This is a genomic window from Acinetobacter sp. KS-LM10, from assembly GCF_036896575.1.
Classification (GTDB): domain Bacteria; phylum Pseudomonadota; class Gammaproteobacteria; order Pseudomonadales; family Moraxellaceae; genus Acinetobacter; species Acinetobacter avistercoris.
Genome location: NZ_CP145906.1, coordinates 57,672 through 115,342 on the forward strand (window position 1 = coordinate 57,672; position 57,671 = coordinate 115,342).

57 protein-coding genes (2 of these 57 cut by a window edge) are annotated in these 57,671 nt (G+C 39.5%); 19 read left to right on the forward strand and 38 right to left on the reverse strand.

Annotation, left to right across the window (positions count from 1 at the left end; genetic code table 11):
* Window positions 1–2,552 carry the 5' portion of an isoleucine--tRNA ligase gene (ileS, locus tag V5M36_RS00255; RefSeq protein ID WP_338560827.1) on the reverse strand. It extends 295 nt beyond the left edge of the window, so the window shows 2,552 of its 2,847 coding nt (coding positions 1–2,552); its start codon is at window positions 2,550–2,552; the stop codon falls past the left edge of the window.
* 63 nt (window positions 2,553–2,615) lie between these two features.
* Entirely contained in the window at window positions 2,616–3,617 is a 1,002-nt protein-coding gene (ribF, locus tag V5M36_RS00260; RefSeq protein WP_338560829.1) for a riboflavin biosynthesis protein RibF, read from the reverse strand.
* Between the two features lie 207 nt (window positions 3,618–3,824).
* On the opposite strand from ribF, the gene V5M36_RS00265 reads away from it, so the two are divergent.
* Window positions 3,825–4,949, forward strand: a complete 1,125-nt coding sequence (locus V5M36_RS00265; RefSeq protein ID WP_338560831.1) for a TDT family transporter — start codon at window positions 3,825–3,827, stop codon at window positions 4,947–4,949.
* A gap of 181 nt (window positions 4,950–5,130) precedes the next feature.
* Window positions 5,131–5,691: a 5'-methylthioadenosine/S-adenosylhomocysteine nucleosidase family protein gene (locus V5M36_RS00270; protein ID WP_338560833.1), complete on the forward strand. Its 561-nt coding sequence runs from the start codon at window positions 5,131–5,133 to the stop codon at window positions 5,689–5,691.
* Window positions 5,692–5,883: 192 nt separating this feature from the next.
* Here V5M36_RS00270 and V5M36_RS00275 read toward each other — a convergent pair whose 3' ends face one another.
* The 9 genes from V5M36_RS00275 to V5M36_RS00315 form a co-directional block, all read right to left on the reverse strand.
* Window positions 5,884–6,510 (reverse strand): TetR/AcrR family transcriptional regulator, encoded by a 627-nt coding sequence (locus V5M36_RS00275; protein ID WP_338563936.1) that lies wholly within the window; start codon window positions 6,508–6,510, stop codon window positions 5,884–5,886.
* Between the two features lie 344 nt (window positions 6,511–6,854).
* Window positions 6,855–7,718: an ABC transporter ATP-binding protein gene (locus V5M36_RS00280; protein ID WP_445206293.1), complete on the reverse strand. Its 864-nt coding sequence runs from the start codon at window positions 7,716–7,718 to the stop codon at window positions 6,855–6,857.
* Between the two features lie 9 nt (window positions 7,719–7,727).
* Window positions 7,728–8,582 (reverse strand): aliphatic sulfonate ABC transporter permease SsuC, encoded by an 855-nt coding sequence (gene ssuC, locus V5M36_RS00285; RefSeq protein WP_445206294.1) that lies wholly within the window; start codon window positions 8,580–8,582, stop codon window positions 7,728–7,730.
* Window positions 8,579–9,754 carry an FMNH2-dependent alkanesulfonate monooxygenase gene (gene ssuD / locus V5M36_RS00290; RefSeq protein ID WP_338560835.1) on the reverse strand — a complete coding sequence of 392 codons (1,176 nt, stop codon included), beginning with the start codon at window positions 9,752–9,754 and terminating at the stop codon, window positions 8,579–8,581. The genes ssuC and ssuD overlap by 4 nt, the downstream gene beginning before the upstream one ends.
* Before the next feature lie 45 nt (window positions 9,755–9,799).
* On the reverse strand, window positions 9,800–10,798 hold the full coding sequence (locus tag V5M36_RS00295; RefSeq protein WP_338560837.1) for an aliphatic sulfonate ABC transporter substrate-binding protein: 999 nt from the start codon (window positions 10,796–10,798) through the stop codon (window positions 9,800–9,802).
* Window positions 10,799–10,811: 13 nt separating this feature from the next.
* On the reverse strand, window positions 10,812–11,786 hold the full coding sequence (locus V5M36_RS00300) for a sulfonate ABC transporter substrate-binding protein (protein ID WP_338560839.1): 975 nt from the start codon (window positions 11,784–11,786) through the stop codon (window positions 10,812–10,814).
* 353 nt (window positions 11,787–12,139) lie between these two features.
* Window positions 12,140–13,492, reverse strand: a complete 1,353-nt coding sequence (gene argA / locus V5M36_RS00305; RefSeq protein ID WP_338560841.1) for an amino-acid N-acetyltransferase — start codon at window positions 13,490–13,492, stop codon at window positions 12,140–12,142.
* A 134-nt stretch (window positions 13,493–13,626) separates the two neighbouring features.
* Window positions 13,627–13,992, reverse strand: coding sequence for an RcnB family protein (locus V5M36_RS00310; protein WP_338560843.1), 366 nt, complete (start codon window positions 13,990–13,992; stop codon window positions 13,627–13,629).
* A 516-nt stretch (window positions 13,993–14,508) separates the two neighbouring features.
* Entirely contained in the window at window positions 14,509–14,904 is a 396-nt protein-coding gene (locus V5M36_RS00315; protein ID WP_338560845.1) for an RcnB family protein, read from the reverse strand.
* A gap of 301 nt (window positions 14,905–15,205) precedes the next feature.
* Between V5M36_RS00315 and dapB the strand changes: the two genes are divergently transcribed.
* Together dapB and V5M36_RS00325 are read left to right on the forward strand one after the other, a co-directional pair.
* Complete coding sequence (gene dapB, locus V5M36_RS00320; protein WP_338560847.1) at window positions 15,206–16,027, forward strand: 4-hydroxy-tetrahydrodipicolinate reductase; 822 nt, start codon at window positions 15,206–15,208, stop codon at window positions 16,025–16,027.
* Between the two features lie 49 nt (window positions 16,028–16,076).
* Window positions 16,077–16,739, forward strand: a complete 663-nt coding sequence (locus tag V5M36_RS00325; RefSeq protein WP_338560849.1) for an START domain-containing protein — start codon at window positions 16,077–16,079, stop codon at window positions 16,737–16,739.
* A 49-nt stretch (window positions 16,740–16,788) separates the two neighbouring features.
* Here V5M36_RS00325 and V5M36_RS00330 read toward each other — a convergent pair whose 3' ends face one another.
* Window positions 16,789–17,208: a hypothetical protein gene (locus V5M36_RS00330; RefSeq protein ID WP_338560850.1), complete on the reverse strand. Its 420-nt coding sequence runs from the start codon at window positions 17,206–17,208 to the stop codon at window positions 16,789–16,791.
* A 109-nt stretch (window positions 17,209–17,317) separates the two neighbouring features.
* On the opposite strand from V5M36_RS00330, the gene V5M36_RS00335 reads away from it, so the two are divergent.
* Window positions 17,318–18,739: an aminotransferase-like domain-containing protein gene (locus V5M36_RS00335; protein WP_338560852.1), complete on the forward strand. Its 1,422-nt coding sequence runs from the start codon at window positions 17,318–17,320 to the stop codon at window positions 18,737–18,739.
* A gap of 154 nt (window positions 18,740–18,893) precedes the next feature.
* On the opposite strand, the gene ahr is transcribed toward V5M36_RS00335, so the two are convergent.
* The 8 genes from ahr to V5M36_RS00375 form a co-directional block, all read right to left on the reverse strand.
* Window positions 18,894–19,913, reverse strand: a complete 1,020-nt coding sequence (ahr, locus tag V5M36_RS00340; protein WP_338560854.1) for an NADPH-dependent aldehyde reductase Ahr — start codon at window positions 19,911–19,913, stop codon at window positions 18,894–18,896.
* A gap of 77 nt (window positions 19,914–19,990) precedes the next feature.
* The gene (locus V5M36_RS00345) at window positions 19,991–20,548 is read right to left on the reverse strand and encodes a DNA-3-methyladenine glycosylase I (RefSeq protein ID WP_338560856.1); all 558 of its coding nucleotides are present in this window, start codon (window positions 20,546–20,548) and stop codon (window positions 19,991–19,993) included.
* 39 nt (window positions 20,549–20,587) lie between these two features.
* Complete coding sequence (locus V5M36_RS00350) at window positions 20,588–20,833, reverse strand: hypothetical protein (RefSeq protein WP_338560858.1); 246 nt, start codon at window positions 20,831–20,833, stop codon at window positions 20,588–20,590.
* Window positions 20,834–20,859: 26 nt separating this feature from the next.
* Window positions 20,860–21,384 carry a M23 family metallopeptidase gene (locus V5M36_RS00355; RefSeq protein WP_338563943.1) on the reverse strand — a complete coding sequence of 175 codons (525 nt, stop codon included), beginning with the start codon at window positions 21,382–21,384 and terminating at the stop codon, window positions 20,860–20,862.
* Between the two features lie 274 nt (window positions 21,385–21,658).
* Window positions 21,659–22,696, reverse strand: a complete 1,038-nt coding sequence (mutY, locus tag V5M36_RS00360; protein ID WP_338560859.1) for an A/G-specific adenine glycosylase — start codon at window positions 22,694–22,696, stop codon at window positions 21,659–21,661.
* Window positions 22,697–22,837: 141 nt separating this feature from the next.
* A complete protein-coding gene (locus V5M36_RS00365) occupies window positions 22,838–23,203 on the reverse strand; it encodes an HIT family protein (protein ID WP_338560860.1) in 366 nt (121 codons plus the stop codon).
* A 67-nt stretch (window positions 23,204–23,270) separates the two neighbouring features.
* Entirely contained in the window at window positions 23,271–24,008 is a 738-nt protein-coding gene (locus V5M36_RS00370) for a dienelactone hydrolase family protein (RefSeq protein WP_338560862.1), read from the reverse strand.
* 235 nt (window positions 24,009–24,243) lie between these two features.
* The gene (locus V5M36_RS00375) at window positions 24,244–24,402 is read right to left on the reverse strand and encodes a DUF1328 domain-containing protein (RefSeq protein ID WP_004776391.1); all 159 of its coding nucleotides are present in this window, start codon (window positions 24,400–24,402) and stop codon (window positions 24,244–24,246) included.
* Window positions 24,403–24,588: 186 nt separating this feature from the next.
* Here V5M36_RS00375 and V5M36_RS00380 point away from each other — a divergent pair, with 186 nt between their 5' ends.
* The 3 genes from V5M36_RS00380 (at window position 24,589) to V5M36_RS00390 (ending at window position 27,817) form a co-directional block, all read left to right on the forward strand.
* On the forward strand, window positions 24,589–25,050 hold the full coding sequence (locus V5M36_RS00380; RefSeq protein WP_338560866.1) for a YcgN family cysteine cluster protein: 462 nt from the start codon (window positions 24,589–24,591) through the stop codon (window positions 25,048–25,050).
* 171 nt (window positions 25,051–25,221) lie between these two features.
* The gene (locus V5M36_RS00385; RefSeq protein ID WP_445206318.1) at window positions 25,222–26,421 is read left to right on the forward strand and encodes a PQQ-dependent sugar dehydrogenase; all 1,200 of its coding nucleotides are present in this window, start codon (window positions 25,222–25,224) and stop codon (window positions 26,419–26,421) included.
* A 121-nt stretch (window positions 26,422–26,542) separates the two neighbouring features.
* Window positions 26,543–27,817, forward strand: a complete 1,275-nt coding sequence (locus V5M36_RS00390; protein ID WP_338560870.1) for a replication-associated recombination protein A — start codon at window positions 26,543–26,545, stop codon at window positions 27,815–27,817.
* A 577-nt stretch (window positions 27,818–28,394) separates the two neighbouring features.
* Here V5M36_RS00390 and purC read toward each other — a convergent pair.
* From purC to dapA, 3 genes are read right to left on the reverse strand one after another with little or no spacing between them, the layout of a single operon-like run.
* Window positions 28,395–29,114, reverse strand: a complete 720-nt coding sequence (gene purC / locus V5M36_RS00395) for a phosphoribosylaminoimidazolesuccinocarboxamide synthase (RefSeq protein ID WP_338560872.1) — start codon at window positions 29,112–29,114, stop codon at window positions 28,395–28,397.
* 37 nt (window positions 29,115–29,151) lie between these two features.
* Window positions 29,152–29,757, reverse strand: a complete 606-nt coding sequence (locus V5M36_RS00400) for a lipoprotein-34 precursor (NlpB) (protein ID WP_338560874.1) — start codon at window positions 29,755–29,757, stop codon at window positions 29,152–29,154.
* Between the two features lie 17 nt (window positions 29,758–29,774).
* Window positions 29,775–30,674 (reverse strand): 4-hydroxy-tetrahydrodipicolinate synthase, encoded by a 900-nt coding sequence (dapA, locus tag V5M36_RS00405; protein WP_338560876.1) that lies wholly within the window; start codon window positions 30,672–30,674, stop codon window positions 29,775–29,777.
* 728 nt (window positions 30,675–31,402) lie between these two features.
* Here dapA and pncA point away from each other — a divergent pair.
* Both pncA and V5M36_RS00415 read left to right on the forward strand, forming a co-directional pair.
* Window positions 31,403–32,062, forward strand: coding sequence for a bifunctional nicotinamidase/pyrazinamidase (gene pncA, locus V5M36_RS00410; RefSeq protein WP_338560878.1), 660 nt, complete (start codon window positions 31,403–31,405; stop codon window positions 32,060–32,062).
* 111 nt (window positions 32,063–32,173) lie between these two features.
* Complete coding sequence (locus V5M36_RS00415) at window positions 32,174–33,136, forward strand: bile acid:sodium symporter family protein (RefSeq protein ID WP_338560880.1); 963 nt, start codon at window positions 32,174–32,176, stop codon at window positions 33,134–33,136.
* 74 nt (window positions 33,137–33,210) lie between these two features.
* Here V5M36_RS00415 and glmS read toward each other — a convergent pair whose 3' ends face one another.
* The 8 genes from glmS to V5M36_RS00455 form a co-directional block, all read right to left on the reverse strand.
* Complete coding sequence (gene glmS / locus V5M36_RS00420) at window positions 33,211–35,049, reverse strand: glutamine--fructose-6-phosphate transaminase (isomerizing) (protein WP_338560882.1); 1,839 nt, start codon at window positions 35,047–35,049, stop codon at window positions 33,211–33,213.
* Window positions 35,050–35,061: 12 nt separating this feature from the next.
* The gene (gene glmU, locus V5M36_RS00425; RefSeq protein WP_338560884.1) at window positions 35,062–36,426 is read right to left on the reverse strand and encodes a bifunctional UDP-N-acetylglucosamine diphosphorylase/glucosamine-1-phosphate N-acetyltransferase GlmU; all 1,365 of its coding nucleotides are present in this window, start codon (window positions 36,424–36,426) and stop codon (window positions 35,062–35,064) included.
* 20 nt (window positions 36,427–36,446) lie between these two features.
* Complete coding sequence (locus tag V5M36_RS00430) at window positions 36,447–36,968, reverse strand: phosphatidylglycerophosphatase A family protein (RefSeq protein WP_338560886.1); 522 nt, start codon at window positions 36,966–36,968, stop codon at window positions 36,447–36,449.
* A complete protein-coding gene (gene thiL, locus V5M36_RS00435) occupies window positions 36,946–37,863 on the reverse strand; it encodes a thiamine-phosphate kinase (protein ID WP_338560888.1) in 918 nt (305 codons plus the stop codon). The genes V5M36_RS00430 and thiL overlap by 23 nt, the downstream gene beginning before the upstream one ends.
* 9 nt (window positions 37,864–37,872) lie before the next feature.
* Window positions 37,873–38,322 (reverse strand): transcription antitermination factor NusB, encoded by a 450-nt coding sequence (nusB, locus tag V5M36_RS00440; RefSeq protein WP_338560890.1) that lies wholly within the window; start codon window positions 38,320–38,322, stop codon window positions 37,873–37,875.
* Between the two features lie 3 nt (window positions 38,323–38,325).
* Window positions 38,326–38,796, reverse strand: a complete 471-nt coding sequence (ribH, locus tag V5M36_RS00445; protein ID WP_338560891.1) for a 6,7-dimethyl-8-ribityllumazine synthase — start codon at window positions 38,794–38,796, stop codon at window positions 38,326–38,328.
* Window positions 38,797–38,820: 24 nt separating this feature from the next.
* On the reverse strand, window positions 38,821–39,942 hold the full coding sequence (gene ribBA, locus V5M36_RS00450) for a bifunctional 3,4-dihydroxy-2-butanone-4-phosphate synthase/GTP cyclohydrolase II (RefSeq protein ID WP_338560893.1): 1,122 nt from the start codon (window positions 39,940–39,942) through the stop codon (window positions 38,821–38,823).
* Between the two features lie 294 nt (window positions 39,943–40,236).
* Entirely contained in the window at window positions 40,237–41,529 is a 1,293-nt protein-coding gene (locus tag V5M36_RS00455) for a hypothetical protein (protein ID WP_445206295.1), read from the reverse strand.
* A 59-nt stretch (window positions 41,530–41,588) separates the two neighbouring features.
* Here V5M36_RS00455 and serB point away from each other — a divergent pair, with 59 nt between their 5' ends.
* The 3 genes from serB to V5M36_RS00470 all read left to right on the forward strand — a co-directional run bounded on the left by serB (window position 41,589) and on the right by V5M36_RS00470 (window position 44,228).
* Window positions 41,589–42,809, forward strand: coding sequence for a phosphoserine phosphatase SerB (gene serB, locus V5M36_RS00460; protein ID WP_338560895.1), 1,221 nt, complete (start codon window positions 41,589–41,591; stop codon window positions 42,807–42,809).
* 425 nt (window positions 42,810–43,234) lie between these two features.
* Window positions 43,235–43,549 carry a ciprofloxacin tolerance protein AciT gene (aciT, locus tag V5M36_RS00465; protein ID WP_338560897.1) on the forward strand — a complete coding sequence of 105 codons (315 nt, stop codon included), beginning with the start codon at window positions 43,235–43,237 and terminating at the stop codon, window positions 43,547–43,549.
* 199 nt (window positions 43,550–43,748) lie between these two features.
* On the forward strand, window positions 43,749–44,228 hold the full coding sequence (locus V5M36_RS00470) for an SCP-2 sterol transfer family protein (RefSeq protein ID WP_338560899.1): 480 nt from the start codon (window positions 43,749–43,751) through the stop codon (window positions 44,226–44,228).
* 85 nt (window positions 44,229–44,313) lie between these two features.
* Here the strand turns inward: V5M36_RS00470 and dtd are convergent, their stop codons facing one another.
* Complete coding sequence (gene dtd, locus V5M36_RS00475; RefSeq protein ID WP_338560901.1) at window positions 44,314–44,754, reverse strand: D-aminoacyl-tRNA deacylase; 441 nt, start codon at window positions 44,752–44,754, stop codon at window positions 44,314–44,316.
* 231 nt (window positions 44,755–44,985) lie between these two features.
* On the opposite strand from dtd, the gene V5M36_RS00480 reads away from it, so the two are divergent.
* The 5 genes from V5M36_RS00480 to asd all read left to right on the forward strand — a co-directional run bounded on the left by V5M36_RS00480 (window position 44,986) and on the right by asd (window position 50,322).
* Window positions 44,986–46,503, forward strand: coding sequence for a catalase (locus V5M36_RS00480; protein ID WP_338560903.1), 1,518 nt, complete (start codon window positions 44,986–44,988; stop codon window positions 46,501–46,503).
* Window positions 46,504–46,691: 188 nt separating this feature from the next.
* On the forward strand, window positions 46,692–47,156 hold the full coding sequence (locus V5M36_RS00485; protein ID WP_338560905.1) for an ankyrin repeat domain-containing protein: 465 nt from the start codon (window positions 46,692–46,694) through the stop codon (window positions 47,154–47,156).
* 132 nt (window positions 47,157–47,288) lie between these two features.
* Entirely contained in the window at window positions 47,289–48,497 is a 1,209-nt protein-coding gene (gene pncB / locus V5M36_RS00490; protein WP_338560907.1) for a nicotinate phosphoribosyltransferase, read from the forward strand.
* Window positions 48,498–48,628: 131 nt separating this feature from the next.
* On the forward strand, window positions 48,629–49,477 hold the full coding sequence (locus V5M36_RS00495) for a sulfurtransferase (protein ID WP_338560909.1): 849 nt from the start codon (window positions 48,629–48,631) through the stop codon (window positions 49,475–49,477).
* Window positions 49,474–50,322: an archaetidylserine decarboxylase gene (gene asd, locus V5M36_RS00500; protein WP_445206296.1), complete on the forward strand. Its 849-nt coding sequence runs from the start codon at window positions 49,474–49,476 to the stop codon at window positions 50,320–50,322. Before V5M36_RS00495 ends, asd begins: the two co-directional genes overlap by 4 nt.
* Window positions 50,323–50,473: 151 nt before the next feature.
* On the opposite strand, the gene phoR is transcribed toward asd, so the two are convergent.
* From phoR to V5M36_RS00515, 3 genes are all read right to left on the reverse strand, one after another.
* Window positions 50,474–51,832 (reverse strand): phosphate regulon sensor histidine kinase PhoR, encoded by a 1,359-nt coding sequence (gene phoR, locus V5M36_RS00505; RefSeq protein WP_338560911.1) that lies wholly within the window; start codon window positions 51,830–51,832, stop codon window positions 50,474–50,476.
* Between the two features lie 24 nt (window positions 51,833–51,856).
* Window positions 51,857–52,567, reverse strand: a complete 711-nt coding sequence (phoB, locus tag V5M36_RS00510; RefSeq protein ID WP_338560913.1) for a phosphate regulon transcriptional regulator PhoB — start codon at window positions 52,565–52,567, stop codon at window positions 51,857–51,859.
* 243 nt (window positions 52,568–52,810) lie between these two features.
* A complete protein-coding gene (locus tag V5M36_RS00515; RefSeq protein WP_338560915.1) occupies window positions 52,811–53,497 on the reverse strand; it encodes a TetR/AcrR family transcriptional regulator in 687 nt (228 codons plus the stop codon).
* Between the two features lie 199 nt (window positions 53,498–53,696).
* Here V5M36_RS00515 and V5M36_RS00520 point away from each other — a divergent pair, with 199 nt between their 5' ends.
* Window positions 53,697–54,542, forward strand: coding sequence for an SDR family NAD(P)-dependent oxidoreductase (locus tag V5M36_RS00520; protein ID WP_338560917.1), 846 nt, complete (start codon window positions 53,697–53,699; stop codon window positions 54,540–54,542).
* A 161-nt stretch (window positions 54,543–54,703) separates the two neighbouring features.
* On the opposite strand, the gene V5M36_RS00525 is transcribed toward V5M36_RS00520, so the two are convergent.
* The 3 genes from V5M36_RS00525 to V5M36_RS00535 form a co-directional block, all read right to left on the reverse strand.
* Window positions 54,704–56,071, reverse strand: coding sequence for an MATE family efflux transporter (locus tag V5M36_RS00525; RefSeq protein WP_338560919.1), 1,368 nt, complete (start codon window positions 56,069–56,071; stop codon window positions 54,704–54,706).
* 125 nt (window positions 56,072–56,196) lie between these two features.
* Window positions 56,197–57,351, reverse strand: a complete 1,155-nt coding sequence (locus tag V5M36_RS00530; protein WP_338560921.1) for a methionine aminotransferase — start codon at window positions 57,349–57,351, stop codon at window positions 56,197–56,199.
* Window positions 57,352–57,627: 276 nt separating this feature from the next.
* Window positions 57,628–57,671, reverse strand: partial view of a hypothetical protein gene (locus tag V5M36_RS00535; protein WP_338560923.1) — the 3' portion only. Its footprint extends 223 nt past the window's final position; 44 of the gene's 267 nt are visible here — the last part of the coding sequence; the start codon falls outside the window, past its right edge — the gene reads right to left on this strand; the stop codon is at window positions 57,628–57,630.

Sequence of the window (57,671 nt, forward strand, 5' to 3'; positions counted from 1 at the left end):
TTCGCAGACAGGTTAGAACCAATCAATTTTGCATTTCGAGCCGTTTCAATTTGCTTATTCACCGCAGATTTTACAGCAATCATGGTTTGCCAATCGGCTTCTGAAATCAAGTTGGCTTTAGAGGCAACAGGAATGTCATACCATTCAGTGGTGAACACATACTTTTCAGTTTGACCCGGAATTAATGGCCAAGCTTCTTGCGCCGTAAAGGTCAAGATCGGTGCCATCCAACGGACAAAAGCTTGTACCAAATGATACAACGCTGTCTGTGCTGAACGACGTGCTTGAGAATCTGATTTCGTTGTGTATTGACGGTCTTTAATGATGTCTAAGTAGAAACCACCCAAGTCATTAATACAGAAATTCGTCAAGGCATTGGTGACGATATGGAAGTTCATATCTTCATACGCTTGTTGAATCGTTTTCTGTACGTCTGTAGCACGTTGTAAAATGTATTGATCGAGTGCGATCAAATCATCAATCGCTAAGCAATCGGTACTTGGTTGGAAACCATTTAAGTTCGCCAACAAGAAACGTAGCGTATTACGGATACGACGGTAGCCATCTGATGCACGGCTAAAGATTTCTTTACCCGCAGTCATTTCATAACGATAGTCGGCAGATGCAATCCAGAAACGCAGTCCGTCAGCACCCATATCTTTAATGATGTCTTGTGGTGTGATCACGTTGCCGATCGATTTCGACATCTTGCGGCCTTTTTCATCGACCACGAAACCGTGTGTTAATAAACCTTTATAGGGTGCGCGTTCATTAATCGCGATAGAGGTGAGTAATGAAGACTGGAACCAACCACGGTGTTGATCTGAACCTTCTAAATAAAGATCAGCAGGGTCAGTCAACTCTTCACGTTCACGCAGTACTGCAAAATGTGTCGTTCCTGAGTCAAACCAAACGTCTAGAGTGTCACGAATCGCATTGTAGTGTTCTGCATCAGCACCGATGAACTCAGCCGCATCACGGTTATACCAACCATCAATACCTTCTTGTTCGATCAGTTTAGCCACTTCTTCAATCAGTTCAGGCGTACGTGGATGTAATTCATTGGTGTCTTTATGTACGAAGAATGGAATCGGCACACCCCAAGTACGTTGACGTGAAATACACCAGTCAGGACGACCTTCAATCATCGATTGAATACGGTTCTTACCCCAATCAGGTACAAAGCCAATGTCATTTTCAATCGCATTGAGTGCTTTTTGACGTAAACCTTGCGCATCCATGCTGATGAACCACTGTGGGGTCGCACGGAAGATAATTGGTGTTTTATGGCGCCAGCAATGTGGGTAGCTATGTTTAATGACCACATGTGCCCATAATTTATTGCCTTCAGTTAAGGCAGCAATAATTTTTGGATTGGCTTTATAAATATGCTCGCCTGCAAACAGTGGTGAGGTCGGTAAATACACACCATTTCCACCGACAGGGTTTTCAACTTTTAAGTTATATAACAGACCTACTTTATAATCGTCCACACCATGGCCTGGTGCAGTATGTACTGCGCCTGTACCGCTGGTTGCAATCACGTGCTCACCCAAAATGACAGGCACTTGGCGATCAGTAATCAGTGGATGTTGTAATTGAAGATTTTCAAGTTTTGAACCGCTAAAGTCAGCAAGAACTTCAACCGCATTGAAACCATAACGCTCAGTTGCAGATTCAACTAAATCTTTTGCAAGAATGAAGTTTTGTGCAGCTTTATCTTCAGCAGTTGCTTTAACCAGTTGATATTCAATATCGGCATGTAATGCAACGGCTTGGTTGGCAGGTATTGTCCACGGTGTGGTGGTCCAAATCACAATATCTGTTGCATCAGTAACGCTAATGTCTAAACGCGCAGACAGATCAGCTAAATCAATGACAGCAAAACCAACATCGATAGCATCGGATTTTTTATCTTCATATTCGACTTCAGCTTCAGCCAATGATGAACCGCAATCTAAACACCAATTGACAGGTTTAAGACCAGGTTCAATATGACCTGCTTTTGCAATTTCACCCAGCGAGCGAACAATATTCGCCTCTTGTTTGAAATTCATCGTTAAATAAGGATTGTCCCAATCGCCAAATACACCCATTCGTACAAAGTCTTTCTTTTGTAGTTCAACTTGAGTGTAAGCATATTCGCGGCATGCTTTACGGAAAGTAGAGGCATCGACTTTAACGCCAACTTTACCGACTTTTTCTTCAACTTTAAGTTCAATTGGAAGCCCGTGGCAATCCCAACCTGGAACATAAGGTGCGTCAAAGCCATCCATCACACGACTTTTAATGATGATGTCTTTTAAAACTTTATTGACTGCATGACCCAAATGGATTTGGCCATTTGCATAGGGAGGGCCGTCATGGAGCACATATTTTTTCTTGCCAATACGCGACGCACGAATCTGCTGATAAATGTCATCGGCATACCACTCTTCTAACCATTTCGCTTCACGTACTGCGAGATTTGCTTTCATCGCAAATTCGGTACCTGGGAGGTTTAGTGTGGCTTTGTAATCCACTACATTTTCAGGAGTTTGCTTATCGCTCATGCAAGTTTTCTTCCAATTTAATCAGTCTAAAGCTGACACGTTTTACATTAAAATTTGGTGTATTTAAAAAGGAAAAGTGGGGGTGTTTTGTCGAAACTCAAGAAGTTTCTCAACATCATCATCTATTCCAGCTTTAAGTGCTTCAAGCGAAGGGTAGTTCTTTTCACCATGTAAATAGTTCAGGAACGTGACCCGCATTAACAGGCCATACAGATTAGCAGAAACATTGGGGAAATGTACTTCTAATCGCCATTCAGGATGATCTTGTTTGATGGCAGGACGCGTACCAACATGCCCCGCACCAAAAAGTCCAGTGGCGTCATAGCCTGAGATTCCGATTTTATTCGAATCTTCGGCTATAACTTTGTCTTTTAAAGACAGATTTTCGCAAACAACTTCGACGCCATAAATGCCGTTTAGACACGGTTTGTGGCGGTTTAAGCGGACATTAATAGTGGGAAAATTAATCGTGCGACCAATTTGATCGCCATATTGTACCCGACCGATCATACTATAAGGACGACCTAGTAATTTTGCGGCATGGGCCAAATCACCTTGTGCTAATGTTTGACGAATTAAGGTTGAACTAACGCGTTCTCCATCAACATCAACATTTTCAAGATCAGTCACGTGAAAACCATAATGACGTAAAAACTGGCTATTGCCTTGACGGTTTTTACCAAAGTGATGATCTTCACCTAAAACTAAGTTTTGGGTATTGAGTTTTTCTTTTAAAATATCTGCAAATTCTTCCGCACTTAAGTTTCGAAAAGCATCGTCAAATTTGGCTATCACAATATAATCTACGCCGAGCTCTGTAAGGTATTCGACCTTTTCACGTAAGGAACTAATGCGTGGCGGAGCTTCATAAGCTTTAAAAAATTCAAGCGGTTGAGGTTCAAAAATCATCACCAAAGTTTTTAAATTATGTTGCTGAGCAATATTCTTCAGCTGAGCAATCATCGCCTGATGGCCCAAATGAACACCGTCAAAATTACCAATAGTGACAGCGGTTTCGGGCAATTTAAAATTTGGCGCTAAAGCATTCAGACGGAGCAGCTTCATGGGCGATTTTATGACTAAAATGAATTTGGGCTATATTTTGCCATAATCTAACAGTTTCGTCTTGTTGTTGTGTTTTCATACAAAAAAAATTATCGATAAGTAAAGTTTATATCAGTTAAACTTATACTTAAAATAAATATTAATCAATTTTTCTTATTAATGGAGCGGTTTATAATCAATTTATAGCCAATAACTGAGCGTATTGAGATGAATAAACCTTTTGAACACCTAGATCGTAAGCAAGATCTAATCCGCCATTTTACCCCGAATTGGTTTACTGTAAATATGGGAACAGGCGTACTTGCTTTAATTTTGGCGGAGTTTGGAACTTTTTCATCTCTTTTTTCGCAATTGGGTGCTGGTTTATGGTTGTTCAATACCGCACTGTTTATATTTTTCACTGTGCTATACAGTTTAAGATGGATATTGTTCCCTCAAGAAGCGAAACAAATATTTAGTCATCCGAGCATGTCTTTGTTTTTAGGTGCAATCCCGATGGCTTTAGCGACCATTATTAATGGCTTTCTTAAGTTTGGTGTTGAGTTTAATGCTGAGCTTGCAATCAATCTTGCACAAACATTGTGGTATGTCGATGTCATTTTAGCGGTAGCGATCGCTTGGACTGTTCCTATTTGTATGTATAGCTTGCAAAAACATACATTAAGCAATATGTCTGCACTTTGGTTGCTACCGATTGTGGCCTGTGAAGTTGCTGCAAGTTCAGGTGGATTGTTATTGCAACATCTTGAAATGGGGCAACATGCGGTGGGAATCTTGCTCGGAAGTTATTTGCTTCTCGGTTTATCTATTTTACCAGCCTTTGCGATTCTGACCATTTTGATGCTGCGTCTTGCCTTACATCAACTTTTACCTAAAGAGCTTGCGATTAGTTGTTGGTTGGCTTTGGGTCCAATTGGAACGGGTGCACTCGCTTTACTGGTCTTGGGCGCACAAGCACCTGAGGTTTTAGCGACCATCGCTATGCAAGAATTAGGTGTATTTTTCCATCAAGCGGGGATTTTAGGTAGTCTTATTTTATTGGGCTTCGGACTTTGGTGGTTAGGCATTGCGGTACTTAATACTTTGAAACATGCGAAGGATTTGCCTTTTAACTTGGGTTGGTGGGGCTTAACTTTTCCATTCGCTGTATTTATTTTGGCATTTTTTAATCTTGCGCATCAAACCAACTTCGCGGCATTAAATTACGTGGCTTTTGGTTTTGCCAGCTTATTGATCATGTTGTGGTTAGTGGTCATGAGTAAAACAATTCAAGGTTTTTATCAGGGTCATTTATTTTTTTCACCGTGTTTAAAAGCGTATTTGGAAAAGTAAGATCCATTTTACTTACATGCTCAAAAGTAACTTAAACCTTCAGGACAATGCATTGATAGAATCGCATTGTCCTTTTTTTATAGCGGGCTATTCGAAGAAATTCCGAGACAAAATTTAATGTTGCGTTCGTCAGAGTCTTGTTTTCTAATGACGATCATTTAAATATTTTCTAGAGCGTCGTATGTCTGAATTGGCTTTAATCATGGCACTACCGAATGAGTCTAAAGGTTTGTTTGAAGCAGCAGGAATTCAAGTGCATTACTCTGGGATTGGTAAGGTGAATGCCGCATTTAAAACTTTTGACGTCATTCAAAAAACAGGGTGTAAAAAGATATTGAATTTGGGCAGTGCAGGAAGTTCTTTTTTTGATACGCATGCATTGGTTGAAGTTACTCAATTTGTGCAGCGTGATATGGATGTTTCAGCTTTAGGCTTTGCTGTGGGTACAACCCCGATGGATAATGATTATCCTGCAGCGATTGAGCTAGATGCTTTCTTTAAAAATTTACCTAAGGGTATTTGTGGTACTGGAGATCATTTTGAAACAGATACGCCCAAAGTTCCATGCAACTTAGTCGATATGGAGGGTTATGCCATCGCTAAAGTATGTAAGAAACTTGGGGTAGAGCTGATGTCTGTCAAATATATAACAGATGGTGCAAATGACACTGCGCATTTGGAATGGGAAGAAAACTTATTATTAGGTGCTCAAAAATTATTATCGTTATATAAAAGCATGTAATCGTTTTTGAAAATTTGAAGGTTTAAACCTGAGTGACTATAGCGGTCTATGGTCATGATCTAAAATGAATATTTAAATGAAAATACTGATTTAAAAGATCACCTTGGTTTAAAAAAAATATTTATTTAAAGAAATTTTAAAGAAAGATAGTATTTCTTTAAAAATAACATCCCTGCATGGAGCTCAGAGTGATTATTCAGAACGAGGTAAAATACCGTACAAGATCATATGTACTGTATGTTCAATCGTACGTTGGTACATGCTGCGGTTACGTAAGGTTTTTCCTGTGACCATTTCAATTTGCGTACTAAAATCAGCATAGTTTTGAGTAATACCCCAAAGGTTGATGATCAATACTTCAGCATCAATTTTATCCGAAAGTTTACCTTGTTCTTGCCATGCGGCAATCACTTTAGATTTTCGTTTAAACAGTTTACGTAAAGGACCTTTCAGGATCGGCAAGATATGCGGTGCGCCTTGAATAATCTCTAAAGCAAATAATTTTGATGCTTTTGGTTGAGTACGAGAAACCTCAATTTTTTGCATTAAATATTGTGAAATAGCTTCAGTGGGTTCAAGTTCTGACTCAAGCATTTGCAAAGGGGCTAACCACTTCTGCATCACGGTCGTTAAAACTTCAACGTAAAGTGCTTCTTTATTTTCATAATAATAGAAAATATTCGACTTGTGCATTTCTGCCAGTTGCGCAATTTCATCTAGACTTGCACCACTGAATCCATACACAGAAAAAACATCGAGTGCGGCTGCCAAAAGTTGCTGCCGTTTTTGCGTACTTTTTTTCTGTTCCATCTCGTCAATTAACAATAACAATAATCATATAAATTGTACGGCAAAATGTGCGATTTGTGCACAAGGATTATGGTATTTCAGGTAGATTATGAAGAATAATTGTGTAGTTAAGTGATTAAATTGATATAAGCGCTTTAATTAAATATTTTTGATTAACAATGGTTCAGTTTTACCTAATAAATGATGAAATGCCGATTCTATTCTAATGCGTATTTTTACACGAATGAAACGTGACCGATCTGAGCTGAAAGATAGATGCTTAATAAATAATTGCAAAATTGTGTTGAACAAGCACATTAGGCAACAACTTTGCGATATGCATAGAGACGCACCGTCAAAGTCATTGCTTATGTTTAAGTCGATAAAACGGCTTGTAGCACTTGTTGTTCTAATTCAGAAAATTGAATATTTTTCTGTCTAGGACGTGCAAGATCGACTTTAAATTGATGCGCGATACGGCCTTTATCTAGCAAAATAATACGATCTGCCAGCTGGACAGCTTCACTGACATCATGCGTTACTAAAATCGTGGTAAATCCTTGTTCCAACCATAAACGCTCGATTAAGGCTTGCATATCTAAACGTGTAAGTGCATCGAGTGCGCCCAAAGGTTCGTCTAGAAGTAAGATTCGCGGTGTATGCGACAAAGCACGAGCCAAAGCTGCACGTTGACGTTGTCCACCCGAAAGTTGCGCAGGCCAATGGTCCGCTTTTTCCTCTAAACCGACTTTACTGAGTAAGTGAGTGGCTTTGTCATGTTGAGATTTTTCTAGACCCAACTGGACATTTTTCAATACGCTCTTCCAAGGCAAGAGGCGAGGGTCTTGGAACATCACACGGATATCATCTGAAGTAATCCCTTCACGGAAATTAAGTGCAGACTTGAATTTAATTTCGCCATAACTGGGTTGTTCTAAATCTGCGATTAAGCGTAAGAGTGTGCTTTTACCACAACCACTGCGCCCAACAATAGCGACAAACTCACCGGATTCAATATGGAGGTCTAAGTCTTCAAGAACCGTGACTTTGTCATAAAATTTATGCAGTTGTTCTATATTAATTTCTGCACCAATTATTTTGGCATTTTCCACTGGATGAGTCTTCTCAGAATGATGATCCTTGCCAGATTGATGACTCTCTTCAGTCACTGGATTATCATCAGATCGATGATTGCGATGAGGGTCGTTTGCATAGTTTTGAATACTTAAATCAGTCATGAGAATCTCCTATTTTTGATAGCCTGGATGCCAGCGCAATAAATATTTTTCTAAGGAAACTGCAAGTACATCTGCCAATTTACCCAATAAGGCATACAGTAAAATACCCACGAGTACGATATCTGTTTGCAGAAACTCACGCGCATTCATGGTCATATAACCAATTCCAGCCTGTGCAGAGATGGTTTCAGCAACAATCAACAGAACCCAAACGAGACCAAGTGCAAAGCGTAATCCCACCAAAATAGAGGGTAAAGCACCGGGTAAAATAATTTCTTTATAAAGCTGCCAGCGTGTCAGACCATAGCTTTTCCCCATTTCTATCAACTGTGGATCAACAGAGCGAATACCATGATAAGTATTGATATAAATAGGGAAAAATACCCCAATCGCAACCAAGAATAGTTTGGCTGTTTCATCAATACCAAACCAGAGAATCACCAAAGGAATGAGCGCTAAGGCAGGTATGTTGCGGACCATTTGTAAAGTTGTATCCAGCAGCGTGGAAGCCACTTTCGATGAGCCATTGAGTAATCCTAAAAAGAGCCCAAGTCCCCCACCAATAACTAAACCAATAATGGCACGGCCCGCACTGACTTGAACGTGTTTCCACAATTCACCACTGATAAGGAGTGTCCAAAAAGCGCTTACGACCGCCGTTGGCGCAGGTAATACGCGGCTCTCTAAAAGACCTGTAACCGAAGCAATTTGCCAAATTGCGATTAATACAATCGGGACCAACCAAGGCAACAAACGTTGCCCCAGCTGTTTAGTTCCACGCGACAGAAAACTTTCGCTTTTTGGCGTCTTACTTTTGCTGATTACAATGGATGTTCTGGTCGACGTTTCCAACTGTGCGGTCATGCTGGCTCCTGTTTTTTATCATCCTTTTTATTTTCTTCAGGCGTATAGTTATTGGCTACGATTTCCCCGAAAGGTCCCGTCAAATTAGGTTGAGCCAGTTTTTGACGCGTTTCGATAGGCAGTAGAGGGAATACTAATTCCGCAAAACGAATAGATTCTTCTAAGTGTGGGTAGCCTGAAAAAATAAAAGTATCAATGCCTAAGTCTGCATACTCTTGAATACGATCTGCAACCGTTTGTGGGTCACCGACCAATGCCGTTCCAGCACCACCGCGAACAAGACCGACGCCCGCCCAAAGATTAGGAGAGACTTCAAGTTTAGAGCGATCTCCGTTATGCAGTTCAGCCATACGACGTTGACCGATTGAGTCCATGGTTTTGAATTTTGCTTGTGCTGCTTGAATCGTTGCGTCGTCTACATACTGAATCAGTTCTTCAGCTGCGGCCCAAGCTTGCGCATTGGTTTCGCGGACAATCACATGTAAACGAATACCATAATTTAAAGTACGACCACGTGCTGCTGCTTTTACACGGACATTTTCAAGCTTTTGTTTGACGGCCGCAGGGGGTTCACCCCAAGTGAGATAAGTATCGACTTGTTCTGTTGCCAGCTCGACAGCATCGTCTGATGAGCCACCAAACCAAAGTGGTGGATAGGGTTTTTGAATCGGTGGATACAACAGTTTTGCGCCGTCAACTTGTAAGCGTTCACCATGGAAAGTAAAGCTTTCTCCTGTGTGTGAACGAGTCAGAATTTCACGCCAAATTTTGGTGTATTCGGCTGCAGTTTTATAACGCGTCGAGTGATCTTCATAGACACCATCCCCTTTTAATTCTTCTTCATCGCCACCTGTGACTAGATTTAATAAGACCCGGCCATTGGACAAGCGATCAAAAGTTGCTGCCATACGCGCAGCCAAAGCAGGGGTGGTTACACCAGGTCGCAAAGCCACAAGGAATTTTAGATTTTTGGTTGCATCAATCAAGCTTGCAGCCGTAATCCAAGGGTCTTCACATGAACGACCTGTTGGAATCAATACACCTTCATAACCTAAGTTATCGACAGCAACAGCAATCTGTTTCATATAAGCATGATCGACTTGACGTGCGCCTTTGCTGGTACCTAAGTAGCGACTGTCACCATGTGTAGGAATGAACCAAAAAATTTTCATGTCAATTATCCTTACTGAATAGATCTAAACTGAATAGATTTAAAATTATTTACGAACATCGTTCTGTTGAATGGCATCTTGAATATTGATTTTTTTCGGAATCAATTTCTCTGCATAAAACAAATCTGCAATTTTCTGTTGTGACTCAATTGTTTCAGGTGTTAATGGACGAATTGGAGATGGCTTTAAGCGGCGGTCCAACGAATGCTGAGCAATCTCTTTGGTCAATCCTGTACTGCTGGCATAGAGTTCGACAGCTTGCGCTTGATTATTCAAAACCCATGTATCTGCTTGATTCAAGCTATGTAGCACTTTGCCTACAGCTTGAGGATGCGCTGTGGTGAATTTTGGATTGGTGATGTAATAAGCATAGGTTTTAGGAAAATCTTGACCATCGATCAATACATCAACTTTATGAGTCAGCTCTACTGCAGACAGATACGGATCCCAAATCGACCACGCATCAATTGAACCTTTGTCCAGTGCTGCACGAGCATCAGCAGGGGGTAACCAAATCGGTTGAATGTCTTGCCAAGTGAGACCTGCTTTTTCCAGAACTTTAGCCAAAAGTTCGTGTGCACTAGAGCCTTTTTGCACTGCAATACGTTTGCCTTTTAAATCTTCTATTTTTTTGATGGCAGAGTTTTTAGGTATCACAATGCCGAGCGAGTTCGGTGGGTAAACCTCATAACCTGCATAACTAATGTCTTTATCAGCCGCTTGTGCAAAGATAGGTGGCGTATTACCCACAGCACCAAAATCTACTGCACCGACAGCTAAAGCTTCAAGCATTTGAGGTCCAGCAGGGAACTCACGCCATTCTACTTTCACCCCAGGGAACTCTTTTTCAAGCAATTTTTGCTCGCGAGTCACCAATAAATTTAATGATGATTTCTGGAAGCCAATTGAAATACTTTTAACTGTTTGTTCAGTGGTGTCAGTCGGCGCTGCTTGTTTATCTTTCTGTTCTGTTTTTTGGCATGCAACCAAAGCCAAAGTGAATGTTGCTAAGCTGGTCACTGCAATTTTTTTGTAGTTATTCATGACTGATCCCCGTTCATTCTTTAGAAGTATTGGTTAAAATTGCAGCTTGGATATTGATTTGATTTGGAATAAGTTTTTGTTGGTAGAAAGCATCTGCAACATATTGTTGTTCTTTCACCACATCTGCAGAAATAGGTTTCACACCAAAGCCCATGCGTGAGATAGAAGATTTCAGAATATCGAATGATAATCCTGTTGGTTTTTCTAATAATTTGCTGGCTTCATTCTGATTCTGCGCAACCCATTGCGTGGTTTCATTGAGTTCAGCCACCACTGTTTTTAAGATATTTGGATTTTTTTCTGCAAATTTACGATCAGCCAAATAAAACTGATGATTACTGACGAGATTTTGACCTGTGGCAATAACACGTGCGCCAATTTGTTGCTCTGCTGCTGCAAAGAACGGATCCCAAATCACCCATGCATCGACTGCTCCACGCTCGAAAGCAGCACGTGCATCAGAAGGAGGTAAGTACACAACATCAATATCTTCAAGTTTGAGCTTATTGGCTTCTAATACTTTTAATAATAAATAATGAACGTTAGACCCTTTATTTAAGGCAATACGTTTACCCTTTAAATCTTGTACTGTTTTGATATTTGAATCTTTTTGAACAATTAATGCCTCAGCTTTCGGTGCCGCGGGTTGATTGGCTACATAAACCAAATTAGAGTTTGCCGCCTGAGCAAAAATGGGAGGTGCTTCACCTGCTTCGCCAAAAGCAACGCTGCCAACGTTTAAACCTTCGAGCAGTTGAGGCCCCGCTGGAAATTCTACCCAACGAATATTGACGCCTTGATCTTTTAAGGTTTTTTCCAGTGTACCGCGCTCTTTAACAATCGGGAGAATGCCGTATTTTTGAAAACCAATATTGAGCGTGACCGTTTCGGCTTCTTTTTTGCCACAGCCAGAGATCAACATTGCACCCGCAACCAATGAAGTGATAATTACGGTTTTGGTCATAAATTTCGATTTGATCGTGTGCATACGTGTTGATTCCCCTAAACCAAATTTGAAAGCTGCGTTTTAATAAAATAGATGCATACGCTAATGAATTTTCTTATGCGAAAAAAATAACAATTGAGTAATTCCTAATGAAGAAAAAAGATAAAATAAAAACAGAAAAACTTATCTTTATTTTGGGAATAGGATACAGCGCTGTTCATTTTTTATTTTTATTTAGATTATTGATTTTTATAGATTTAAATTTATTATCTCGTGTCTAGATATGGTTATATTTTTCTTAGGAAAAGCAAAAGAGCATTTGATTTGAATGCAATGTAATAAGTTTATTAAAAATAAAGATATAGATAAAAACAAGTCAATAAAAAAGCCACTGATTAAAGTGACTTTTTACAAACCAATGAATTCCTTTGAAAATTATAAAGCGCCTGTCTCGCTTGCGGGAGTTCATCAACACTGGCATTTTCAAAACCATGTTCTAAAAACCAATGTGCTGTACGTGTGGTCAGAATAAACAATTGTTGAATATCTAAGCGTTTAGCCTTTTCTTCTAAGTAATGCAGAATTTGACTACCACGATTAGATTTACGATAACTCGGATGCACGGCAACACATGCAATTTCAGCAGATTTGATTTCATTTGCGTGACTTGGAATAGGGTAGAGCGCAGCGCAGGCCAGAATCATACCGTCTCGTTCAATGACAGCGAAACGTTCAATTTCATTTTCCAAACGCTCACGTGAACGGTATACCAAAATACCTTCTTCCTCCAAAGGACGTAACAAACTCATTAATCCGCCGACATCTTGAATATTCGCAGTACGCACTTGTTCATAATGAGCATCGGTGATCATGGTGCCATGACCATCACGTGTGAAAAGTTCTTCAATTAAGGCACCATCATGTGCATAAGAAATAAGATGTACGCGATGAACGCCTTTAAGCGACGCCAATTTTGCATTTCTGAGATGAACCGCTAAATCAAAATGAGTGTCCTGATATTTGGCAATATGTTGATCCAACTGATGCGGCGTAATTTCACGAAGTAATTTGCCGAATTCATCCAACAGACCTTGTTGACTGCCCAAGAAAATTAATTTGTCTGCTTGTAAATCAATGGCGGTTTTGGTGGCTACTTCTTCTGCCAATAAATTATAAACCTCACCTGTGGTTGAATAACCAGAAGGTCCAAGCAACACAATATTATGATTATCTAAATGCTTTTGAATCGCTTCGGTATCGATACTGCGAACTTCACCTGTAAGTTGATAGTCAATACCCTCACGAATACCATAAGGCTTTGCCGTGACGAAATTACCTGAAACGACATCAATGCGTGCGCCGTACATGGGTGAGTTGGCAAGCCCCATGGAAAGAAACGCTTCGATTTGTAAGCGAATCGCGCCCACTGCCTGCATCACTGAACTTAAAGATTCACGTGTGGTAATACGACGATGGTGATGAAAAGGCGTCTCAAGATTTTTTTCTTTTAAATTGACATTAATTTGAGGACGAGCGCCATGGACCAAAATTAATCGAATGCCCAAAGAATGCAGTAGCGCAATATCATGGATAATATGCTGAAAATTATTATCCAGAACCGCATCGCCACTGAACATCAAGACAAAGGTTTTATTACGATGAGCATTGATATAAGGCGCAGAGTTTCGAAACCAATGCACATATTGCTGAGCAGTGCCTTGTGTTGTTTCTAATGAATCTGGTTGCATACGTATACCAATATCAAAATCGTTTATGTAAATTTGATTCTAAACAAAAAAAACCAATTCCACACCATTGATCGATACACGCCATCAAAAAAGCCCAAATTTACTTTGGGCTTTTGCAGAAAAGGGAAATGAGATTAGCCAATAATTCGGATAATACGATCGTTACGCTCATTCACTAAGACATAGTCACCATTAATTTTGTACCACTGTTGGTTGCGACCTGCTTTAGGGAGACGCTTCATTTGGTTACGATCTACTTCAAAACGTGATGAGCTATATTGACGCGGTAAAGTTTGACCAGTGCGCCATTCACGGCTTGGATTAACCGAAGCTTTATTGCGATCAAAACGATCATTTTTATGAACTTGTTGTTTGTTATTCCAGTGAGGTGCTGGTTTAGATTGATAGCGGTGGTCTTGATCATAATGTGGAGCAGCCATTGCAGCGGTCGCCATCAATGCACTCATAGAAATCGCAATTGCAGTGAATACTTTTTTCATGTCGGTTACCTCAAAGCTTTTATGACTATATTTCGATAGCTCAAAGATACGCAATCATTAGAGATAAAGCGTGGAGATCATGAGTTGATTTGTGAAATATATGGAGAATAAATGTAGGTAAATTTTGATCAATTATGTTGTGCTTCATTTTTACGCTAAAAATATATTGCTTTGTATCTCAGAAAAAACGATGACATCAAAAAAATAGACTTCTTTCAAAAGTCATTATTCATACAACAGACTCATCATGAGTTTTCCCTCATCCTAACCTTCTCCCAAAGGGAGAAAGGATTTTAACGTATCAATTTATGGCCACTCAATCATCATTTTTCGACTTATGAAAGAGATCTAATAATCACACCATAAAACGATTACACATCGCCATGATTTAGAAAACGACAAAAAAATAAAAGCCCTTATTGATTTGGGCTTTTATTACAGACTTTAGAGGAGTCTTTATCTTTTAAAACTCATCTTCTTGAGTACTCATTTTCTTTAGTACTCATTTTTTTAATATTAATCTTCTTTAATGCTAATGATATTGTTACTTTCTGAATCGACCAGAATGTAATCATTGTTAATTTTATACCATTGTTGATTACGTGATGGTTTAGGCAAGTCGTGTTGCTGATACTCGGTCTTGTAGCTATTGCCACGATAATGTTGTGGCATAACGTAACCCGTTTGCCATTTATGTTGTTGTAGGCGTTTTACACCGCGCTCTTCTCGATTTTTACGGCGTTCTTGATAGCGACTATCTGACGAATCGCGTTGCATACGCTGCTCAGAGCCTTTACCACGACCGCGGTTATCGTCATTTTGAAATTCGTCTGAATGAGGTTTAGCAATCGCAATATTCGAAACCCATAGTGCACTGAAAGATAATGTGACAACAGTCAAAATTTTTTTCATATTGCGCCCTCTATTACCTTTAGTTTTATCATTTTCATACTGTACTGAAAAAATGCAGAGAAACTGTGAAGATTGAATATAAATTAGATTAATAATACACAGATAATAAGACCATATTTCAGCTGCAAGTGAAACCCATTTGGCAATAAGCTCGATGAATAAGGCCATTGAGACTCAAGAATAGATTTAAATAAAAAATTTAGATGCTCATATTTTCTAGAATTTTTAACCGAGAAACTTAGCGTCTTTGTTCAGTTTTGCTATAGTAAGGACAATTTTAAGGCAACATTAGGAATATGTTATGTCAGCAGCTCCACGCATTGGTGTATTAGGCGCAGGCGGTCGTATGGGACGCATCCTCATTCAAGCAGTTAAAGAAGCAGGATATCAACTCGCTGCTGCTGTTGAACGTCCAGAAAGCAGTCTAATCGGTGCAGATGCAGGTGAACTTGCGGGTATTGGCAATGTTGGCGTGAAGATCGTGGGTGACTTAAAAGACGTATTGACCGATTGCGATGTTGTTATCGATTTTACTGCACCTGAAGCAACGCAGCAGCATTTAAAGTTATGCCGCGAAGCAGGTGTAGCTATTGTCATTGGTACAACGGGCATGAATGACGAACAAAAAGCATTCCTTGTTGATTCTGCAACGCAGACACCGGTTGTATATGCGGCGAATTATTCAGTTGGCGTAAACGTTTCAATCAAATTGTTAGAGCTTGCTTCTAAAGTATTTGGCGATAGTGTGGATATTGAAGTGATTGAAGCACATCACCGCCATAAAGTAGATGCGCCATCAGGTACGGCTTTAATGATGGGTGAGGCGATTGCAGATACTCTAGGACGCGACCTAAAGAAAGTTGCAGTGTATAGCCGTGAAGGACATACAGGCGCACGTGATCGTCAAAGTATTGGTTTTCAAACCATTCGTGGTGGCGATATTGTCGGTGAACATACTGCAATGTTTATTGGTGAAGGCGAGCGTGTTGAAATTACCCATAAAGCGACCAATCGTATGAACTTTGCTTCTGGTGCAGTTCGTGCTGCTGCTTGGGTCGTTGGTAAAGATGCAAAAAAATATGACATGCATGACGTTTTAGGCTTTAACGACATTAAAGTTTAAAACAACATAGTCAGATCATAGAAATAAAATTTAAAAGATGAAGAATAAAATGAAAAATAAAAATATGTTAATGGTTGGTGTTGTCAGTGCTGTATGCCTGACAGCGCCATTCATGGCGACGGCTCAACAATACGAAAAGCTCAGTATCAACAAGAACAACATTAAAGTCTGGACCATACAAGATCCTCAAAAACCGACGATGTCATATCGAGCTGAAACGACGTTCAATGCCAGTTTAGAGCAAGCAGTGGCCGTTGTCTTAGATGTTGAAAATGCAACAAAATGGATGCCATATGTCGCTAAAGCTGAAATTTTATCTCGTAATGATCAGCAAGGTGAGTTCACTTTATATATGGTTTTAGATTTTCCATTTCCTTTAAAAGACAGAGATTTGATCGTAAAAGGCACCATAAAAAAACAAGCCAATGGAGTTATTCGTATTCAAAATCAGGCCATTACATCCAATTTAGTTGCGATTAATCCCAAGTATATTCGCTTAAAGCGTTATGAAGGAGATTGGATGTTTGAAAAGCTGACGAATGATAAAGTCAAAGTGAGCAATGCAGGTTATGCGGATCCTGAAGGCGCAATTCCGATCAGCGTGAGTAATTTATTTGTACAGCAACAACCTTATCAAATGTTGCAAAAAATGAAATTGGAACTGGCCAAGCCCGCACGGAAAAATCCGATTTTGCCTGCGATTTTGAAATAAAATAAGCCTGCTTTAAGCAGGCTTAATTATGCGCTTTAGTCATTCTTTTTTACTGATTGTTCATTGAATATGCTTTCAAATTATCGACTAGTTTCTGCGGCGGAAGTTGTAAACTCAAGATACTTTTAGCCTCATTTTTTTGCTTATCCCAGAGTTGAAGCTCAAAATTTCGCGCTTGTTTCTGCTGACAGATAAACTCGATATTTTGTTGTTTGGGAATATTGATGCGAATTTGATTATCAGAACTGGTCCTAAAAATATAGCGTCTGCTTTGGGCACTTAATTCTAAATTCGGTTGAATACTGTCGAGCTCATAATTTCCTAACTGATGAATATTTAAGAACCCATCTATGAGAGATTTACAGACTTGGTGTTGTTGCTGCGCGACTGCGTTGATCGCTTGCGGTTGGCAAGCACTCATCAATATATTGAGGCAAAATAAACTCAAGCCAAGTAAGTAATTATTCATTTTTATTCTCCTTTCAAATCATAGATGGGTAAAAATATTGATAAAAAGAGCATAATTCTGTTAGCTTGATGGGTACAGATACAATAATATTTAAAAAATAGGTACAGATATGTCATTTCAGTATCAAACATTAGCGCAGAATCTGAGTCAGCAAATCTATCAAGGCGAGTTGGCCATTGGTCAGCGTTTAAGTTCGTTACGCCAATTTGCTGCACAGCACGGGATTAGTCTAAACACCGCTAAAAATTGTTATGAATTATTAGAATCGCAAGGGCTCATTTGTGTAAAAGACAAATCTGGCTATTATGTACAAGGTCTTAAAAATCAACAGCAGATGGCTGTTCCCATGCATCCAGATTTTCAACCGCAAGTCCGTGAAATTTCAAATTTAGAATTACAAATTCAAATTCAAGAAGCATCTATTAACAATCGATTAATTCATCTCGGTTCCATTCAACTTTCACCGAATTTGGTACCAGTGGCAGCTTTACGACGCTCGATCCAACGCGCCTTGAAACATTGTAAACCTGAAGATTTTTTATATAGCGACCGACAAGGGCATATGCAATTGCGAGAAGCGCTTTCAGCTCATTGGGCTGAAGATGGTTTCTATATTGCCAAAGACGATATTTACATCAGCAATGGATGTATGCCTGCATTGTCTTTGATGATTCAGAGTCTGAGTGACGTTGGCGACAGCGTCATTGTTCCAACACCAAATTACAACGGTCAATTGCAATTATTAGGTCTATTAAAACGGAAAATTATTGAGATTCCTGCCGATACTGAGGGTTTTGATTTAGACCGACTAGAACAGGTGATGCGTGAATCTGGAGCAAAGCTGTGTTTATTGACGGCCAATTATCAAAATCCTTTGGGTTTTTGTCTAAACAATCAGGAAAAGGAAAAAATTGCTCAATTGGCTGCGCAATATCAATGTTATGTGATTGAAGATGATATTTATGCAGAGTGTAGCTATAGCTCACAGCGTCCATTGCCGATTAAATATTGGGATAACGACGGTTATGTGGTCTATTGTGGTTCTGTTTCAAAATCATTATCCAGTGCATATCGGGTCGGTTGGTTTTGTATTTCTTCACGCTTACAGGATTTACGTCCGAAGTTGCTGATGCAGAATGTCTCGGTAAATACGCCTTTACAGCTGGGGCTTGCAGATTTGATTTATAGTCGTGCTTATCGACAACATCTCACTGAACTGCGTCCAAAATTGATGAAGCAAGTTGAACAGTACCGTCAATTTATTTCTAAAAGTTTTGATCAATTGAATATTCGCATTAATCAACCGCAAGGAAGTTATGCATTATGGATTCAATTCCCTGAACATATCGACTCGATGGCGATGTATCATTTTGCACAGCAACAGAGCATTAATATCGTGCCGGGCGTCGTGTTTGGTGAAGCAGAACGCTATAAAAATTGTATTCGTTTAAATGCAGGTCATGCTTTATCTGATGATATTCAGCAAGCTATTTTACTGCTGAGAGATTGGGTCAAAGCACAAAAAGAATAAGCAGTATAGAAGATGTTTTATTTCAATTTATCTTTATAGCACTTTATCTTTATAGCACTTCGTCTAAGAAACTCAGAAAATAAAAAAGACCCATCAAAAATGGTGGGTCTTTTTCATAGATTTATTCTTTAAAGTGAGCTGATATTAAACTGCCTTAAAAGTCAGCTTTTAATACGATACGATATCTCGCTTTACCTGAATGTAGTCGTTCAATGGCTTCATTGATTTGAGACATAGGAAATAATTCAATTTGCGGTGCAATATTTTTGCGTGCTGCAAATTTTAAGAGTTGGCGCAGTGCATAAGGTGAACCTGTTGGTGAGCCTGTCACTGATTTTGCCCCACCAATTAAAGCACCCGCTGGTATTGCCATCGGTTCTAAAACCAAACCGAGCATATGAATAGTACCGTTGGTTGCTAAAGTGTTGAGATAAAGCTTCCAGTCTAAGGTGACATTGACAGTACATAGCAGCAAATCAAATTTTCCACTTTGTGCTTTAAGTGCAGATGCATCACGGCTATTCACGACATGGTCTGCGCCCATTGCTTTTAATTCTTCAGTTTTGTCTAAGCTCGAAGTAAAGGCAGTAATTTCACAGCCCCAAGCTTTTAAGAGTTTGATGGCCATATGACCTAAACCACCAATACCAATCACACCAACATGATGAGAGGCTTGAATTTGATGTTTTAAAATCGGGTCAAATACAGTAATACCACCACATAGAAGAGGGCCCGCACTACTTGGGTCTAAATCTTCTGGTAGAGGAATAGCCCATTGCCAGCCTGCACGGATTTTGTCTGCAAAGCCACCTGCATGACCGACAATGGTCGCTGTACTGTCTTCACAGATAACTTGCTGACCATTCACACAAGGGTCGCAGTGTTGGCAGCTTTCGGCTGTCCAGCCAATGCCGACACGTTGTCCGACTTTCAAGCCTTTTGCTTCGCTACCCAAATGAGTGATGATGCCAATCACTTCATGTCCAGCGACGACAGGATAAACTGAATTACCCCAATCATTATTCAGGACTGAAATATCAGAATGGCAAAGCCCACAATATTCAACTTTGACTTCGATTTCATGCGGTTTGAGTGTTCCTGCATCAAAACTATATGCTTCTAGATTGGCACCTGGTTTGAGCGCAGCATAAGAATGAATTGTATTGTCAGTCATCGCTAAAATTCCTTACTGAGGTGATGAGGCGTATCGGGCTATTATGCAGGTTGCAGATTGCGGGTTGTAAATTGTGCCTAGGTTTTAAAAGCACAATCATTTTCATGATCATTCACCATTCCTACAGCCTGCATGAATGAATAAATCGTTGTTGGGCCTACAAATTTAAAGCCATTTTTCTTTAATATTTTTGAAAGTTTGAGACTGAGTTCAGTTTGTGCAGGTGCTTGCGTATAATCGGGTACATCATTTTCAATGGTTCTTTGTTCAACAAAGTCCCACAGCCATTTGACTGGATCTATGCCTTGGCTTTTCATTTTTTCCCAAGCAATGGCATTGTCACGAATGGCTTTAAGTTTACCGATATGACGAATCAAAGCTGTGTCTAAACATTTTTCAGCTACATCATCATCTGAGAAGCGTGCAATCTCTGCAATTGGATATTGAAAAAATTGCTGACGATAAGCTTCACGTTTTTTTAATACGGTAATCCAAGACAAACCCGCTTGCTGGCCTTCTAAACAGAGCATTTCAAATAAATGTCGTTCATCAATACTCGGTTTTCCCCATTCCATATCATGGTAAGTGATATAAATAGGATCATTGGAACACCAACCACAGCGCTGCTTTGTCATGTTCCTGCTCCAATGATTTAAGATCTCAATACAATGTTTCTAAATTTTAAACTCAACCCATAAATCATTCTGATTGTCCCAGAAATAAAGTTCAGCTTGCTTTAAATCTTCAAATTTTAGCCATGCATCATGACCTGATTTTTCTGCAAATCCTGTACTGATCATCAGCGCTTCATCACTAATTTCCATGATCCAGCCTTGATGGATTACTCCATTGAGTACAATCCTTTGCTGATTGCCGGATTCTGCAAATTCAACGAGACGATTGATCAAAGCTTCTGACATGGATATTTCCTAAAACTAATAATAAATTAACGTAAATATGGATAAGGATTGACTGCGCCACGGCCTCGACCTGAAAGATAAAGTCCGTAGTGTAGATGCGGTGCAGTATGACGTGCATTTCCAGTATTGCCAACATACCCGATATGCTCACCTTTTTTAACAAAATCACCTTCACGTAAACCGCGTTTATGACCGTCTAAATGCGCATAATAATGCCAAGTTCCAGCAGGGCCCATGATCCAAATGACTTTTCCACCGAGATTATTGTCTTTCATACTGCTAATCAAACCATCAGTCGTACTATAAACTTTTGTTCCTTTCGGTGCCAAGATATCAATTCCTTCATGGGTTCGACCACTGCTACGAGAAGCACCCCAGGTATCTTTAAGCTGTTTATTTTTAACGTTATCCACGGGTATTGGTAATCGTGTCGGTAAACTCATTGTCTTTAAGCGATTGGCCAGATTGGGATCTAAAGGCTGAGGTTTCTTGGGTGCAGTACTACATGCAGAAATAATGAGAACACATATACTCAAAACACAATAACGCATTAAAGCTGCCACTTGAAATCCTCTTTATATTTTTAAAAACCTATTCATTCAGTTCATTAGACTTCTTTCAACAGTCATTTTTCCACAACAAACGCACAATCACTCTTCTCTGATCCTAATCTTCTCCCAGACGGAGAGGGAATTTTAAATATCAATATATTGTCGCTAAATATTGCCGCTAAATCACCTTTGTTTACACGTCGTCTAAAAAGCTAAGAATCTAAGCGTTTATGAAAAAGATCTAATCTTATTGATACAAACTCTGTCGACTATGTCACAGATTTACAGCAGAGATCAATTTTTTCATTGCGGTCGGAATACCGAAGTCAGCAACATTTTGGGCGCTCATCCATTCACCACCGAGTTCGGTTTGAATAAACTCTTGTTCATCATGATCAATTTTAAAAATGTAAGTGTCTAAAATCCAGGTGAAGTGGGTAAAGCTATGTGAAATCTGTACGGCTTTGACTTGTGTTTTTAGTTTGAATTGTTGAACTTGACGTTCAAATTCCAAATCATTTTCTACAATTGGTAGAGTCCATAAACCACCCCAAAGTCCTGAGTGTGGTCGTTGCTGCCATAGCCATGTTTGATCTGGAGCTTGGATTAACATCACTTTAGCATGTTTAATCGGAACAGCTTTTTTCGGTTTTTTAAATGGTAGCTCTAGCGTTAAACCTTGCTCAAAGGCTTTGCAATGCTGCTGCATCGGACAGTACAAACAAAGCGGTTTTTTGGGCGTACAAATAGTGGCTCCCAAATCCATAATGGCTTGGGTATAGTCATGATTACGTTCAGTTGGACACAATTGTTCTGCCAGCTGCCACATCGCGCGCTCATGAATAGGTTTACTGAGATCATCTTCAATGGCAAAGAAGCGTGATAAAACACGTTTGACGTTACCATCCATAATCACGCCGTATTGTCTTAAACCTAAAGACATTAAGGCACCGCCTGTGGATGGCCCAATCCCAGGAAGTGCAACCCAATCCGCCAATGCTTGAGGGAATGTGCCTTGCTGACTAACGATACCTGCGGCTTTATGTAAATTACGTGCGCGAGCGTAATAGCCTAAACCTGCCCAATAGGGTGCGACATCATCCCAACTGGCTTGTCCCAAATCTTGGACCGTCGGAAAACGTTGAATAAAGCGGTCATAATATTGTAAAACTGTTTTGACCTGAGTCTGTTGCAACATAATCTCTGAAACCCAAACTTTGTAGGGATCATCCGCAATTTGCCAAGGCAGATCATGGCGTCCGTGTTGATCAAACCAAGTTAGAAGAACATCAGAAAAAGAAAATGGCGTCATGTGGACTCAGTAAAAATTGAAGGTGTTTAGTATAACCAATCCCATCCACTGCGATGAAAATAATGTTGAGATATAAAAATCTGTCCATAAAAAAGGATGCCGAAGCATCCTTTTCATCATCGTTTAATGAGCTGAATAAGATTATTCGCTCACCACACCCCAACGACCATCTAATTTTAATGTTTGATTTTCATAACGGGGAATAATGTGAATATGTAGGTGATCAGCACGTTCGTCACCAAATACATGGCCATCATTAAATGAAATATGAAAACCTGCAGGTTGATGGCGAAGTTGTAATTCATTTCGTGCTAGTTCGAGTAGAGACTGTAAGCTCTTACGTTCTTTATCCGTAATTTCGAAGAAAGAACTGACATGTCTCAAGGGAACAATAACAGAGTGTCCTTTGGTTAATGGTTTCTGCTCAGGCAAAATTACGCCAAAATCATTTTTATCAATGACATCATATTCATCATGATCGCAATATCCACAAGTAAGTTCAGTCACTGTCTTATCCTCTTTAATGATTCATATTTCTAAATTGATCTTAACTAATATTTAAGTGAAAAATATATTAGTTTAAATGACGGGCCAGTAAGGCATACATTTCTGCTAGACCTTGTTGTTCTGCTGCTGCGTTATAGCCTAAATCGACGTCATTGGCTTTGGCACGTTCATCTGCTAAAGGGTTGCTAAAGCCATGTTTCGCATCTTCAAAAATAATCACATCATGCTCAACTTGAGCTGCGAACATTTCATCTTTGAATTTCGCAACATCATCTAAGGTCACCATGCTGTCTAGTTCACCATGCAACACTAAAATTTCTGCTTTGACTGTTCCTGCTTGTGCTGGTGCTTTTGGACTTAAGTTTGCATGGAATGTCGCAACTGCTTTTAAATCAGCCCCAGAACGCGCTAAATCAAGGACAACTTTACCGCCATAACAAAAACCAATCGCTGCTAATCGAGCTGCATCCACCTCAGGCTGCGCAGCAAGCGTCGCTAAAGCGGCTTTAGAACGAGTATCTATGGTTTCAGCATCATCAAAAGTTTGCATCATCCATTCATAGGCTTGTTTGGCATCTGTGGTGACATTTTTATTGCCATACATATCTATGGCAAGTGCTGCATAACCTTGTTCAGCGAGCTCACGCGCACGTTGTTCGGTGTATTCATTACGTCCCCACCATTCAGGAGCCACAATAACACCAGCAACAGCTTGCGAGTTTTCAGGTGCTGCAAAATAACCGATCAGGTTTGAACCATCTGGCGCAGTGTATTGAATTTCTCGAGTTTTAATTGCTTGAGTCATTATTGGATTCCCTATTTTTAAATGAAAGAGCTAAACGAACGAGCGTTTTTTTAATGAATGAGAGCAAAGATTAAAGCATAAAAATACAGTGAGGGATGATTTCAATAAAATAAAAGTCAACTGAAATGTGAGTAATTATGAATGGATCAAAGTTTTTATAAGGGATAAAATATAAAAAAGAAGGACGGATCCTTCTTTTTTATGTGTTGCACTATACGATGTAAAAACTGAAAAGTTAGACCTTGCCTCGTGAGATAAATCCAACGATTGCAAGAATCACGGCAACAACCAAGAGAATAACCGCAAAATCCTTTGATAAACCTGCCACACCACCAAAACCTAATAGACTTGCAATTAATGCGATCACAGCAAAGATAATAGCCCAGCGAAACATTTTGATTCTCCATGTGTTTTTATAAGTGTTGATTTAGTATAGAAAAGAATATCGATCACTCTGTATGCAATAGGTGTATTAAAGTTATGCAGTTGATGTTTTCAGTTAATATTATGTAAACCCTATCATCAGAATTTTGGCTTAAATATTAATGTTATAATGCCAAATTAGTTTATTGAAAATGTCATGATCATGCCGTCTTTACGTCCACATTTTTGGAAAGAATATTCTCTACAAGAGATGACACAAGATGAGTGGGAAGCTGTGTGCGATGGCTGTGGTTTATGTTGTCTGGTGAAACTCGAAGATGAAGACACGCAGGAAGTCAGTTATACCAAAGTCTCTTGTAAGTTATTAGACTGCAAGACGGGCTATTGTTCTGATTATGAAAATCGAGTGCAACATGTTCCTGATTGTATTCAACTTGATTATAAAAGTTTAGCAAATATCAATTGGTTACCTACAAGCTGTGCATATAAACGTTTATATGAAGGCAAGAAGCTACCGTCATGGCATTATTTAAATACAGGATCAAGAAATAGCGTGATTGAAGCCAAAAAATCCGTTGCTGGACGCTGTATTTCAGAGTTAGACATCGATGAAGATGAAATTGATGAATACGTTGTACGTTGGGTACGCACATTTTAATTGTTTAGATTCAACACGCATGTCGGCACGTGTTTGCCACGGTTGTTATTTGTCATATTCACTGGCGACTATATTTTTAACGATCTGTCATATTTAGTAATAGAAAAATAAAATTAAGCCAAGCTGTATTCCAATAATTTGCCTATGATCTAAGATGAATCAAGAAAATGACTGGAAAAAATGAAAAATAAAATATGGATAATCAGCTTTTGCTGTGTAGCAATGATTCAAGTGGCTTGTTCTTCTAACTCAGGTCAGTCTGTAAAAGAGGCTGAACGCACCAATGAAGCTCTTGATTCTGCGTCATCGGCTGTCGTTGCTAATGATAATAAAATTGATCAACGCTATCAAATTGAAAAAATTGCACAGTTTGATGAACCATGGGCATTGGCATCGCTACCTGACGGACATTTATTAATTACAGAAAAATCGGGCAAGCTTAAACTTTTTGATCCCAATTCAAAACAATCAACCCTTGTACAGGGTATTCCTGAAGTCGCCTACGGTGGTCAAGGTGGTTTAGGCGATGTCACCTTACATCCTGATTATTCCAAAAATAAATGGATTTATCTCAGCTATGCTGAAAAAGGGCAGGGTGGAAATGGCGCGGTTGTGATTCGTGGCGAACTCGACCTAACACAGCAAAATACGCCTCAATTAAAAAATATAAAAAGAATCTGGGAGCAAGTGCCTAAAGTCTCAGGAGATGGTCACTATGCACATCGAATTATTTTTGATGAGCAGAATAAGCTTTGGATCAGTTCAGGTGAAAGACAACAATTCGATCCTGCACAAGACATGAATTCGAATTTGGGCAAAATTCTACACCTGAATGATGATGGTACAGCATCAAAAGATAATCCTTTCTTTGATATGGGTGGAGTGTCTGCACAAATTTGGTCTTTAGGACATCGTAATCCGCTTGGTTTAGCATTTGATGCTACGCAAAAGCTTTGGGTTGTCGAAATGGGACCTAAAGGTGGAGATGAGTTAAATTTTGTCTTAAGAGGGGAAAATTACGGCTATCCAATTGTGTCTAATGGCAACCATTATGATGACAAACCCATACCGAATCATGATACGCGCCCTGAATTTAAAAAACCTGAATTGGATTGGACTCCCGTCATTTCTCCTTCGAGCTTAATGATCTATCAATCTGATCTATTTCCTGCATGGAAAAATAAAGCCCTGATTGGTGGACTTTCATCTGAGGCGATTATCGTTGTCGATATCAGAAAAAAACCTGTGCGCGAAGTTCAACGTTTGCAGATGGGAAAACGTATTCGTGACCTATTACAGGCAGCAGACGGTACGATTTGGGTGATTGAAGATGAGAAAGGCGCGAATTTATTGAAATTAAAACCGCAATAAATATGCTTAGTTTTTCAGAGTATGGCATTGTAAAAGATGAGCGCATACACAACTTAAAATAATTTGATTTGTGCTGTGGCATAGTAGACTATGAAACAGCACTTTATGATTTTGAATATCTATGTCCGAAACCCAAATACCCCTTCCAGAACGCTTACGTCCACGTGATTTGTCTGAGATTATCGGACAAGATCATTTATTGGGTGAGCAAGCACCTCTTCGTCAAATGATCGATCAAGGTCATTTACCCTCAGTGATTTTTTGGGGGCCGCCCGGTGTGGGTAAGACCACCATTGCCTTACTTTTAGCCCAGGCAGTTGATCGTTCATTTATCAGCTTATCTGCACTCAATACGGGTGTTAAAGAATTACGTGAAATCATCGCTGAAAGTGGCGATTTGATTATTCCTGTGGTGTTCATTGATGAAATTCATCGATTCAATAAATCTCAGCAAGATGCCTTACTTAGTGCGGTTGAAAAAGGCAAAATCACCTTAATTGGTGCAACCACTGAAAACCCTTCTTTTGAAGTGAATAATGCACTTTTATCACGTTGTCAGGTTTATACCTTAAACCCTCTAAATGAAGAAAATATTCAGCATCTGATTCGTCGAGCGCTGGAACAAGACCAGTTTCTTCAAGATCGCCACATTCAAATTGAAGAATATGATGCATTAATTCAATTTGCTGCAGGTGATGCACGGAAAGCACTTAACCTTCTAGATTTAATCGCTTCTACGTTTGAAGTGGATAGTGAAAATATCGTCACCAATGCCATGGTCGTCAAAGTTGCACAGCAAAATATCGCACGTTACGACAAATCTGGTGAACAGCATTACGACTTGGTTTCTGCATTTATTAAATCGATTCGGGGAAGTGATCCTGATGCCACTTTGTACTGGATGGCAAGGATGTTAAAAGGCGGTGAAGATCCAGTCTTTATTGCACGTCGCATGTTGATTGCTGCATCTGAAGATATTGGAAATTCGAATCCAAATGCTTTGCTTTTGGCTGGCGAATGCTTTCGTTCAGTTCAAGCCGTAGGAATGCCGGAATGTCGCATTATTTTGGGACAATGTGCAGTCTATTTGGCCACCAGCGCTAAAAGTAACAGTACGTATTTAGCAATCAATAAAGCGTTAGACTTAGCGGATAAAACCTCAAATCTACCTGTACCTTTACATTTACGAAATGCACCGACCAAGCTCATGAAAGCACAAGGATATGGGATTGATTATCTATATCCTCATGACTATCCAGAACACTTTGTGACTCAGGAATATATGCCTCCTGAACTAAAAGGTACAAAGTTATATGAATCTGCGCGGAATAAACGTGAAGTAGAAGGTGAGCGCTTACAACAACGTCGTTGGCAGCAAGAGCAACAACAGCAGTAAGAGCTATAAGAGCAGTAAAGATTAATCTTCAGGCAAAAAAAAGCCCAGTGCTATGTGTGTACTGGGCTGAAAAGGGTACTTCAAAATTTGGTCGACAACTACAGTCTCTCTCATTGAGCCACCAACTCCTGTAGTTGCCTGGTATGGAAAGAATAATAATCACGTTTTGAATATATGTAAAAACGATCATTTAAATAAGTAATATTTGTAAAAACGATGCTAATGATTCGAGCTAAGTTAATTAAAACTAAGTTTCTGAAGTTTGAAATCATTTTAACAAACAGTCAAAAATATAATTTTTCCATTGAATACAAAATAAAGAATAAATAAATATTTTTTTATGATTTGAATGTCATAAAACTTTCATCTTAAACTCTTATATTCACCTTGTTGCCAATGCAGGAGAGAGCTTGGTAACGGTTCAAGCGAAGAAAAAGAGAAAAATACAAAATTAAAAAGATAAAAGCAAAAAATAAAAATGATTTTTAAAAATCATAAGAAAAAAAATTTGAAGTATGAAAAAAATAACAATTAAAAAACCGAGTCATTTGACTCGGTTTTTTAATGTCTTTATGAATTAGATATCAGATAGATCAACACCAATACGAGAAGCAACTTCTTCATATGCTTCTACAACACCACCTAAACCTTGGCGGAAACGGTCTTTATCTAACTTTTTCTTGGTGTCTTTATCCCACAAGCGACAACCATCTGGAGAGAACTCATCGCCCAATACAATACGGTCATGGAATACGCCAAACTCAAGTTTGAAATCGACTAAAAGCATATTGCCTTGAGCAAATAAGTCTTTTAATACGACGTTTACTTGGTGCGTTAATTCTTTCATACGATCAAGTTGATCAGCAGTCGCCCAACCTAAAGCAATTGCTTGAGATTCGTTCACCATTGGATCGCCAAGCGCATCATCTTTAAAGAACAATTCAAATGTTGGTGGCGTAAGTTCTAGGCCTTCTTCAACACCTAGACGACGGCATAATGAACCCGCAGAATAGTTACGAATCACACACTCAACAGGAATCATGTTGAGTTTTTTCACAAGAACTTCGTTCGGTGATAGAAGTTTTTCAAGGTGAGTCTCGATGCCTGCAGCAGCGAGTTTTTCCATAATAAAGGCGTTAAAACGGTTGTTGACCTTCCCTTTGCGATCTAGCTGTTCAATTTTTTCGCCATTAAATGCTGATGCATCATCACGAAAGACTAAAATCAGGTGGTCTGCACTATCGGTTTCATAAACGGATTTAGCTTTACCAGTATAGAGCAAGGTTTGTTTCAACATGGTGGAACCTATTTCAGAGAGAAGATGCCTAGGACGACTAGGCTGGCCAGTTTTGATAAATCTGGGTTAATAATTCTGCAGATTTTACTTTATCTGCAAAGTTATTCTTGGTGTCGAACACGGCCAATGTATGAGTTGAACCTACTGAGGTCAGCTTTAAAACGAACGTTTGACCATCCACTTTTATGGTGGCTTCAGTCGTATTTTTTGCTTGTCCTACAAGGGTGTGATTCAAGCTACTTAGCGTGGCAATTGTGTACTGCCAAATTGTAGCAGAATTCCCATCAATTTTAATCAATGGATTGCCATTTCCATCCGTCAAAAGTTGCGGACGACTTTGAACTTGAACATTCATATTTTCAGTGGTGCTTGGTGCAACTTGTGCTGCTTTAATACGCGGCATCTCAAAGCGATTACCACGCTTATTTTCCAAGTTCGGCGCGTTATCGATTGCAAGCTGCTCAACGACAGGCGCAGGATACAATGGCGTTGCTGGTCTAACCATTGAACCTTCAGGGTATTTTAGCGCTTCTTGTGCAGTCGTATTCTTGTATTTCAAAGAACCATTGTCGATGCCAATCGTACTACAACCCGCTAAACTTAAAGCTGATAGGGCAAGGGTTAAACCGAAACGTAATTGCATAATTTTAAAACTCTTATTTAGATAATGCTCGCTGCTTTAAGATCTTCATGCAACGGTGCTCGATATTGTTCTGCTAATGGCGTTAAGGGTAAACGAATACCTGTACCAATTAAACCCATTTCATGCAAAGCCCATTTGACAGGAATTGGGTTGGATTCACAAAATAGAATATTGTGTAAATTTGCAACTTGATCATTGGCTTTTATAGCTGCTTCTGTATTTCCTGCTATTGCAGCAGCACATACTTCACTCATTTGTTTCGGTGCAACATTGGCTGTCACAGAAATATTACCTTTGGCACCAAATCCCATAAGCTGATGAGCAGTGGCATCATCACCAGAGTAGACAACCATGTCTTTACCCACTAAGCCGTTTAAAAGTTCTTGACCACGTGGGATATCACCTGTTGCATCTTTAATCCCCACAATATGAGGGATTTCGGCTAAACGAATCACAGTTTCGTTCAGCATATCAACACCAGTACGGCCTGGAACATTATAAAGAATTTGAGGAATATCCACTGCTTCTGCAATCGCTTTATAGTGCTGATATAAGCCTTCTTGGGTCGGTTTATTATAATAAGGAGTCACTAAAAGTGCAGCATCTGCGCCTAATTCTTTGGCAGCTTGCGTCAGTTCAATGGCTTCATGTGTAGAGTTAGCACCCGTGCCAGCAATAATTGGAATGCGTTTGTTTGCAACACGAATGATTTCTTTGATGACTTGCATATGTTCAGTCATGCTCAGGGTAGATGCTTCACCTGTCGTACCAACAGCAACGATACCGTTTGTGCCCTGTGCAATATGCCATTCAACAAGCTTCTCTAGACCCTTCCAATCTACAGCGCCATCTTCAAACATGGGCGTAACGATTGCGACAATTGAGCCTTGAATAATCTGAGCTTGTTGAGTAGTCATTTTAAAAAAATATCCTATATTTCCATCTGATTGAGGTTGCTACTTGAGCGTATAGATGGGTTTGTATTTAATTTTATAGCATGCTCAATATAAAAAGCATATTGAATAATGCTTATGCAAATTATGAACGAACAAATGATGAAGAACAATATACTTTAAACAAAGTGAATAAAAAGTTTAAATAAAACAAATTTGTTTTTAGCATTTTTTGAAAAAAAATCAAAATAAACGCTTTAACAGCATAAAGTTTAAAATATCATCCCCGTATTGATCCCAATTGCATAACGTGAATCTACGCATTGGATGCCGTTTGAGTGTGGGTTGAATAAGATCGAAAGTGTAGATGTCCGTGAATAAAAGTGCGCTGACGAAAATTGGAATTTGATTTTTTTAAGTGCTGATATTGGGAATAGAATTGAGGATAGGGTTTAGGATAGGATTGAGAGCAGTATTGAAAACCATATTAAAACGATCTTGAACGTTATGATAAAAATAATACGGAGCTTGTTGATCTACAGCCATTGATATTCAATTGATCGTAGTTATTCCTTGTCGCTTTTTTCGCAGTATTCAGACTGATTTTAAATACGTGCAAAACCTTATTCATCATTATTCATTCTAGGAATCGATTTCCTCATCGTCTTTTTATTGTCATTCGAACATTGTAGTCCTACATTTCCTGTGTAATATTCAGCTTAAATTCAATTTTTCAATTGGGAGTAGGGAAGATGTTCCAATCTGAGCGAGTCGCGTTGATTGTGGTGGATGTACAAAATGGATTTACACCAGGTGGAAATTTAGCAGTTGCATCGTCAGATCAAATTATTACGCCGATTAATAACATCGCTGAATATTTTGATCATGTGGTCATTACTCAAGATTGGCATCCTAAAAATCATATTTCATTTGCCCATAATCATGATGATAAAAAGCCATTCGATACAATTGAATTGAATTACGGTACTCAAGTATTGTGGCCTGAACACTGTGTACAAGGAACACACGATGCAGCGCTGCATTCAGATTTGAATATTACCAAAGCACAACTCATTATTCGGAAAGGCTGTCATCCTCATATTGATAGTTATTCCGCTTTTTTAGAAGCAGATCATAAAACCTCGACAGGTTTGGCGGGTTATTTAAAAGAACGAGGGGTTGATTCAGTTTTTATCGTAGGAATTGCGACAGATTTTTGCGTGGCTTGGACGGCAATTGACGCTGCAAAATTAGGTTTTAATAGCTATGTGATCTCAGATTTGACCAAAGGAATTGATTTAGGTGGTTCATTACAACACGCTTGGCAAGAGATGTTGGCGCATGGTATTAAACGTATTTATGCGAAAGAAGTCATGCAAATTTTAAAACCAGATCTTTCAACCTGTGTATAAAAATGATGTTGTCTTAAATCAATTTTTCAAATTTATCGTGTGCATCCGTCTCTTCTTTTGCTAAGTTTAGATGCGTTGTGTTGCGTGCAAGAATAACCCATGGTATTGCGTATGAATTCATTTATAAAATTTACTCAATTTATTCAAAAAACGTTTGCACTTTGGGTCGTCTTGTTTGCAGGCCTTGCCTTGCTGATGCCAGACGCATTTGTATGGCTGAAAAGCTATATAACGTGGATGCTTGGAATGATTATGTTTGGCATGGGAATGACCATGACCATTGATGATTTCAAAGGGGTATTGAAAAATCCCAAAGCCGTTTCAATTGGTGTGATTGCTCAGTTTCTTGTGATGCCTGGTTTGGCCTATGCATTATGTAAATTATTTCAATTGCCCGCTGAAATCGCGATTGGCGTCATTTTAGTGGGGTGTTGCCCTGGCGGAACTGCATCAAATGTCATTACTTATATGGCAAAAGGAAATGTCGCACTCTCGGTTGCCTGTACGTCTGTTTCAACGCTATTGGCACCATTATTAACCCCTGTTATTTTTTATCTTTTGGCGAGCCAATGGATTGAAATTGATGCGCTATCTATGTTGAGTTCAATCTTACAAGTGGTGCTCTTTCCAATTATTTTGGGGTTGATTGTTCGGGCATTTTTGAAAGAGAAAGTGGCGTCGTATATTACGGTCATGCCTCTGATTTCAGTGGTCGCTATTGTATTGATTGTTGCGGCGATCATTGGAGCGAGTAAGGCACAGATTTTAGAGTCTGGCTTGCTTATTTTGGGTGTGGTGATTTTGCATAATGGCTTGGGTTTTATGATTGGTTTCTGGGCGGCTCGATGGTTCAAATTGTCTTATGCTGATAGTAAAGCCATTTCTGTAGAAGTGGGGATGCAAAACTCTGGTTTGGGCGTTGCATTGGCTGCTGTGCATTTTGCAGCGTCACCTGTGACAGCGGTACCGAGTGCTCTTTTTAGTTTATGGCACAATATTTCAGGGCCTGCTTTGGCAACCTATTGGGTAGCAAAATCCGAGAAAATGAAATTAAATGAAGTAAAAGATGATTGATTAAACTTGGGTTTAAAACTTTGCTTAAGAAACAAAAAAAGAGAGCCAAAGCTCTCTTTTTTATAGGTTTAAAATTATTCGACTGTTACCGATTTTGCTAAATTACGCGGCTGATCTACATCTGTGCCTCGCAGTACAGCAACATGATAAGACAACAATTGCACTGGAATGCTATAAACAATCGGTGCAAGCAAAGCGCTCACATTCGGCACTAAAACCACATGCTGGCGGTCTTTTTCTTTAATACCGCTGGTTTCATCTGCAAAAACAAACAGTTCACCACCGCGAGCCTGAACCTCTTCCATATTCGATTTAAGCTTATCTAACATGTCATCTTTAGGTGCAAGAATCACCACTGGCATGTCGTTATCGACCAATGCCAATGGACCATGTTTGAGTTCACCCGCAGCATAACCTTCGGCATGAATATATGAAATTTCTTTCAGTTTCAAAGCGCCTTCAAGCGCGATAGGGAACTCCGTTCCACGACCCAAGAATAGACAATGTTGCTTTTCAACGAAAAGTTCAGATAAACGTAAAATGTCTTTATCTTTCTGCAAGGTATCTAAAATGACTTTCGGTAAATGCCATAAACCTGTAATAATTTCAGAAATTTTCGTTTCAGAAATAGTGTTCTTCACCTGACCGATTTTTAAAACCAATAACATCAATGCAGCAAGTTGAGTGGTGAATGCTTTCGTTGATGCAACGCCAATCTCAGGACCAGCCAACGTTAACAAACTATGATTCGTTTCACGCACCATCGATGAAGTTGCAACGTTACAAATCGTTAAAGTTGCAATTTGAATTGATTTTTCTAGCGCGCGTTTTTGAGTATCACGCAAAGCTGCTAAAGTGTCTGCAGTTTCACCAGATTGTGAAATACACACATAAAGCGTGTTATTCACAATAACAGGCGTGCGATAGCGGAACTCGCTGGCAATTTCGACTTGGCAAGGTAAATCAATCAGTTGTTCAAACCAGTATTTTGCAATCATACCAGCGTGATAACTGGTACCACAGGCAAGAATTTGTACCTGTTGAATGCTTTCAAAATTTTGATTTGCACTTACTAAAAAGTCATCGCGTAATGCATTTCCATTCAGCGCTTGAGAAATCGTTTGCTGAATCGCTTCAGGCTGCTCATAAATTTCTTTGAGCATGTAATGCTTATATTCGCCTTTCGAAGCGTTACTTATCGTTGCATCAAGCTCTTTAATCGGGCGTTCAACCAACTGACCATTCACAAATACTTCAATCGAATCACGGGTTAATCGTGCAATGTCACCTTCTTCAAGGTACATAAAACGATTGGTAATCGGTAAGAGTGCAAGTTGATCAGAGCTGATAAAGTTTTCACCGATACCCACGCCAATCACCAAAGGTGAACCTTCGCGGACAGTAATGAGTTCATCAGGATAATCTGTATGCACAATACCTAAAGCGAAAGCACCCTTTAGCTGCGGAACGACTTGTTCAACGGCTTTTAATAAGTTTGGCGCAGATTTTAATGCATCATGAACAAGGTGCGCGACCACTTCAGTATCTGTTTGTGAGGTAAACACATAACCCAAAGCTTCAAGATCATCTTTAAGCTCTTGGTGGTTTTCAATAATCCCATTATGTACCACTGCAACATGACCCGAAAGATGAGGATGTGCATTGGTTTCCGTAGGTTTACCATGTGTAGCCCAACGCGTATGTGCAATACCCAAAGATCCCACAAGATCAGCTTCAGTGACAGCTTCTTCAAGATTAATGACTTTACCCACACGACGTTCACGAAGTACTTGACCTTGATTGATCAAAGCCAGACCCGCGGAGTCATAGCCGCGATATTCAAGGCGTTTCAAACCTTCAATTAAAATATTGGTAATACTACGTTCAGCAACGCCACCGACAATACCGCACATATTAGATTCCTCTTATTTCTTAGTCTTTTGGGGACGTTGATAATTTTCTTTTGAAATTTGTTTAGCACGTTCAAATGCAAGACTATGGTCTGCAACATCATGGGTAATCACTGAACCTGCACCTGTCGTCGCACCATAACCAATTTTGATCGGCGCAACTAAAGAATTATTGGTGCCAATAAAAGCATGATCACCAATAATGGTTTTATGCTTGTTTGCACCATCGTAATTGCAGGTAATTGTACCAGCGCCAATATTGGCACCTGTACCCACTTCAGCATCGCCTAAGTACGTGAAATGATTGGCTTTAGAGCCTACGCCAATGGTAGTGTTTTTCACTTCTACAAAATTACCGATATGTACGTCATTGTCTAGTTTGGCACCTGGACGTAAGCGAGCAAAAGGACCAATTTGGACATCTTCGCCAATAATGGCTTGATCAAAAATGCTGTAGGCTTGTACTTTGGTTCCAGCGGCAATGCGGGTATTTTTGATGATACAACCTGCACCAATTTCAACATTGTCACCAAAATGACAATCACCTTCGATGATGACATTGATGTCAATACGGACGTCTTGTCCCACTGTGAGCTGACCACGTAAATCGAAACGTGCTGGATCAATCAAGTGGACGCCTTGTTTCATTAATTCTTGAGCTTGGTGATTTTGAAATTCACGCTCTAAGGCTGCAAGTTGAACACGATCATTAACACCTTCAACTTCAAAAGCCATTTCAGGTTGAATTGAGGCGATTTCCATGCCATCAGCCAAAGCCATAGCGACGATATCAGTCAGGTAATATTCACCTTGTGCATTGTTATTGCTGAGTTTTGGCAGCCACTCATGTAGTTTGGCATTGCTAACACAATAAATACCGGTGTTGATTTCTTTAATTTGACGCTGTTCATCTGTGGCATCTTTATGTTCAACAATGGCTTGGATTTTATTGTTTTCACGAACAATGCGACCATATCCCGTTGAATCTGGCAGGGTTAGCGTGACGATGCCAATCCCTGTTTGAGTGGAAACATCTAAAAGGCGCTGTAAAGTGCTGTGTTGTACGCAGGGCACATCACCCGACAAAATCAGAGAAATACCGTCTTGAGGAAGTACGTCTAAAGTGACTTTAACAGCATGACCTGTACCCAGTTGTTCTTTTTGTTCAACCCATTGAATATTTTCATGCTGAAATTGATCTTGAACTAAATCACCGCCGTGTCCAAAAATCGTAATAATATTTTTTGCTTGGATTTTTTTAGCAGTTTCAATCACGTGTCCGAGTAAAGGTCGTCCTGCTAAAGGTTGTAATACCTTAGGTCGTTTGGAACGCATGCGCGTGCCTTTACCCGCAGCAAGAATAACAACAGTGGTTGACATAAAACACCTTAAAGCTTGGCTTAAGCCATATCTATATACAAGTAAATTATAATACATAACGCAGCCCAAAGGCCTGCGATGATATCGTCGAACATAATCCCAAAACCGCCATCAATACGGCGGTCAATGACCCGAATAGGCCAAGGTTTCCAAATATCAAATAAACGAAATAAAACAAAACCAACCAAGATCCAGACCCAATTGATGATTCCCAAATAAAGCAGTGGGAGGAAAGTAATCGATTGTCCTGCAAACTCATCCCAAACGATTCTGCCATCATCATGGACGCCCATGATATCAGCAGTCCGACCGCAAATATATATACCAATCAAAGACATAATTGAGATAATAATCACGCTAATGGCGAAGCTTTGTGACATAAACAGGGGAATAAACAACAGGGCAAAAGCAGAACCAAAAGTTCCAGGTGCTTTAGGCATTAATCCTGAACCAAAACCAACACCACAAAAAACGATACATCGTTCAGACCATGTCATTTGTTTGAAGTTAATGGGCGGTTTAGGCAAAGTGCTGGTATCCATCGAATTGTAGCGAATGATTTAATCCATTTTTTTCAAAGATTAACCCTGTTCCTTGGGTTATCTGGCCAATGATTGTAATGGGTGTTATTGGTTTTTTTTGCATTAAAATATCGTAATTTTGAGGACTTATTGTAAAGCATAATTCATAGTCATCGCCACCAGCCAAAGCATATTGCCATTTCTCATGATCTTGTAAACGCTGTAAAGATTCACTTAAAGGCAGTTGCTCAAGTTCTAATGTGGCACCGACTTGAGAGGCTTTTAAAATATGTCCTAAATCTTGCGCTAAGCCGTCCGAGATATCAATCATGCTTGAAGCGAGACCTTGAAGCGATTGTCCCAGCTCACAGCGAGGTGTTGGATAATCCAAACGACTTTGTAAAGCATGACCTAAGTGTTGGAGTGCGTAGGCTGCATCGCCCACTGTGCCACTTACCACCACCAAGTCACCGACTTGAGCGCCGGAGCGAGGAATGGCTTTACCCTGTTCAATCCAACCTAAAGCGGTAACTGAAAGCGTAAGATGAGGACTTTGGGTGGTATCACCACCAATTAAACTTACCCCAAATTGATCGCAACAATCATATAAACCCTGACTAAACGCTTTGAGCCAGTCATGATCAATTTGGGGTAGGCTCAATGCCAATAAAATACTCTGCGGTTTTGCACCCATAGCAGCAATATCGGAAAGATTGACAGCAACAGATTTCCAACCAATGGCATGGGGAGCGGTGTCTAAAGGAAAATGTCGTCCTGCGACAAGCGTATCTGCACAGATGACCAATTGTTGATTGGGAGGAGGGGTGAGCAGGGCTGAGTCATCACCGACACCTAGATCGACTGAAGCTAAACTCGGTCGATTGAAATAGGAATCGATAATAGAAAACTCAGCCATATTCGCAACTTACTTCGCTTGTTGCTTTTCTGCTTCACGTAGGCTTTGTGCCAAACGATCTAATACACCATTGATGTATTTATGACTGTCTGCACCGCCAAAGTGTTTTGCTAACTCAATAGCTTCGTCCAATACAACTCGATACGGAATTTCAAGATGTTCTTTCAATTCGTATGCGCCTAAACGCAAAGTTGCAAGTTCAACACCATCCAGTGCACTGATCTCGCGATCAAGAACTGGTATTAATAACGCATCCAATGCTTCATGACTTGCAATCACTTGCGTGAGCAATTCATGATAATAGCCTAGATCCACTTTGTGCATGGCATTTTCGACACGGGTACGCGCCTCAATTTCATGCATTGGGTTGTGGCTCATTTGCCATTCATAAATCCCTTGTACAGCAAAACGACGTGCTTTGCGTTTAGCTGCATAAGTAGCTTGGAGTGTCTGCGACATGCTTTAGATCGCCTTTAGCAAGTTAACCATTTCAATTGCAGTAAGGGCAGCTTCACCACCTTTATTGCCTGCTTTTGTACCTGAGCGTTCAATTGCTTGCTCAATACTATCTGTCGTCAATACACCATTAATGACCGGTAAGCCAGTATCTAAACCAACCACACCTAAGCCTTTGGCACATTCGCCTGCAACAAAGTCAAAGTGAGGAGTGCTTCCACGAATGACTGCGCCTAGAGCGATAACTGCATCGAACTTGCCTGAAGCTGCTAATTTTTTAGCAACTACAGGTAGCTCCCATGCGCCTGGTGCATGAACAACAGTGATATTATCGTCGGATACACCATGACGATGCAACGTATCAATTGCACCTTCAAGTAAATGTTCTACAACAAAGCTGTTAAAACGACCAACTAAAATCGCGTAACGATCATCGCTCGCGAGATGTAATAAACCTTCAATACGGCGAATCGCCATGGCAACCTCGATATTTAATAAGAGTTATTTTACAGAACTTTGATCAGCAGTGAGATATTCCACCACTTCTAAATTGAAACCAGACAATGCATTAAAGCGTAATGGTGAGCTTAACAGCTTCATTTTTTCAACACCAAGATCACGTAAAATCTGTGCACCAACACCAATCGTTTGATATTGCTGAGAAAGTGCAGCATTCGACTTGCTCGGTTTTGGTGTGGTCAATGCCGCGAGTGCAGGGCCGAGGTCAGATAAATGACGTTGACCAATCCAAACCAAAACACCACGGTCGCTATTTGCAATCGTTTTGAGTGCTTTGTCTAGATTCCAAGCAGCTTCACCACCTTGCTTATTAATTTTAAGTAAATCGCGTGCTGGACTGAAACCATGAACACGAACCGTGGTGATGCCTTCTTTCGGTTGACCTTTTACCAAGGCCAAATGAATATCTGGATTACCTAATTCACGATAACGATATAAATCAAAAACACCATATTCTGTGTCGATGGTTTGTTGATCAATACGTTCAACCGTTTGTTCATTGGTCATTCGATAATGAATTAGGTCAGCAATGGTCCCCATTTTAAGACCATGCTTTTCAGCAAAAATTTCTAAATCTGCGCGACGCGCCATGCTGCCGTCTTCATTAATGATTTCACAAATGACGGATGCGGGTTCTAGACCTGCAAGACGCGATAAATCACAACCAGCTTCAGTATGACCAGCGCGGTGTAAAACACCCCCTGGTTGAGCCATAAGCGGGAAAATATGCCCAGGTTGTACAATATCGGCTGGCTTAGCATGTGCAGCGACAGCAGTCTGAATCGTAAGCGCACGTTCAGCAGGCGAAATACCTGTTGAAATACCGTTTGCAGCTTCAATAGACAGGGTAAAGTTTGTGCCGTGTTGCGCACCATTGGCATCGACCATTAATGGAAGATTCAATTGTTGGCAACGCTCTTTACTGAGCGTTAAGCAGACTAAACCACGCGCATGGGTGATCATAAAGTTGATGTCTTCAGGACGAACATGCGTGGCTGCGAGAACTAAATCCCCTTCATTTTCACGATCTTCGTCATCCATAAGGATGACCATTTTACCTGCACGGATATCTGCTACAAGTTCTTCAACAGTATTGAGCGACATCAACCTTCACCTTTTTGTTACGTCATTTTGACATTTGAATAAAATCTTTGTGACATAGTCTAACGCTTTTTTGCGCATTTTGCCTATGCTTATCACATCCCCTTTACCTACACTGTTATACACATCTTCCTCATCGATTGAAAAGAGAGAAAAGCATGAGAACAGCGAAAACAGGCTTGTATTGTATAAAGAATAGACGTTTGTGGCTTTAAAATTACTAAAAAAGCAACGAGCAGAAAAAAACCAGATCTCATTTAGCATGAAATCTGGTTTAGTTATGTGAATAAAATCTAATTAAGAAGTCGGTTCAGGCGCACTTGATGCTTGTGAATTTTTACCTTTCAAAATTTCAGTACGAATTCGCTGTGCCAGTTCAGCACACTCTTCATTCATACCATTCATCATAAAGGCATGACGGGTGAGAACACTGGTCGGATTAGGCATTGGAACCAGTTGATAACATTCACCGAGATGTTTGAGTTGATCATTACTAAAATAAAGTGCCATTTCTTTGGCAATTAAATGATGGGTCAAACGTTCAGAAGCTTGAATGGCATCGAGTTGCATCGATTCGACAGGTGAAGCCACAGAACATCGCGTTTGTAATACAAAGCGTTTATCTTCACGGTAGCGCTTGTAAAGGACCTCTGACAATAATTGAAATACAGAACCAATCATTAACAAACAATGCGCAGCATTATTTTGTAGACCTGACATGCTCAGCACAGCACCTTGTTGATCGAACTCTCGATTCATCACAAAATCATCTTGACTGAGTTGATAGTGTTTTGCACAAAGTTCAATACTTTTGTTTAAGAAAATTTGACACAAATTAAAATAAGGCAGAGATACTGAGTGATTAACGGTATTGATCAACTGTTTAGGATCATAAAACTGAATATTCAAAGCCAAAGCGTCTTTATCTAATACCTTAACTTGAGTTGCTTTCTTTTCAGTCACAGGCTGTGCGTGGCCTATAGCTTGATGAGCGGCCATTTTATTATTGGTTTTTTCAAGTTCTAAGGCTTCAGTCAGTAGAATAATCTCATGCTTTAAACGTGATTCATTGTTTAAGCGGGCCAAGTACTCACTACGCGTTGGACGAGCAATGGCACGATAAGCCAGCCACAATAAACTATGAATAATCAGAGACACTAAGATCGCTAGCCATTGTGTACGTAAAATTTCACCAATACTTGGTTTAACTAAAGTGATCTCAATACTGCCGACTTTCTTTTCATTTTGCAGTGCATCACGAACAAAAACTTCGCCCTGACGTGTTTTCGCCATACCCGCAGTAGCCAACACTTGCTGACCCGAATTTAAGATACGAATATACGCAACACTTGGGTTGGTTGCATAACGATTCGCAAGCAGTGCCAATGAAACAGTATTTGCAGGTTCCAGCTCAGTCAGACTGTCCGCGACCAATTGACTGGTCATAAGTAGACCTTGACTCGCTCTATTTTCATTGAGCTGGTGAGTCGTTGCAATTACCACTAAAAAAGTATGTAAGGCAAAACTAACGATTAATAGGCTAGCAAATAGCCCTTGTCTAGGCGCATTCAACGTAAACTTCCAAGGCATTTATATTAAAATTCGATTATGATTCTAGCAATAGTTGTAGCTCAACCCAGAGTCAATTCATGCGCGAAATCATTCTTATATCATTCTTAGGACCTGATCAACCTAATCAATTTACACGATTAATGCAGGTTTTGTCCGTACATTCTTTGCAAATTTTAGATGTTGGACAGGCCGTGATCCATAACCAATTAACGCTAGGGATTGTTGTTTCGTCAGATGACCAAACAGCAACGGCTTTAGCAATGAAAGATATCCTTATTTTAGCACATGATATCGGTCTCACAGTTCGTTTTAAACCGATCACGACCACAGATTATGATCAATGGGTAACTGAGGGTGGCCGGACACGATATATCGTGACCGCATTGGCACCAGAGTTAACACCTGCACATTTGCAGGCAGTAACTCATATTGTTTCAAATCAAGGTTTTAATATTGAAACTGTGACGCGTCTTTCTGGTCGTCCAGATTTGGATGATTTGAGTGTTGGTCCAAAGCGAGCTTGTGTTGAGTTTGGCTTAAAAGGGCAGATGCTTGATGCTGCAGCGATGCGCGCAGCATGTTTACGCTTATCGAGCGAACTTAATGTCGATGTTGCTGTTCAAGAAGACAATGCATACCGCCGTAATCGTCGTTTAGTTTGCTTCGATATGGATTCAACTTTGATTGAACAAGAAGTGATTGATGAGTTGGCAATTGAAGCGGGCGTTGGCGCACAAGTTGCTGAAATCACAGAGCGCGCGATGCAGGGCGAGTTAGACTTTCAGCAAAGTTTCCGCGCACGTGTGGCATTACTGAAAGGTCTAGATGCTGCAGTACTTCCAAAAATTGCTGAACGTTTAACAGTGACAGAAGGCGCAGAACGTCTTATTTCGACATTGAAATCATTAGGCTATCGGACTGCTATTTTGTCAGGGGGCTTTCAATATTTTGCTGAATATTTAAAAGAGAAACTCTCGATTGATGAAGTACATGCCAATATTTTGGATGTTAAAGATGGCTTCGTGACGGGTGAAGTAAAAGGTCATATTGTCGATGGCGCGCGTAAAGCATTATTACTGCGCGAACTTGCCGATCAGATGGGAATATCTTTGGAGCAGGTGATCGCAGTTGGTGATGGAGCAAATGATTTACCGATGTTGTCAATAGCAGGTCTCGGAGTTGCTTTCCGTGCTAAACCATTAGTTCGTCAAAATGCCAATCAAGCAATTTCAAGTGTGGGCTTAGATGGTGTGCTTTATCTTTTAGGCGTGCATGACAAAGATTTAAATCGAGCATAAATATTTCAAATATGTGAAAAAAAGCGATCCATTGGTCGCTTTTTTAATATTCAATGATGAATAAAGAATCAATTCTAAAGCGTGTTTTAAAAAGCAAAAAAAACGATGCTGAAGATCGAAAAAAAGATGATTTTAACAAAAAAATATAAGGTATTTTTTTGTAATGACACGGCAAGATTGATGAGGACTCGTTTCCATTAGAAATAATGCGGATAAAAAATGTAATGACAAAAGAATGTTGCGACAAGGTGTGTCGTTTACAAAAGCAACAGGTCTTTTTTTCTAAAAAAAACTCACCATAATGCATGCAGAGGCTCAGAATAAGATCACTGAAAATAATTTGAGCTTTACATTTGTTGTCGTGCAGCTGTTCTAGTACAGCATTGAACAGCAACTGAAACTTGCATATTTTGACGGAGGTTTTTATGGTTACAGCTACTTTTGCAACGATACTTGGATTTTTTCTGATCGCTGTAGCGTTAGCAACTGTTTTCTTTTCCCCTTACCGTCATTGGTTAGGATTCATGTTTGCAGGAATGATTTTCTGGGGGCTATTGGAAACGATTCGTTTTAGTGTGCAGAATGTATTTGAAATGTCCTTAGCATTTAGCTATTTAACTGCGATCAGTTTAGCGATGATAGCACTTACAGGCTTTTTATTACTCGAAGATAATCGTGCCCAAAAAGCGTTGGAAAACCGTCAGTATATTGAACATACGCCTGTTTATGAAGATGACTAATCTAGATTGAGAATTTAAGTTAGACCGTAGAAAACCCGTTTTTTAATGTTTTATATTTATTTTTTATTCAAAGGTGTATCAAAATGATATACCTTTTTTTTGTCTATAATTTTGTTAAACAAGCGCTGATTATATTTACAATAAGGTATGGTAGGATAAATCTAATCTCTTCGAAAATAACACCAAAGGCTTAAATGTCATGAAACTTTCTTCAATTCCAGTGGTTAAATTACCAATTGTAGATGCGAGTACGGATCCACTCGATTTACTTATTTTGGGACTTTCGTTACGTATGAAGCAACTTGCTCGTACCAGTCCTAAATTTATTGAGTTGATTCATGACCGTCAATTCCGTATCCAAATTGGTACAGATTTGGGTGTGGCACGTCAAATATTGGTGAATAATGGTCAAATCGATACTGTGTCTGGAGATGCAGAAAAGGCTGACTTCGTTTTACAGTTTGCAGACAGTGAGCAAGGTGTTAAAACTTTAATGAAAGGTGATCCAACTGCGTTTATGACTGGCATGCAAAATGGCACGATTAAAATGGAAGGTGATTTCAGTTTGTTGGTGTGGTTTAACCAAGTGGCACGTTTAATTCCACCGAAAGTGCCTAAATCGGTTAAAGAAAAATTCAAAATTGCTCGTCAATTTTTAAAAGATAAAACAGGTAAGTAATTTTTTTGATAAATCATTATTTTTTATGCATCATTATGTTTGTTGAAAAGCCCTCAAATTGAGGGCTTTTTTAATAAGCATTTAATTATTCAACTTCTAAGTTAAAGGTGACAGGTCCGTCATTCACCAAATAAATTTTCATATCGGCAGCAAAAATACCCGTTTGAACATGATCAAATTGAGTCTTTGCATATTCAACCAAGGCTTCATATAGAACTTTGGCTTCACTCGGAGGCATTGCGGGACCGAAATCAGGTCTTAAACCTTTGTGGGTTTGCGCCATAAGCGTGAACTGCGATACTAACAGCAGTCCACCATCAGCTTGTGCAACATTCCAGCCCATCTTGCCTTGCTCATCATCAAAAAAACGATATTTTAGAATCTTATTAATGAGCTTTTTACCCTTTTCAAAATCATCGCCTTTGGCTAAACCTAAAAATACTAAAATGCCATGCTCTATCTCGCCAGTAATGTTTTGATCAACGACGACTTTTGCTTCGAGAACGCGTTGTAATAATGCGCGCATGTATAAAATCCATCAAGTGTTGCAAATAATGCAGAGGATTGTAGCAAAGAGAAATTAATCTCAGTAATGGGTGAGAGATTGATAGTGTTAAATCGTTGTAATTAAAAAATAAATTAATTCATTTATCTAATAAAACGATCAATATTATAACTATTATCCGTTTGCTCAATTATTACGCTTTCCGTAGAGTGCTTTAGGCAGGAAAGGTACTTAATTTTGAGAGAGAAGACGATGTTTAAGCGTTCTTTATTAGTTGTAATGGTTGCAGCAGCAACCGCAATGAGCCACGCAGCTCCATTGACTAAAGACAATGGTGCTCCTGTAGGTGACAACCAGAATTCAATCACAGCTGGCCCTAACGGCGCTGTTTTATTACATGACGTACAGTTGGTACAAAAGTTACAACGTTTCGGTCGTGAACGTATTCCTGAGCGTGTAGTACATCCACGTGGTACAGGCGTTTATGGTGAATTTGTTGTGACTAAAGATTTGTCTGACATTACCCTTGCTTCAATGTTTAAAGCAGGGACAAAGACTCCTCTTTTCTTACGTTTCTCTACGGTAATCCACCCTAAAGGTTCGCCAGAAACTTTACGTGACCCGCATGGTTTTGCCATTAAATTCTACACCAAAGAAGGTAACTGGGATCTAGTGGGTAACCAAACCCCAGTATTCTTTATCCGTGATGCGATCAAATTCCCAGATTTCATCCATGCGATGAAACCAAGCCCAATCAACAATGTTCAAGATGCGAACCGTGTATTTGACTTCTTACAAAGTCAACCATGGGCAACCAACATGTTGACTTATGTTTATGGTAAGCAAGGTGTTCCAACAAGCTACCGCGAACAGGATGGTTTTGGTGTTCACGCGTATAAATTGTATAACGACAAAGGCGAATACAAATACGTGAAGTTCAACTTCCGTTCACAACAAGGCGTTAAAGGCTTGAACGTGAAAGAAGCTGCTGAACAACAAGGTAAAGATTTTAACCACTTAACCAACGATATGTATAACAACATTAACGCTGGTAACTTCCCTAAATGGGATCTACACATTCAGGTTCTTGATCCTAAAGATCTAGGTAAGTTTGATTTTGATCCATTAGATCCAACTAAAATCTGGCCGAATGATTTAGTTCCGGAAGTTAAAGTGGGTACGATGACACTTAATCGTATGCCGAAGAACTTCTTCCAAGAGACTGAGCAAGCTGCTTTTGCTCCAGGTAACTTAGTTCCAGGTATCGAGCCATCTGAAGATCGTTTACTTCAAGGTCGTATCTTCTCTTACTCAGATACTCAAATGTACCGTTTAGGTGTTAATCACCAACAACTTCCTGTAAACCGTCCATTGGTTAATGTGAATAACAACAACCAAGAAGGTTACATGAATACAGGTGCAACGACTTCGAACGTAAACTACGAACCAAGCCGTATGGAACCAAAACCAGCAACTGAAAAAGCACGTGCAGTTGCAACACCAGTATCTGGTTATGTACAGCAAATGGGTACAAAAGAGCAAAACTTCAAGCAAGCGGGTGAACTTTACCGTTCTTACACTGCTAAAGAAAAAGATGACTTAATCATGAACTTGGCTGCAGATTTAGGTGCAGTAAAAGATTCAGAAACGAAACACATTATGTTGTCTTACTTCTACAAAGCAGATGCAGACTACGGTACGCGTATGACTAAAGCAGTCAACGGTAACTTGGCAACTGTTAAAGCGAAAGCAGCAAAACTTCAAGACTAATCTTGATGAGTTAAGAAATTGGCGATAGAGAGCGCAGGACTATCGCCTCCTTTAAGTCCTGTAAAACTCAAAACCCTTTCCTGCAATCCTAGGGGAGTTTTACAGGCACTCATGATTTACTGTATAGCGAGGTCAACGTGAAATTATTCTTGAAAAGTTTGATGATGGCAGTGTGTAGCATTTCTATCATGACCTTACTGAGTTTAGGCATTACTCAATTACATGCACAAGAAGTAAAACCCGTAACTGCTGAAAAAGTGACAAATTCACAAAAAGAATTGGTTGACTTGTTTTTTGCTGCGGCAAAAATAGGCAACAATGAAGTGATTACCGAATTCTTAAAACATGGCTTTCCTGTTGATGCTCGAAATCATCAAGGGTTTACGCCATTAATGATGGCAACCTATCATGGTCATCAAAATGTTGTAACGACCTTACTTAAAAATGGTGCAGACCGTTGCGCGAGAGACAATAAAGGCAATACTGCTTTGATGGGTGCGATTTTTAAACTTGAATGGTCGATAGCGAAGCAATTACGCAAAGTCGATTGCGATGCAAATGCACAGCAAACAGGACAAAAAACCACTGCAGAATTTGCCAAAGTGATTGGACAAGAGAAAGAATTACAAAAACTGGTTGAAACAATGAAGTAAGCAGATAAGACCAAAAGTAAATACAGTCATCAGATACTTTGGTCTTAAAAGGCGTAGTCGGACAGAAAATTACCAATGTGAACAAAAAAAATGTGCTTTAATGCCCAAAGGCACATAGAAATCACATCCAATATGGCTCCAATCATTCAATCTTTATTAGATACTGACCTGTACAAATTTACCATGCTACAGGTGATCCTACATAAGTTTCCTCAAGCAGATAGCGTTTATCATTTTCGCTGTCGTAATTTAGATGAAACGGTTTATCCTCTCGCGGATATTCTGGATGATTTGAATCTACAGCTTGATTCCCTATGTCAGCTCACATTTAAAGAGGAGGAGCTCCAATATTTACGTAGTCTTCGTTTTATAAAAAGCGACTTTGTAGATTATTTAGAGTTGTTCCAATTGAAACGTCGTTTTATCAAAGTCGGTATTGATGATCAAGGTCGATTAGATATTTCAGTCGAAGGACCAATGGTTCAAGCAATGATGTTTGAAATCTATGTTCTTTCGATTGTGAATGAACTTTATTTTAGTCGTATTCGCAACGATGACGTGATGATGGAAGGTGAGCGTCGCTTACTTGCAAAAGTTGAACTGCTGAAAAAATACCAACAAGAACAGCATCCCAATGATCCACCTTTTTTAGTCTCAGATTTTGGTACACGCCGTCGCTATAGTTTTGCGTGGCAAAAGCATGTGATTCAAGAATTCCATAAAGCTGCACCGCATATTTTCCGTGGCACCAGTAATGTTTTGATTGCCAAACAGATGGGTATTACCCCCATTGGAACGATGGCACATGAATTTTTGCAAGCCTTTCAAGCACTGGATGTACGTCTGAGTGACTTCCAGAAAGCTGCGCTCGAAACTTGGGTACAAGAATACCGTGGCGACTTGGGGATTGCCTTGACCGATGTCGTCGGTATGGATGCTTTCTTACGTGATTTCGATTTGTATTTTGCTAAGCTATTTGATGGTTTGCGTCATGACAGTGGTGATCCCTATGTGTGGGGTGACAAAGCCTATGCACATTATAAGAAACTTAAAATTGACAGCAAAACCAAAATGCTTACATTTAGTGATGGACTGAATTTAGAAAAGGCATGGGATTTACATCAATACTTTAAAGATCGTTTCCAAGTCAGTTTTGGTATTGGTACCAACTTAACCAATGATATGGGGCAGAAAGCTTTAAATATTGTGTTGAAATTGGTGGAGTGTAATGGTCAATCTGTGGCTAAACTTTCGGATAGCCCAGGTAAAACCATGACTGATAATGATACCTATTTGGCGTATTTGCGTCAGGTCTTTAAAATCGAAGACGCCAATTCTTAAGTTCTTCATTACTCATTCACTGATCCGATCCTTATCTGATTTTTTGCAATAAGCATGCAAAAAATCAGAATAATATCGAAAAAGTCTTATGCTAAGATCGAGTTCAATATCCAAAATAAAATATGAAAACTATGACTACAAATTCGTTTGATTTTGGTCTGCTCATAGAAGCGGAACAACTTTTACCACATTTAGGCAATGAAAAAATTCGTATTGTTGATCTGACCCGTAGCTCGGTTTATGAACAACTGCACGTGCCGCATGCCATTCATCTTAAACCTAAATATTTGGTGCGTCAGGAAGAACAAGCCTCAGGTTTATTACCAGATGAAGAGGGTCTAAAACAATTGATCGATCTATTAAATATCTCAGCAGATCATCATGTCGTGGTTTACGACGATGAGGGTGGAGCGTGGGCAGGTCGTTTAATTTGGAATTTACATTGTTTAGGTTTTTATAATACCAGTTTGCTCAATGGCGGTATTCATGCATGGTTAGGGGCAAACTATCCGACTTCTTCAGACGTAGAAAACATCGAAAAAGTCAGCGACTTATTGCCAGTGAATATTGAAAATATTGAACAACCGCGCATCTGTTATGACAAACTGTTACAACTGGTGCAGGAAGAATCTATCCAAATTTGGGACTGTAGAACCGCTGAAGAGTATACAGGGCAACGTTTAGCGGCGCGTCGTGGCGGTCATATTCCTGCGGCACTTCATTTTGAGTGGAGTACTGCACTTAATCGTCAAAATCATTTAAAATTACACCCCCTTGAACGCACTCAACAACGTTTAGAACAATTGGGCTTTCAATTCGACCAGCCTGTGGTGGTGTACTGTCAATCGCATCATCGTTCAGGTCTTCCTTATATTATTGGTCGGTTACTCGGTTGGGATATCCAAGCTTATGATGGTGCGTGGAGCGAATGGGGCAACCGCCTCGACAGTCCAATCATTACTGGAGAATCACCTTCGTGAGTCTGACAAATTTAAAAAAGAAGATCTTTATTCAAGCTCAACGTGTTGTTCCGCAACAACAGCTTAGCCGTGTCGTTGGTAAAGTTGCAGCCAGTGAAAATCCGCTTTTAAAAAATATTGTTATTCAAGCATTCAAAACGAAATATGGCATTGATATGTCGATTGCCGAACAGCAAAATGCATTGAAATTTAAATCATTCAATGAGTTTTTTACACGTGCATTAAAAGACGGTATTCGTGCAATTGATGAAAATGAAAATAGTGTGGTTTCACCTGCAGATGGTGCAATTTCACAATTGGGCAAAATCAATGAAGGTGATATTTTTCAAGCCAAAGGTCAAAGCTTCTCGGTTGAAAAATTAATTGGCGATCCTCAGTTGGCTGAACCATTTAAAAATGGTGAGTTTGCGACCGTCTATTTATCACCTAAAGATTATCATCGTGTGCATATGCCTTATGCGGGTACGTTGACTGAAACGTTATATATTCCGGGTGAACTTTTTTCTGTAAATCAAACCACAGCTGAAAATATTCCTGGTCTATTTGCTCGTAATGAACGTATGGTCTGTTTATTTGATACAGATTTAGGACGTATGGCAGTGGTGTTGGTCGGTGCCATGATTGTGGCTGGTATCGAAACTGTTGCTACTGGGAAAATTAAACCGACAGGGCGTTTAGAGCTCAATCATCATGACTTAGAGCTTGAGAAAGGTGCTGAACTTGGTCGTTTCTATTTAGGTTCAACCGCCGTAATTTTATTTGAAAAAGATAAAATGCAGTGGGATGCTGCTTTCAAAGCCAATTCAGTGGTTGTGATGGGCGAAGCTTTAGGCCAAACGATTTAAACGAGTTTTTCTATTTTTTAAATGAAACCAGAATAAAAAATATTTCTGTTTATAAAACATTTGAATGTTCGTAAAAAAAAGCGCTATTCGGCGCTTTTTTTACATCTAAACCAAAGTAATGTATTGAAATCTAAAAAATGCATTGAACCCGTTAATGCATGCAATATAGTCGTTCTTTAGGAAAAACGGCAATGAATGTTGAACCTTGATTTTCCTTAGATTCAATTTCAATATGTGCGCCATGTTGCATAAGAACATGTTTCACAATGGCAAGCCCTAAGCCCGTTCCTCCGGTCGCGCGACTTCGTGCACTATCGACACGATAAAAACGTTCAGTTAGACGAGGTAAGTGTTTGGGATCAATACCAATACCTGTATCTTCCACGGAAAAATAGCCACGTTCACCGTCATCATGCCAACCAATGGTGATGGTTCCACCTTTAGGTGTATATTTAATCGCATTGGTGATTAAATTACTGAAGGCACTGGCCAGCTCCATATCAGAACCGATCAAATCACAGTGACTGTCGATATCTAAATTCAGAGTATGACCATAATCAATATTGTAGGCTTGAGCATCATCAAATAAATGATTCATCAAATTCGGCATTTCAATAATTTGATTTTTAGCAATTTGTTTTTCATTTTCAAGACGCGATAAAAGCAGTAAATCATTGACCAAAGCATTCATACGTTTGGTTTGAGATTGCATTTGATCGAAAGCACGCTTCCAACGCGGGTTGATATCTTCTTGATCTTTAAATGTTTCGATATAACCGCTGAGTACAGTCAATGGCGTGCGCAACTCATGAGAAATATTGTCGACGAAATCAGAACGCATTTGTTCTAAATTTTTCATTCGAGTAATGTCATGTGCGACCAATAAGCGACTTTCATTACCAAATCGAGTGAGCTTGATTTGTGCATATTTATTATCATCTGTGGCAAGTTTGATCTTAATGCCATCTGGCGCAGCATTGATATTATGAAAATACTCGACAAAATCAGGCTGACGAATAATGGTTAAAAGATTACGTCCACGATCTATGCTTTGTATACCAAAAAGCTCTTCAGCAGCAGGATTCCACCATTCGATCTGGTGTAAATCATCGGTTAAAATAATCGCTTCAGACAACGCAATCAGCGAAGATTGAGTGCGATCAATTAATCCCACCATTTCCGATTGAACAATGCGCTCTTGGCGTTGGGAACGATAAACATTGAATAATAATGCGCCCCAAATGCCGTTTAAATTTGGAGGGACGTCGTAGGGACGATTCGCAATCCAGTCATTGACCAAGTACAGAGAACGTAGTTGAAAAGCAAAGAAAACTAGGCATGCCAGACCTAAGCATGCCCAAAAATATCCAATCCCTAAACCAATTAAAGCACCGATGATGATTAAGAATGCCAGTATACGTAAATCTTGTTTGGCAAAAGTCCACAAACTGCTATAAAAAAATTTCTTATGTTCACGAGCCAGTTTGGGGACGGGGTAGGGTTCATACATAAATTAGATTTAACCTGAATTACACTAGCCTAACGCGACGTCTGCACGTGTTGAGAAACGATAACCTGTGCCGCGTACTGTCTGCACATATCGATCTGCGCCATAAGGCTCTAACACTTTGCGTAAACGACGAATATGAACGTCAATGGTACGATCTTCAATATATACATTGCCTCCCCAAACTTGGTCGAGAAGTTGTGCACGTGTGTATGCTCGCTCTGGATGCGTCATAAAGAAAGCCAATAAACGGTATTCTGTAGGACCCATTTCTAAAATACTTTGATTAAAGCTAACACGTTGACTCACTGGGTCTAGAATTAAACCATTTGCATCAATTGTCTTCTCACCATTTAATGCATTTGCACGTCTTAATACCGCTTTTATACGAGAAACCAATTCACGAGTTGAAAAAGGTTTAGTCATATAGTCATCTGCACCTGCATCGAGACCTTGAACTTTATGGTCTTCTTCGCCACGTGCAGTCAACATAATGACAGGAATTTCTGAAAGACTTTCATCGCGTTTTAAACGACGACAAAGATCTACCCCACTTACGCCCCCAGGTAACATCCAATCGAGTAAAACGAGAGATGGACGTTGATCGACAATCATTTGATGTGCTTGTTTTGCATCTTCAGCTTCAAGACATTGAAAGCCTGCCATATCTAAAGATGTATGGATCATTTCACGAATTGGAAGTTCGTCATCGACGATTAAAATATAGTCATCTTTCACAACGCAATATCCTTAGGTGTACGGTATGACCGTTTATATTTATGACAGGCTTATTACAAAGATTAATTATGACAGTATCATTGCAGAAGCGTGCAAGAACGTCAATTCAACCCTGTTTTGTGACATAAATATTTTAAATCGTTGAATTTAAATATAAAAAATATGACAATTTATGTCATGTAAATGTCATATAAAAAATAAAGTCATCATATAACACGAAGTTTTGTTGCTAATTGATACGGATTAGCTTTTTACAAAACTATTGAGTAGGGCAGTAAAGATCACACGACATGCTTGTACCACCTCTTCGCGAGGAGATTTAAAGCCACTCATTACCCAACGTACTGCAATTTGAGTGACATAACCATTTAAACCCGTGGCGATCATTGAAATTTCTTTTTCACTTAAGTGGATGTGAGGCATCATCAAGGTCACGAATGCATGAATCATACGATCAAAGCGAGACATGGTTTCTTGAATGGTGGCATGATTATGTAACTCTTGTACCAACATCGCATCGACATAAATAATTCGTGCAGTTCGTGGATCATCTTGTAGCATTGCGAAAAATCCATTCAATCCTGCATCGATCATTTTCATTGGATCTGGAGATCCTTGTAAAACTGACTGCATTAAATTCTGTTGCATCTTTTCAACCAATTGTAAAAAGATGGTTTGAAATAGATTTTCGCTTTTTTTAAAAGATTCGTAAAAATAACGCTCAGTAAGCTTCGCTTCGTTACAAATATCTTTGACTGTAACGGAAAAAAAACCATGTTTTCCGTACATTTCAATACCCGCTTCAATCAGTTTTTCTCGACGTGCAACTTTGCGTTCAGATAGAGACATTCCTTTAAACTGGCGTTCTTTGACTACTTTTCGTGATGGCGTTTGTTCTGCTTCAGTTTGGTTTTTAGAATCTTCATTCATAAGTCGTTCAAGTTAGCGCTTTGATCAATTTTCTACATCTTAGCAATAAAATGGGCCTAAGCCTATGTTGTGAAAATTCACATTGTTAGCAACATAAATGACCTTCAGTGATATTGACAATATTTATTGTCAAAATTATAGTGAATCTTGAGCGGCACACGAAGTATGTTGTTGTGCATAAAAATCAAAAGGAAACACAATGAAAAATTTTAAAAATAAAGTGGCAGCAATTACTGGTGCAGGTTCAGGCATGGGCCAACAGCTTGCAGTTTTATTGGCAAAAGCGGGATGTCATTTATCAATCAGTGATGTCAATGAAAAAGGTCTGGCTGAAACAGTCGAGTTGCTGAAAAAATATGATGTTCGAGTAACGACTAAAAAGGTGAATGTCGCTGATCGTGATCAAGTCAAAGCTTGGGCTGCAGATACTGTTCAAAATCATGGTTCTGTAAATATGATTTTTAACAATGCGGGTGTTGCATTGGGCTCAACCGTTGAAGGTGCCAGCTATGAAGATCTTGAATGGATTATGGGAATCAACTTTTGGGGAGTTGTATACGGCACTAAAGAGTTTCTTCCCCTCATTAAAAAAACAGGTGAAGGGCACATTATTAACACCTCAAGCTTATTTGGTTTGACTGCACAACCGACTCAATCTGCTTATAACTCTTCCAAATTTGCTGTACGTGGTTTTACTGAGTCTCTACGTCAAGAGCTTGATATTGAAAAATCTGGTGTGAGCGCACTTTGTGTTCATCCAGGGGGTATCCGTACCAACATCGCCAATGATGCACGTATGAACGAAAGTTTAAAATCTTTAGGAATGAATCCTGAAAAATCTGCGCAAGCGTTTAATAAGTTTTTACGTATGCCAGCGGAAGATGCTGCACAACAAATTTTGGATGCTGTTTTACAGAATAAACGTCGTTTGTTGATTGGTAATGATGCAAAAGCGATTGATATTATGCAGCGTATTTTACCTGCAAGTTATCAAAAAGTGACTGCAATGGCGACCAAATTGAGCAAGCACTTTGAACCGAAATAAGATGTAATTTAAAGATAAAAACCCGCAGATGCGGGTTTTTTTGATGCTTATAATTACTTTCAATTTAGGTCTCATTTGAAATTAAACAGATGGAGCTTTTTTCAATTGAACACCATGATTTAAAAATAAAAAAACTGATCAATATCTCTGAATTAGTGTATTTAAATTAAAACTTCAATCGTTTTTTTCTTCCAAACAAATTGATAATAAAGTCCCTGCATGATGCACAAACAAACAAATGCCAAGGCATAAGCGTACCAAATCCCTTTCAAGCCCCACCATGAACTAAACATATAGGCAGCAGGAAGCTCAATCATCAAAATAGCAACAATATTAATGATCATAGGCACAGTCACCGTACCACTGGCACGCATGATAGATGCAAAAATAGCACTAGCACCAAAAAACAAAATCGACCATAAAACAATAAACAATAATTGTTGACCTAGGACAACAACGGCAGGATCAGTAATAAAGAGAGCCATCAAATATTTTGAGAATAGATAAGCCAGTATCACCAGACTTCCTGTAATCGCGATATTCATGGTTAATGCTGTTTTGGTCACTCGACTCAGTGAGTCGGCTTTACCAGCGCCTATGGCTTGCGCAGCGAAGATAGAGGCAGCAATACCAATAGAAAGCGCAGGGAATTGAATGTAGTTTAAAACTTGATTCACAGCGCCATAGGCTGCGGTTGCATCTGAACCATAACGATTTACTAATCCGACAATGACCAACCCTGCTACAGAGGTGGTGATCATTTGGATGCCCGTTGGAACACCAAGTCGTAAGATCACTTTAGTCAGCACAGGATCGTAACGGATAAATTTACACATCGCGCGATCTGGTTTGAGAGGATGATTCTTTTTATTTAAATAGAAAAATAGAAAAATCAGCACAGCTAAATAACCAATAGTGGTCGCAATCGCTGGACCAATAATGCCCAATTGAGGAAATCCAAAATAACCTGCAATGAGGACTGGGGTAATAAATAAACCTATTAAACTGGTCATTCCCAATGCGATTAATGGGGTAATACTGTCACCGACACCACGTAAAATAGAGGTGTAAATAATATAAATAAACAGTAAAGGACTTCCTGCAAGCATCCATTGAACATAAGGTAAAGACAAATGCATAACCTTGGGATCTGTGCCTAACGCCATTAAAATATATTTGGCTGAAAGCACACCCAAAATGGCGATCACTGTTCCACCAATGATGGTCATAAACAACGTTGAGCCGACAACTGCACGGACTTTTTCAATATTCTGAGCACCCCAAGCTTGACCAACCAATACGGTTGAACCCGCTGAAAGCCCGATGACAAAACCCAATAATAAAAACAAAATCGGGAAAAAAACAGCAACGGCAGCAATCGCTTCTACGCCCAACATTTGCCCGACGAAAATTGTATTAATCGTTCCTGACAAATTTTGAAGAATATTCGTCGCAATTAAGGGGACTAAAAAGATTAAAAAAACTCGCCAAAAATGAGGTTCATCAATCGGAATTAGAGGGGATGCCATATTATTATAGTGTCCATGATTTAAATAAACTTCTAGAATCAAACCTTAGCATTATCATGTTCGAAATGCTTTAGTCTTGAAGTTGCTTTAGTGTTGGTGTTTTTAGTCATTTTAGATGATGTGTTTTAAACAGCGCTCAGAATTTCACCAGCGTGTCTTAAGGTCTGTTCTTTTTTTGCAAAGCAAAAACGAATTTTTTTGAGATCCATCGGTGCTTGCTGATAAAAAACTGAAATAGGAATAGCGACAATTTTATGCTGTTCTGCTAAATATTGGCACATTTCAATATCATTTAAATCTGGGCGAATATCGCTGTAATCTAAGCTTTGGAAATAGGTGCCTTGAGCTGGTGTGAATTTAAAACGAGAAGCTGTAATACCTTGATTAAATAAATCTCGCTTCGCTTGATAAAATGCAGAAAGTTGCTGAATGTGCTCAGGATGTTGCTGCATAAATTGGGCAAGTGCCATCTGGATAGGCGTGACACCACAAAAATTAGCGAATTGATAAACCTGTCTGAATACCGCCATCAACTGAGGTGCTGCAATACAGTAACCAGTTTTCCAGCCGGTCACATGAAAGGTTTTACCAAAAGAACCAATCACAAAACTACGTTCACGAAGCTCAGGAAAGGCCAAGGCTGAATAGTGTTTCTGCCCGTCAAAAACCAGATGTTCATAGACTTCGTCGGACAGCACTACAATATTTTTATTTTTAATGAGTTCAATTAAATTTAACCAATCGGATTGAGCCCAAATTACACCAGTTGGATTATGGGGAGTATTCACAATGACCATACGCGTTTTATCGGTAATGGCATCTTTGACTTGATCCCAATCGACAGAAAAATCATGATGACGTAAAGGAATATGAATAGCTTTAGCACCGACCAATTGAACACTGGGTGCATAACTGTCATAGCTTGGATCAAAAATAATGACTTCATCACCTGCGTGGACCGTGGCTTGAATAGCACTAAAAATGCCTATGGTCGCCCCTGGTGTGATCGTAATTTCGGAGTTTGGGTCAAGCTGAAGTTGATCACGATTTAGAAAAATTTTCGCCACTTGTTCTCTGAGTGAGATTAAACCATCGCCCGCAGCATATTGATTATGCCCATTTAACGTGGCTTCGCTGAGTGCTTCAAGCAAAGCTGGTGGGGCATCAAAATCTGGAAAACCTTGTGAAAGGTTAAGCGCATTTAAACGTTGTGCCATTGCTGACATTACACTGAAAATCGTGACACCTTGTTGGGGAAGTTTGGAATGGATTTCGAACATGAATATTCTGTTTATAATGTGATTATTACTGCTACTTTAGCAGAACATTTTTAGGCTAAATACTGTTCTATGATTTATTTTGTTGAGTATTAAGAATAATTAAGAGCAGATGATTTAATGAATGTGATTATTGTCAATTACTTTCGCGTGATAGAGAAAATACACGCTTAGATCAAGTTTAGAAGGAGTGCCCGTTTTTATTGATCATCAATCATCAATCATCAATCATCAATCATCAATCATCTTCATAATGACTTGAATCAGTTATTTTTCTGATCAAGTAGACTTCTGATTTATTTGTTTCTTTAAATGCGAAATCT

What these genes read in the sequence shown, in the direction of transcription:
- ribF (WP_338560829.1), bottom strand. Translation starts at nt 3,617, where the DNA reads ATGAAGCTGCTCCGTCTGAATGCTTTAGCGCCAAATTTTAAATTGCCC.
- V5M36_RS00265 (WP_338560831.1), top strand. Translation starts at nt 3,825, where the DNA reads ATGAATAAACCTTTTGAACACCTAGATCGTAAGCAAGATCTAATCCGC.
- V5M36_RS00270 (WP_338560833.1), top strand. Translation starts at nt 5,131, where the DNA reads ATGTCTGAATTGGCTTTAATCATGGCACTACCGAATGAGTCTAAAGGT.
- V5M36_RS00280 (WP_445206293.1), bottom strand. Translation starts at nt 7,718, where the DNA reads ATGACTGATTTAAGTATTCAAAACTATGCAAACGACCCTCATCGCAAT.
- ssuC (WP_445206294.1), bottom strand. Translation starts at nt 8,582, where the DNA reads ATGACCGCACAGTTGGAAACGTCGACCAGAACATCCATTGTAATCAGC.
- ssuD (WP_338560835.1), bottom strand. Translation starts at nt 9,754, where the DNA reads ATGAAAATTTTTTGGTTCATTCCTACACATGGTGACAGTCGCTACTTA.
- V5M36_RS00295 (WP_338560837.1), bottom strand. Translation starts at nt 10,798, where the DNA reads ATGAATAACTACAAAAAAATTGCAGTGACCAGCTTAGCAACATTCACT.
- V5M36_RS00300 (WP_338560839.1), bottom strand. Translation starts at nt 11,786, where the DNA reads ATGCACACGATCAAATCGAAATTTATGACCAAAACCGTAATTATCACT.
- argA (WP_338560841.1), bottom strand. Translation starts at nt 13,492, where the DNA reads ATGCAACCAGATTCATTAGAAACAACACAAGGCACTGCTCAGCAATAT.
- V5M36_RS00310 (WP_338560843.1), bottom strand. Translation starts at nt 13,992, where the DNA reads ATGAAAAAAGTATTCACTGCAATTGCGATTTCTATGAGTGCATTGATG.
- V5M36_RS00315 (WP_338560845.1), bottom strand. Translation starts at nt 14,904, where the DNA reads ATGAAAAAAATTTTGACTGTTGTCACATTATCTTTCAGTGCACTATGG.
- dapB (WP_338560847.1), top strand. Translation starts at nt 15,206, where the DNA reads ATGTCAGCAGCTCCACGCATTGGTGTATTAGGCGCAGGCGGTCGTATG.
- V5M36_RS00325 (WP_338560849.1), top strand. Translation starts at nt 16,077, where the DNA reads ATGAAAAATAAAAATATGTTAATGGTTGGTGTTGTCAGTGCTGTATGC.
- V5M36_RS00330 (WP_338560850.1), bottom strand. Translation starts at nt 17,208, where the DNA reads ATGAATAATTACTTACTTGGCTTGAGTTTATTTTGCCTCAATATATTG.
- V5M36_RS00335 (WP_338560852.1), top strand. Translation starts at nt 17,318, where the DNA reads ATGTCATTTCAGTATCAAACATTAGCGCAGAATCTGAGTCAGCAAATC.
- ahr (WP_338560854.1), bottom strand. Translation starts at nt 19,913, where the DNA reads ATGACTGACAATACAATTCATTCTTATGCTGCGCTCAAACCAGGTGCC.
- V5M36_RS00345 (WP_338560856.1), bottom strand. Translation starts at nt 20,548, where the DNA reads ATGACAAAGCAGCGCTGTGGTTGGTGTTCCAATGATCCTATTTATATC.
- V5M36_RS00350 (WP_338560858.1), bottom strand. Translation starts at nt 20,833, where the DNA reads ATGTCAGAAGCTTTGATCAATCGTCTCGTTGAATTTGCAGAATCCGGC.
- V5M36_RS00355 (WP_338563943.1), bottom strand. Translation starts at nt 21,384, where the DNA reads ATGCGTTATTGTGTTTTGAGTATATGTGTTCTCATTATTTCTGCATGT.
- mutY (WP_338560859.1), bottom strand. Translation starts at nt 22,696, where the DNA reads ATGACGCCATTTTCTTTTTCTGATGTTCTTCTAACTTGGTTTGATCAA.
- V5M36_RS00370 (WP_338560862.1), bottom strand. Translation starts at nt 24,008, where the DNA reads ATGACTCAAGCAATTAAAACTCGAGAAATTCAATACACTGCGCCAGAT.
- V5M36_RS00375 (WP_004776391.1), bottom strand. Translation starts at nt 24,402, where the DNA reads ATGTTTCGCTGGGCTATTATCTTTGCTGTGATCGCATTAATTGCAAGT.
- V5M36_RS00380 (WP_338560866.1), top strand. Translation starts at nt 24,589, where the DNA reads ATGATCATGCCGTCTTTACGTCCACATTTTTGGAAAGAATATTCTCTA.
- V5M36_RS00390 (WP_338560870.1), top strand. Translation starts at nt 26,543, where the DNA reads ATGTCCGAAACCCAAATACCCCTTCCAGAACGCTTACGTCCACGTGAT.
- purC (WP_338560872.1), bottom strand. Translation starts at nt 29,114, where the DNA reads ATGTTGAAACAAACCTTGCTCTATACTGGTAAAGCTAAATCCGTTTAT.
- V5M36_RS00400 (WP_338560874.1), bottom strand. Translation starts at nt 29,757, where the DNA reads ATGCAATTACGTTTCGGTTTAACCCTTGCCCTATCAGCTTTAAGTTTA.
- dapA (WP_338560876.1), bottom strand. Translation starts at nt 30,674, where the DNA reads ATGACTACTCAACAAGCTCAGATTATTCAAGGCTCAATTGTCGCAATC.
- pncA (WP_338560878.1), top strand. Translation starts at nt 31,403, where the DNA reads ATGTTCCAATCTGAGCGAGTCGCGTTGATTGTGGTGGATGTACAAAAT.
- V5M36_RS00415 (WP_338560880.1), top strand. Translation starts at nt 32,174, where the DNA reads ATGAATTCATTTATAAAATTTACTCAATTTATTCAAAAAACGTTTGCA.
- glmS (WP_338560882.1), bottom strand. Translation starts at nt 35,049, where the DNA reads ATGTGCGGTATTGTCGGTGGCGTTGCTGAACGTAGTATTACCAATATT.
- glmU (WP_338560884.1), bottom strand. Translation starts at nt 36,426, where the DNA reads ATGTCAACCACTGTTGTTATTCTTGCTGCGGGTAAAGGCACGCGCATG.
- V5M36_RS00430 (WP_338560886.1), bottom strand. Translation starts at nt 36,968, where the DNA reads ATGGATACCAGCACTTTGCCTAAACCGCCCATTAACTTCAAACAAATG.
- thiL (WP_338560888.1), bottom strand. Translation starts at nt 37,863, where the DNA reads ATGGCTGAGTTTTCTATTATCGATTCCTATTTCAATCGACCGAGTTTA.
- nusB (WP_338560890.1), bottom strand. Translation starts at nt 38,322, where the DNA reads ATGTCGCAGACACTCCAAGCTACTTATGCAGCTAAACGCAAAGCACGT.
- ribH (WP_338560891.1), bottom strand. Translation starts at nt 38,796, where the DNA reads ATGGCGATTCGCCGTATTGAAGGTTTATTACATCTCGCGAGCGATGAT.
- ribBA (WP_338560893.1), bottom strand. Translation starts at nt 39,942, where the DNA reads ATGTCGCTCAATACTGTTGAAGAACTTGTAGCAGATATCCGTGCAGGT.
- V5M36_RS00455 (WP_445206295.1), bottom strand. Translation starts at nt 41,529, where the DNA reads ATGCCTTGGAAGTTTACGTTGAATGCGCCTAGACAAGGGCTATTTGCT.
- serB (WP_338560895.1), top strand. Translation starts at nt 41,589, where the DNA reads ATGCGCGAAATCATTCTTATATCATTCTTAGGACCTGATCAACCTAAT.
- aciT (WP_338560897.1), top strand. Translation starts at nt 43,235, where the DNA reads ATGGTTACAGCTACTTTTGCAACGATACTTGGATTTTTTCTGATCGCT.
- V5M36_RS00470 (WP_338560899.1), top strand. Translation starts at nt 43,749, where the DNA reads ATGAAACTTTCTTCAATTCCAGTGGTTAAATTACCAATTGTAGATGCG.
- dtd (WP_338560901.1), bottom strand. Translation starts at nt 44,754, where the DNA reads ATGCGCGCATTATTACAACGCGTTCTCGAAGCAAAAGTCGTCGTTGAT.
- V5M36_RS00480 (WP_338560903.1), top strand. Translation starts at nt 44,986, where the DNA reads ATGTTTAAGCGTTCTTTATTAGTTGTAATGGTTGCAGCAGCAACCGCA.
- V5M36_RS00485 (WP_338560905.1), top strand. Translation starts at nt 46,692, where the DNA reads ATGACCTTACTGAGTTTAGGCATTACTCAATTACATGCACAAGAAGTA.
- pncB (WP_338560907.1), top strand. Translation starts at nt 47,289, where the DNA reads ATGGCTCCAATCATTCAATCTTTATTAGATACTGACCTGTACAAATTT.
- V5M36_RS00495 (WP_338560909.1), top strand. Translation starts at nt 48,629, where the DNA reads ATGACTACAAATTCGTTTGATTTTGGTCTGCTCATAGAAGCGGAACAA.
- phoR (WP_338560911.1), bottom strand. Translation starts at nt 51,832, where the DNA reads ATGTATGAACCCTACCCCGTCCCCAAACTGGCTCGTGAACATAAGAAA.
- V5M36_RS00515 (WP_338560915.1), bottom strand. Translation starts at nt 53,497, where the DNA reads ATGAATGAAGATTCTAAAAACCAAACTGAAGCAGAACAAACGCCATCA.
- V5M36_RS00520 (WP_338560917.1), top strand. Translation starts at nt 53,697, where the DNA reads ATGAAAAATTTTAAAAATAAAGTGGCAGCAATTACTGGTGCAGGTTCA.
- V5M36_RS00525 (WP_338560919.1), bottom strand. Translation starts at nt 56,071, where the DNA reads ATGGCATCCCCTCTAATTCCGATTGATGAACCTCATTTTTGGCGAGTT.
- V5M36_RS00530 (WP_338560921.1), bottom strand. Translation starts at nt 57,351, where the DNA reads ATGTTCGAAATCCATTCCAAACTTCCCCAACAAGGTGTCACGATTTTC.